48 protein-coding genes, 3 tRNA genes and 1 other RNA gene (1 of these 52 running past the window's edge) are annotated in these 57,671 nt (G+C 71.5%); 13 read left to right on the plus strand and 39 right to left on the minus strand.

What is annotated here, in order from left to right; translation table 11 throughout:
• The 3 genes from DEJ05_RS08440 to DEJ05_RS08450 form a co-directional block, all read left to right on the plus strand.
• On the plus strand, positions 1-1,368 hold a 1,368-nt coding region (locus DEJ05_RS08440; RefSeq protein ID WP_258376122.1), incomplete at its 5' end, for an MFS transporter.
• 324 nt (positions 1,369-1,692) lie between these two features.
• Entirely contained in the window at positions 1,693-1,908 is a 216-nt protein-coding gene (locus tag DEJ05_RS08445; RefSeq protein WP_027466417.1) for a hypothetical protein, read from the plus strand.
• A 7-nt stretch (positions 1,909-1,915) separates the two neighbouring features.
• Positions 1,916-3,769, plus strand: a complete 1,854-nt coding sequence (locus DEJ05_RS08450; protein WP_111110229.1) for an ABC transporter ATP-binding protein — start codon at positions 1,916-1,918, stop codon at positions 3,767-3,769.
• 58 nt (positions 3,770-3,827) lie between these two features.
• On the opposite strand, the gene DEJ05_RS08455 is transcribed toward DEJ05_RS08450, so the two are convergent.
• The 16 genes from DEJ05_RS08455 to DEJ05_RS08530 form a co-directional block, all read right to left on the minus strand.
• Entirely contained in the window at positions 3,828-5,339 is a 1,512-nt protein-coding gene (locus DEJ05_RS08455) for an NAD-dependent succinate-semialdehyde dehydrogenase (RefSeq protein WP_375334836.1), read from the minus strand.
• Positions 5,336-5,956, minus strand: a complete 621-nt coding sequence (locus DEJ05_RS08460) for an isochorismatase family protein (RefSeq protein ID WP_071404992.1) — start codon at positions 5,954-5,956, stop codon at positions 5,336-5,338. The genes DEJ05_RS08455 and DEJ05_RS08460 overlap by 4 nt, the downstream gene beginning before the upstream one ends.
• A 23-nt stretch (positions 5,957-5,979) precedes the next feature.
• Entirely contained in the window at positions 5,980-7,491 is a 1,512-nt protein-coding gene (gene dacB / locus DEJ05_RS08465; protein WP_111110230.1) for a D-alanyl-D-alanine carboxypeptidase/D-alanyl-D-alanine-endopeptidase, read from the minus strand.
• Positions 7,492-7,564: 73 nt separating this feature from the next.
• Positions 7,565-8,560 (minus strand): Gfo/Idh/MocA family protein, encoded by a 996-nt coding sequence (locus DEJ05_RS08470; RefSeq protein WP_111110231.1) that lies wholly within the window; start codon positions 8,558-8,560, stop codon positions 7,565-7,567.
• 52 nt (positions 8,561-8,612) lie between these two features.
• Positions 8,613-9,053 (minus strand): BLUF domain-containing protein, encoded by a 441-nt coding sequence (locus DEJ05_RS08475; protein ID WP_051596899.1) that lies wholly within the window; start codon positions 9,051-9,053, stop codon positions 8,613-8,615.
• A 189-nt stretch (positions 9,054-9,242) separates the two neighbouring features.
• A complete protein-coding gene (locus DEJ05_RS08480) occupies positions 9,243-10,040 on the minus strand; it encodes a glycoside hydrolase family 16 protein (RefSeq protein ID WP_111110232.1) in 798 nt (265 codons plus the stop codon).
• A gap of 181 nt (positions 10,041-10,221) precedes the next feature.
• Positions 10,222-10,294, minus strand: a tRNA-Thr gene (locus DEJ05_RS08485).
• 44 nt (positions 10,295-10,338) lie between these two features.
• Entirely contained in the window at positions 10,339-10,974 is a 636-nt protein-coding gene (locus DEJ05_RS08490) for a TetR/AcrR family transcriptional regulator (RefSeq protein WP_110863359.1), read from the minus strand.
• Between the two features lie 24 nt (positions 10,975-10,998).
• Positions 10,999-12,141, minus strand: a complete 1,143-nt coding sequence (locus tag DEJ05_RS08495; protein WP_071404998.1) for a DNA polymerase III subunit delta' — start codon at positions 12,139-12,141, stop codon at positions 10,999-11,001.
• Between the two features lie 25 nt (positions 12,142-12,166).
• Positions 12,167-12,802 carry a dTMP kinase gene (gene tmk / locus DEJ05_RS08500; RefSeq protein WP_111029424.1) on the minus strand — a complete coding sequence of 212 codons (636 nt, stop codon included), beginning with the start codon at positions 12,800-12,802 and terminating at the stop codon, positions 12,167-12,169.
• The gene (gene topA, locus DEJ05_RS08505) at positions 12,799-15,624 is read right to left on the minus strand and encodes a type I DNA topoisomerase (protein ID WP_111029423.1); all 2,826 of its coding nucleotides are present in this window, start codon (positions 15,622-15,624) and stop codon (positions 12,799-12,801) included. Before topA ends, tmk begins: the two co-directional genes overlap by 4 nt.
• The gene (locus DEJ05_RS08510; protein ID WP_110863361.1) at positions 15,600-16,079 is read right to left on the minus strand and encodes a hypothetical protein; all 480 of its coding nucleotides are present in this window, start codon (positions 16,077-16,079) and stop codon (positions 15,600-15,602) included. The genes topA and DEJ05_RS08510 overlap by 25 nt, the downstream gene beginning before the upstream one ends.
• Before the next feature lies 1 nt (position 16,080).
• Complete coding sequence (locus DEJ05_RS08515) at positions 16,081-16,386, minus strand: TadE family type IV pilus minor pilin (RefSeq protein WP_181431568.1); 306 nt, start codon at positions 16,384-16,386, stop codon at positions 16,081-16,083.
• 10 nt (positions 16,387-16,396) lie between these two features.
• Positions 16,397-16,639: a DUF4244 domain-containing protein gene (locus DEJ05_RS08520; RefSeq protein WP_175330804.1), complete on the minus strand. Its 243-nt coding sequence runs from the start codon at positions 16,637-16,639 to the stop codon at positions 16,397-16,399.
• A gap of 84 nt (positions 16,640-16,723) precedes the next feature.
• The gene (locus DEJ05_RS08525) at positions 16,724-17,557 is read right to left on the minus strand and encodes a type II secretion system F family protein (protein WP_181433025.1); all 834 of its coding nucleotides are present in this window, start codon (positions 17,555-17,557) and stop codon (positions 16,724-16,726) included.
• On the minus strand, positions 17,554-18,636 hold the full coding sequence (locus tag DEJ05_RS08530; protein WP_375334576.1) for a CpaF family protein: 1,083 nt from the start codon (positions 18,634-18,636) through the stop codon (positions 17,554-17,556). Before DEJ05_RS08530 ends, DEJ05_RS08525 begins: the two co-directional genes overlap by 4 nt.
• 646 nt (positions 18,637-19,282) lie before the next feature.
• Between DEJ05_RS08530 and acs the strand changes: the two genes are divergently transcribed.
• Entirely contained in the window at positions 19,283-21,235 is a 1,953-nt protein-coding gene (gene acs / locus DEJ05_RS08535; RefSeq protein WP_111029419.1) for an acetate--CoA ligase, read from the plus strand.
• A 139-nt stretch (positions 21,236-21,374) separates the two neighbouring features.
• Here the strand turns inward: acs and DEJ05_RS08540 are convergent, their stop codons facing one another.
• The gene (locus DEJ05_RS08540; protein ID WP_071405006.1) at positions 21,375-21,836 is read right to left on the minus strand and encodes a RidA family protein; all 462 of its coding nucleotides are present in this window, start codon (positions 21,834-21,836) and stop codon (positions 21,375-21,377) included.
• Positions 21,833-21,991 (minus strand): DUF4177 domain-containing protein, encoded by a 159-nt coding sequence (locus DEJ05_RS08545; protein WP_017888699.1) that lies wholly within the window; start codon positions 21,989-21,991, stop codon positions 21,833-21,835. The genes DEJ05_RS08540 and DEJ05_RS08545 overlap by 4 nt, the downstream gene beginning before the upstream one ends.
• A gap of 50 nt (positions 21,992-22,041) precedes the next feature.
• Between DEJ05_RS08545 and DEJ05_RS08550 the strand changes: the two genes are divergently transcribed.
• The 5 genes from DEJ05_RS08550 (at position 22,042) to DEJ05_RS08570 (ending at position 27,535) form a co-directional block, all read left to right on the plus strand.
• Positions 22,042-24,609: a transglycosylase domain-containing protein gene (locus DEJ05_RS08550; RefSeq protein ID WP_111110233.1), complete on the plus strand. Its 2,568-nt coding sequence runs from the start codon at positions 22,042-22,044 to the stop codon at positions 24,607-24,609.
• On the plus strand, positions 24,606-25,562 hold the full coding sequence (locus DEJ05_RS08555; RefSeq protein ID WP_111110234.1) for a metallophosphoesterase: 957 nt from the start codon (positions 24,606-24,608) through the stop codon (positions 25,560-25,562). Before DEJ05_RS08550 ends, DEJ05_RS08555 begins: the two co-directional genes overlap by 4 nt.
• Before the next feature lie 93 nt (positions 25,563-25,655).
• A tRNA-Pro gene (locus DEJ05_RS08560) sits at positions 25,656-25,729 on the plus strand.
• A gap of 157 nt (positions 25,730-25,886) precedes the next feature.
• Complete coding sequence (locus DEJ05_RS08565; RefSeq protein ID WP_111110235.1) at positions 25,887-26,921, plus strand: sensor histidine kinase; 1,035 nt, start codon at positions 25,887-25,889, stop codon at positions 26,919-26,921.
• Positions 26,918-27,535, plus strand: coding sequence for a response regulator (locus DEJ05_RS08570; protein WP_111046814.1), 618 nt, complete (start codon positions 26,918-26,920; stop codon positions 27,533-27,535). Before DEJ05_RS08565 ends, DEJ05_RS08570 begins: the two co-directional genes overlap by 4 nt.
• Positions 27,536-27,610: 75 nt before the next feature.
• On the opposite strand, the gene DEJ05_RS08575 is transcribed toward DEJ05_RS08570, so the two are convergent.
• From DEJ05_RS08575 to ffs, 12 genes are all read right to left on the minus strand, one after another.
• A complete protein-coding gene (locus DEJ05_RS08575) occupies positions 27,611-28,654 on the minus strand; it encodes an LLM class flavin-dependent oxidoreductase (RefSeq protein WP_111022275.1) in 1,044 nt (347 codons plus the stop codon).
• Between the two features lie 129 nt (positions 28,655-28,783).
• Positions 28,784-29,410 (minus strand): thymidine kinase, encoded by a 627-nt coding sequence (locus tag DEJ05_RS08580; protein WP_111110236.1) that lies wholly within the window; start codon positions 29,408-29,410, stop codon positions 28,784-28,786.
• Positions 29,410-30,111, minus strand: a complete 702-nt coding sequence (locus DEJ05_RS08585) for a response regulator transcription factor (RefSeq protein WP_035808846.1) — start codon at positions 30,109-30,111, stop codon at positions 29,410-29,412. Before DEJ05_RS08585 ends, DEJ05_RS08580 begins: the two co-directional genes overlap by 1 nt.
• Complete coding sequence (locus tag DEJ05_RS18060; protein ID WP_181440693.1) at positions 30,098-31,387, minus strand: hypothetical protein; 1,290 nt, start codon at positions 31,385-31,387, stop codon at positions 30,098-30,100. The genes DEJ05_RS08585 and DEJ05_RS18060 overlap by 14 nt, the downstream gene beginning before the upstream one ends.
• Positions 31,384-32,604 (minus strand): sensor histidine kinase, encoded by a 1,221-nt coding sequence (locus tag DEJ05_RS08595; RefSeq protein ID WP_071405013.1) that lies wholly within the window; start codon positions 32,602-32,604, stop codon positions 31,384-31,386. The genes DEJ05_RS18060 and DEJ05_RS08595 overlap by 4 nt, the downstream gene beginning before the upstream one ends.
• 170 nt (positions 32,605-32,774) lie before the next feature.
• On the minus strand, positions 32,775-33,929 hold the full coding sequence (locus DEJ05_RS08600) for an Rv2578c family radical SAM protein (protein WP_111110237.1): 1,155 nt from the start codon (positions 33,927-33,929) through the stop codon (positions 32,775-32,777).
• A gap of 58 nt (positions 33,930-33,987) precedes the next feature.
• On the minus strand, positions 33,988-35,475 hold the full coding sequence (locus DEJ05_RS08605; RefSeq protein WP_111029411.1) for a malate:quinone oxidoreductase: 1,488 nt from the start codon (positions 35,473-35,475) through the stop codon (positions 33,988-33,990).
• 98 nt (positions 35,476-35,573) lie between these two features.
• Positions 35,574-36,626: an aspartate-semialdehyde dehydrogenase gene (locus tag DEJ05_RS08610; RefSeq protein WP_071405015.1), complete on the minus strand. Its 1,053-nt coding sequence runs from the start codon at positions 36,624-36,626 to the stop codon at positions 35,574-35,576.
• A 43-nt stretch (positions 36,627-36,669) separates the two neighbouring features.
• Positions 36,670-37,935, minus strand: coding sequence for an aspartate kinase (locus tag DEJ05_RS08615; protein ID WP_017888681.1), 1,266 nt, complete (start codon positions 37,933-37,935; stop codon positions 36,670-36,672).
• A 116-nt stretch (positions 37,936-38,051) separates the two neighbouring features.
• Entirely contained in the window at positions 38,052-38,651 is a 600-nt protein-coding gene (gene recR / locus DEJ05_RS08620; RefSeq protein WP_017888680.1) for a recombination mediator RecR, read from the minus strand.
• Positions 38,651-41,446: a DNA polymerase III subunit gamma and tau gene (locus DEJ05_RS08625; protein WP_111110238.1), complete on the minus strand. Its 2,796-nt coding sequence runs from the start codon at positions 41,444-41,446 to the stop codon at positions 38,651-38,653. The genes recR and DEJ05_RS08625 overlap by 1 nt, the downstream gene beginning before the upstream one ends.
• Before the next feature lie 61 nt (positions 41,447-41,507).
• Positions 41,508-41,604, minus strand: an RNA gene (ffs, locus tag DEJ05_RS08630) — signal recognition particle sRNA small type.
• A 37-nt stretch (positions 41,605-41,641) separates the two neighbouring features.
• Between ffs and DEJ05_RS08635 the strand changes: the two genes are divergently transcribed.
• Complete coding sequence (locus DEJ05_RS08635) at positions 41,642-42,316, plus strand: SDR family oxidoreductase (protein ID WP_111110239.1); 675 nt, start codon at positions 41,642-41,644, stop codon at positions 42,314-42,316.
• A 640-nt stretch (positions 42,317-42,956) separates the two neighbouring features.
• Here DEJ05_RS08635 and DEJ05_RS08640 read toward each other — a convergent pair.
• On the minus strand, positions 42,957-44,153 hold the full coding sequence (locus DEJ05_RS08640; protein ID WP_027466390.1) for an acetate/propionate family kinase: 1,197 nt from the start codon (positions 44,151-44,153) through the stop codon (positions 42,957-42,959).
• Between the two features lie 49 nt (positions 44,154-44,202).
• Positions 44,203-46,311 (minus strand): phosphate acetyltransferase, encoded by a 2,109-nt coding sequence (gene pta, locus DEJ05_RS08645; protein ID WP_071405020.1) that lies wholly within the window; start codon positions 46,309-46,311, stop codon positions 44,203-44,205.
• A gap of 121 nt (positions 46,312-46,432) precedes the next feature.
• Here pta and DEJ05_RS08650 point away from each other — a divergent pair.
• Both DEJ05_RS08650 and DEJ05_RS08655 read left to right on the plus strand, forming a co-directional pair.
• Positions 46,433-46,517, plus strand: a tRNA-Ser gene (locus DEJ05_RS08650).
• Positions 46,518-46,817: 300 nt separating this feature from the next.
• Positions 46,818-47,459 (plus strand): hypothetical protein, encoded by a 642-nt coding sequence (locus tag DEJ05_RS08655; protein WP_111029409.1) that lies wholly within the window; start codon positions 46,818-46,820, stop codon positions 47,457-47,459.
• 16 nt (positions 47,460-47,475) lie between these two features.
• On the opposite strand, the gene DEJ05_RS08660 is transcribed toward DEJ05_RS08655, so the two are convergent.
• Both DEJ05_RS08660 and DEJ05_RS08665 read right to left on the minus strand, forming a co-directional pair.
• Positions 47,476-49,470 (minus strand): helicase HerA-like domain-containing protein, encoded by a 1,995-nt coding sequence (locus DEJ05_RS08660; protein WP_111029408.1) that lies wholly within the window; start codon positions 49,468-49,470, stop codon positions 47,476-47,478.
• A 41-nt stretch (positions 49,471-49,511) separates the two neighbouring features.
• Positions 49,512-50,768 (minus strand): multidrug effflux MFS transporter, encoded by a 1,257-nt coding sequence (locus tag DEJ05_RS08665; RefSeq protein ID WP_051596893.1) that lies wholly within the window; start codon positions 50,766-50,768, stop codon positions 49,512-49,514.
• A 229-nt stretch (positions 50,769-50,997) separates the two neighbouring features.
• On the opposite strand from DEJ05_RS08665, the gene DEJ05_RS08670 reads away from it, so the two are divergent.
• Entirely contained in the window at positions 50,998-51,579 is a 582-nt protein-coding gene (locus DEJ05_RS08670) for a TetR/AcrR family transcriptional regulator (protein ID WP_138803833.1), read from the plus strand.
• Between the two features lie 11 nt (positions 51,580-51,590).
• Here DEJ05_RS08670 and DEJ05_RS08675 read toward each other — a convergent pair whose 3' ends face one another.
• The 5 genes from DEJ05_RS08675 to DEJ05_RS08695 all read right to left on the minus strand — a co-directional run.
• Complete coding sequence (locus tag DEJ05_RS08675; RefSeq protein ID WP_110863381.1) at positions 51,591-52,193, minus strand: substrate-binding domain-containing protein; 603 nt, start codon at positions 52,191-52,193, stop codon at positions 51,591-51,593.
• 1 nt (position 52,194) lies between these two features.
• Entirely contained in the window at positions 52,195-53,637 is a 1,443-nt protein-coding gene (locus tag DEJ05_RS08680) for an MFS transporter (protein WP_111110240.1), read from the minus strand.
• A 105-nt stretch (positions 53,638-53,742) separates the two neighbouring features.
• Entirely contained in the window at positions 53,743-54,888 is a 1,146-nt protein-coding gene (locus tag DEJ05_RS08685; protein WP_056070707.1) for a cystathionine gamma-synthase, read from the minus strand.
• A gap of 13 nt (positions 54,889-54,901) precedes the next feature.
• Positions 54,902-56,266: a cystathionine beta-synthase gene (locus tag DEJ05_RS08690; RefSeq protein ID WP_110863383.1), complete on the minus strand. Its 1,365-nt coding sequence runs from the start codon at positions 56,264-56,266 to the stop codon at positions 54,902-54,904.
• A 174-nt stretch (positions 56,267-56,440) separates the two neighbouring features.
• Positions 56,441-57,671, minus strand: partial view of an ABC transporter ATP-binding protein gene (locus DEJ05_RS08695; RefSeq protein WP_111110241.1) — the 3' portion only. The gene runs 644 nt beyond the window's last position; 1,231 of the gene's 1,875 nt are visible here — the last part of the coding sequence; its start codon lies off the right edge, out of view; it ends in the stop codon at positions 56,441-56,443.

Genomic DNA, 57,671 nt, shown 5'->3' on the forward strand with positions numbered 1-57,671 from the left:
TCGCCCGTTCGTGCTCAGGCGCCCGCTCCGGCACCCGCCGGCAACCCGCGCTCCCGCGTCGTCATCGCGAGCCTCGTCGGCACGTCGATCGAGTTCTACGACTTCTACGTCTACGCGACCGCCGCGGTGCTCGTCTTCCCGACGCTGTTCTTCCCGAACGAGGACCCGACGGCATCGCAGCTGTCGTCCTTCGTCACCTTCGCCCTGGCGTTCTTCGCCCGGCCGGTCGGGTCGATCATCTTCGGGCACTTCGGTGACCGGATCGGCCGCAAGACCACCCTCGTCGCGTCGCTGCTCGTGATGGGCACCGCCACGTTCCTGATCGGCTGCCTGCCGACGTTCGACACCATCGGCGTCTGGGCCCCGGTCCTGCTCGCCGTGATGCGCTTCGCCCAGGGCGTCGGGCTCGGCGGCGAGTGGTCCGGTGCAGCCCTGCTCGCGACCGAGAACGCGCCGAAGGGCAAGCGCGGCGTGTTCGGATCGATGCCGCAGCTCGGTGCCCCGATCGGCTTCCTGCTCGCGAACGGCCTGTTCATCGCGATCAACGCGGCGATGCCCGCCGGTGCCGACGGCACCCCGAACGCCGACTTCCAGGCGTGGGGCTGGCGCATCCCGTTCCTGCTCTCCGCCGTGCTCGTCATCATCGGCCTCTACGTGCGCTTCAAGCTCGTCGAGTCGCCGGTGTTCCGGGGCGTGCAGGAATCTGGCACGGTCGCGAAGGTCCCGCTCGGTCGGGTGTTCCGCACCTCGTGGCGGGCCGTCCTCGTCGGCACGTTCGGCATGGTCGCCACGTACGTGCTCTTCTACTTCATGACGACCTTCACCCTGTCGTACGGCACGACCGGCTCCGAGGCGAGCGCGCTCGTCCCGAAGGTCGGCCTCGGGTACACCCGTGGCGAGTTCCTGACCCTGCTCATGATCGGCGTCGTGTTCTTCGGCATCTTCACGCCGATCGCGGGGCTGCTCGCCGACAAGTTCGGCCGCCGCAAGACCCTCATCCCGACCACGATCGGCATCGCGCTGTTCGGCCTGACGTTCCAGTTCTGGTTCGCGGCGTCGAGCGGCCCGATCACCGTGGTGACGTTCCTCATCGTCGGGCTCTCGCTGATGGGGCTGACCTTCGGTCCGATGGGTGCGCTGCTGCCCGAGCTGTTCCCGACGAACGTCCGGTACACCGGCTCGGCCATCGCGTACAACGTCGCGTCGATCCTCGGTGCGTCACTCGCCCCGACCATCGCGCTGGCGCTCTGGAAGCCGGACGGCGACATCTTCCTGGTCGGCCTGTACCTGACGATCGCGGCGGTCGTGACGCTGGTCGCGCTGCTCTTCGTGCGCGAGACGAAGTCGAAGGACATCGCCGACGCCTGATCGGCGACCACCTGACGGACGGGCGCACCCCGCTCAGCAGCGACGCGAAGCGTTGCGCGGGGTGCGCCGACCGAGCCTGCGAGGCAGGGGTGCCAGCTGGCACCGGGCCTCCCGTTCGTCGTGCGCGCGCCTTGCTCCCCGCGCAACACGCCGTCGTGTCAGCGGGACGCCGCATGCCCGTCGAGACGCCGCCGGATTCGGCGGCGTCTCGCGCGCGTGGCGGCGTCGAACGAAGACGCCGGCGTCTGCGCACCCGATGCAGCGCGGCGAGACGCCGTCAACGCAGGTTGACGGATGTCGGTGCGTCAATGTAGGTTGACAGGCATGGACCGACCGACCATCACGAGCCTCGCGGCCGGAGCATCGGGGGACGACCCGTTCTCCGCCCTCGCCAACGTGCGGGAACTGCGCCGTGAGCTCGACCGGACCGAAGAGCTCGCCGCGCGACGTGCCCGCACCGCCGGTGCCTCGTGGCAGGAGATCGCGACGCTGCTCGGTGTCAGCCGACAGGCAGTGCACAAGAAGTACGGCAGAAACTAGGAACACGATGAGCTTCCCCTTCGCACGCCCGAAGACCTCCGACGGCCCCCGCGCCACGTTCGGTCGCCTGCTGTCCTACCTGTTCGAGAACAAGCCCGCGATGGTCGTGATCATCGTGCTGAGCGTCCTCGGTGCGGGGGCCTCGCTCGCGCAGCCGCTCCTGGTCAACCAGGTCATCACCGCGGTGCAGCAGGGCAACACCCTCAGCACGCTCGTGTGGCTGCTGGTCGGGCTCGTCATCGTGGCGGGGGTACTGAACGGCGTGCAGCACTTCCTGCTGCAGCGTGCGGGCGAGGGCGTCGTGCTCTCCACCCGCCGCAAGCTCATCGCCCGCATCCTCAACCTGCCGATCTCGGAGTTCGACACCCGGCGCACCGGTGACCTGGTGTCCCGCGTCGGCAGCGACACCACGCTCCTGCGTGCCGTCCTGACCCAGGGGCTGATCGAGTCGATCGGCGGCGCGCTCACGTTCATCGGCGCCATCGTCGCGATGGCGATCATCGACCCGCTGCTGCTCGGCATCGTGATCGTGATCGTCCTGATCGCCATCGTCGTCGTCGGCGGGCTGAGCCGTCGCATCCGGGTCGCCTCGAAGCGTGCGCAGGAGAAGGTCGGCGACCTCACCGCCGCCGTCGAACGCGGGATCGGCGCGGTCCGCACGATCCGTGCGGCCGGCGCCACCGAACGCGAGGTGCGCGAGGTCGATGGCCACGCGACCGAGGCCTACAAGCGCGGCCTCGACATCGCCAAGATGTCTGCCTTCGTCGTCCCGGTCGCGAGCATCGTCATGCAGGTCGCGTTCATCGCCGTCCTGGGCGTCGGCGGGGCGCAGGTCGCAGCCGGCACCATCACCATCGCGACGCTCATCACGTTCATCCTGCTGCTCTTCATGATGATCATGCCGCTCGGCCAGGCGATGGGCGCGGCCGTGGCCGTCGCCCAGGCGCTCGGCGCGCTCGGCCGGATCGAGGAGATCCTGCACCTGCCGACGGAGTCCCAGGACGACGATTCGGTCCGGCCCGCCGGAGCGGTCGCCACCGACGACGCCATCGCGTTCGAGCACGTCTCGTTCGGGTACCGCGCCCGGGCGGACGCCTCGGGTGCCGACGGCGCGGTCGCGTCCGACCCCGCGGACCGTCCAGGAGGCCCGGATCGCGTCGACGACGAGCGCCCGGCCGACGACGTGGTGCTCCACGACGTGTCGTTCCGGGTGCCCCGCGGGTCACGCGTCGCACTCGTGGGTCCGTCCGGTGCCGGCAAGTCGACGACCCTGGCACTGATCGAGCGGTTCTACGACCCCACCGACGGCGTCATCCGCCTGGGTGGCATCGACGTCCGCGGCATGGACCGCGACGAGCTCCGTGCCCAGATCGGCTACGTCGAGCAGGACGCCCCCGTGCTCGCCGGCACGATCCGCGCCAACCTGCTGCTCGGGTCGCCGAACGCCACCGAGGACGACTGCGTCCGGGTGCTCGAGGCGGTCAACCTCGGCGAGGTCCTGCACCGCGATCCCCGCGGTCTCGACGCGCAGGTCGGTGAGGACGGCGTGATGCTCTCCGGTGGCGAACGACAGCGCCTGGCCATCGCCCGCGCGCTGCTCGCCGCTCCCCCGATCCTGCTGCTCGACGAGTCGACGTCGTCTCTCGACGGGGTCAACGAGCAGAAGATGCGGCTCGCGATCGACGCCGTCGCCGAGGACCGCACCCTGCTCGTGATCGCCCACCGGTTGTCGACGGTGGTCGACTCCGACGTGATCGTCGTGCTCGAGCACGGCCGCGTCGTCGGCAGCGGCACGCACTCCGAGCTCGTGGAGTCGACGCCGCTCTACCGCGACCTGGCGAAGCACCAGCTGCTGGTGTGAGTGCCGGGACGGCCGCGTGCACCGCGGCCGTCCCGGCGATCCGGGCTCAGGCTGGGGCTCAGGCGGCGAAGGGGTCCGGCGTCAGCACGTAGATGGTCTCGAGGTACTCCTCGATGCCCTCGTGCGACCCCTCGCGGCCGAGGCCCGAGGACTTCACGCCGCCGAACGGGAACGCCGCATTCGAGACGACGCCCGTGTTCAGCCCGAGCATCCCCGTCTCCAGACGCTCGGCGAGCCGCTGACCGCGCCGGAAGTCGGTCGTGAAGGCGTAGGCGATCAGCCCGTACTCGGTGTCGTTGGCGAGCCGGATCCCCTCGTCCTCGGTGCTGAAGCGCGTGACCGAGGCGACCGGTCCGAAGATCTCCGTCGTCATGATCTCCGAGCCGGGTTGCACGTCGTCGATCACCGTCGCCTCGTAGAAGGTGCCCGGGCGGTCGATCCGGTTGCCGCCGGTGACGAGCCGGGCACCGCGACCGATTGCATCGTCGACGAGCGAGGCAGCCTTGTCCACGGCGCGGTCGTCGATGAGCGGTCCGAGCGTCGTGCCGTCCTCGGTGCCTCGGCCGACGCGCAGGGCGTCCACCTTCGCGGTGAGGGCCGCGACGAACGCATCGGCGATGCCGTCCTGCACGAAGAACCGGTTCGCGGCGGTGCATGCCTCGCCCGTGTTGCGGAACTTCGCGAGCATCGCCGCCTCCACCGCCTCGTCGAGATCGGCGTCGTCGAACACGAGCAGCGGCGCGTTGCCGCCGAGCTCCATGCTCGTCTTGAGCACGTTGTCCGCCGCCTGCTTGAGGAGCGCAGAACCGACCGGGGTCGAACCGGTGAACGTCAGCTTCCGCAGGCGCGGGTCGGCGATGATCGGCTCGGACAGTCCCTTGGCGTCACTCGACGGGATCACGTTGAGCACGCCGTCCGGCAGCCCGGCACGGCGGAACAGCTCGACCAGGAACAGGGTCGTCAGCGGGGTGAGGTCGGCCGGCTTCGCGACCACCGTGCAGCCGGCGGCCAGGGCCGGGCCGATCTTCCGCGTCGCCATCGCGAGCGGGAAGTTCCACGGGGTGATCGCGTACACGGGGCCGACCGGACGCTTCAGCACGATCGCGCGGCCGGTGCCCTCGGGGTTCGTGCGGTAGTCGCCGGTGATGCGGACGGCTTCCTCCGAGAACCACCGCAGGAACTCGCCGCCGTAGACGACCTCGCCGCGGGCCTCGGCCAGGGGCTTGCCCATCTCGAGCGACATCAGGGCCGCGAGGTCGTCGGCGTGCTCGTGCACCAGGTCGAAGGCCCGGCGCAGGATGTCCGAGCGCGTGCGCGGGGCCGTCGCCGCCCACGACTCCTGCGCCGCGGCGGCGGCGTCGAGGGCGGCGATGCCGTCCTCGGGGGTGGCGTCGGCGACCTCGGCCAAGACGGCACCGGTCGACGGGTCGTGCACGGCGAAGGTGGACCCGCTCGACGAGGCGCGCCAGGTGCCGCCGATGAAGAGTCCGGTGGGGACGCCCTCGACGCGGACGTGCTCGTCGGCGACGGTGGTGGTGGTGGTGGTTGCGTTCGTGGTGGTGTCGGTCACAGTCGTGCTCCTCCTGGGTTCGCGAGGCCCTCGTCCATGTCGCTGCGGTCGACGTGTCCGCCGGCCGCCCGGATCTCGTCGAGCGCCCGGGCGCTGCGCTCGACGTCGACCCCGGCCACCAGGTCCTCGTACACGGCGACGTCGAGGCCCGCGGCACGGGCGTCGAGCGCCGAGGCACGGACGCAGTGGTCGGTGGCGATGCCGACGACGTCGATCGTGTGCACGCGGCGCTCGGCGAGCACCTCGGCCAGCGGGACGCCCGCCTCGGTCCGGGCCTGGAACGCCGAGTAGTCCGGCGTGCCCTGCCCCTTGCGGACGTCGACGTCGATCAGTGCGGTGTCGAGATCGGGGTGGTAATCGGCGCCGGGTGTGCCGGCGACGCAGTGCACCGGCCACGTGTCGACGAAGTCGGGTCCGTCGGGTCCGGCGAAGTGTCCGCCGTTGTCGTCGTCGCCGTGGTGCCAGTCGCGGGACGCCACGATCAGGTCGTACTCGTCCCCGTGCCGACCGAGGAACGCGGTGATGCGCTTCGCGAGCGCCGCTCCCCCGGTGACCGCGAGCGCACCGCCCTCGGTGAAGTCGTTCTGGACGTCCACGACGAGCAGTGCTCTTGCCATGGGTCCATCCAACACCCGTCGGCTCAGGAGCCGGTGAGCTTGCTCCCGCACGAGTAGGTCGCGGCGGTCACCGCGTCGAGTGCCGGCAGTGCCGCTGCACGCGGCGAACCGATGGCGTAGAAGGCGAAGGTCAGCCGCGACCCGTCGGCGGCGTCGATGTAGCCGCCGAGGGTGTTGGCGCTGTCGATCCAGCCCGTCTTCGCGTGCACCTTGCCGCGGGCGACCGCGTTCGCGCCGGTGAACCGGCTGGCCAGGGTGCCGGACTGGCCGGACACCGGCAGGGCGTTCGCGAGCGTGCCGAGGCCCTTCGCGCCGGAGGCGACCTGCACCATGAGGTGAGCGACGAACTCCGGCGACACGGCGTTCGAGGCGCTCTCGCCCGAGCCGTCCTTGATCACGATGCCGGCCGGGTCGAGGCCGTAGGAGCGCAGTGCCGACTGGTACACGGACGACAACGACGCCGCCGAACCGTTCGAGCCTGACTCCTTCGAGGACACCCGGGCGAGCATCTCGGCCAGGGTGTTGTCCGAGTTCGGGATCATCTGCCCGATGAGCGTCGACACCGGCTGCGACGACACCGTGGCGATCGTCTCGGTGCCGGTGGTCGCCCGCTTGACGATCTGCGCGGACGAGGCGCCAGCGACGCCAGCGTTCGCCAGTGCCGTCCGGAAGGCGATGCCGGCGCGTCCGACCGGGTCCTCCGACCGAGGCGAGGTCGCCGCTGCGGGGTTCGCCCGGTCACCGTCGACCATGAGCGCCGTGACCTTCGGCTGGTACCCGATGGTGCGCTCGGACACCGGCCACGTGGGGTCCCAGGCGTCGGCGTCGCTCCAGTAGGTGTCGTCCGTGACGATCGTGGTGACCGGGGTGTCGCCGACCTTCGCCTTCACCTGCTGCGCGAGCTGCGCGAGGGTCGGGGCGCCCGGGTACACCGTGCCGCCGCCGGCGGACAGCGTCGCGTCGCCGTGGCCGACCAGGGCGACGGTGTTCGCGGACTCCCGTGCGACGGTCGTCGGGATGCGGTGGTCGCCCCCGAGCACCGAGAGCGCGGTCGCCGAGGTCAGGGTCTTCATGACGCTGCCGGTCTGGGCGGCCCGCTCGCCGTGTTTGGAGAACAGGACCTTGCCCGTCTTCGCGTCCATCACGTACCCCTCGAAGTCGCCGAGGCCGCTCGCCGACGCAGCCGTCGCGATCGAGCAGGTCCGGAGCGCGGACGGACCGGCGAGGTCGTCCGGCACCGCGCGGGCATCGGCGGTCGGGGTGGGGGACGGCTTCGTGGTCGGGCGCTTCGTGGTGGTCGTCCGGTCCGGAGCCGAGGACGCGGTCCGGGTCGGGCTCGGCGCCGCAGCGGTCCGGGAGTCCGAGGTCGTGGCCGCCGCGACGGCGACGGCCCCACCGGAACCGACCACGAGCAGCGCCGCGAGACCACCGGCGATCCACGGGACCGGGCGTCGCGCGGCGGAGGCGCGCACCGCGGTGACGGCGGCGCGGAACCGCTCCGGGACGGAACGCGGGGTGGGCTGCTGCTCGGACATCGCGACCGATCCTACGGAACTGCGGCAGGAGCCTCCAGGCCGGATCCGGGATCCGTGGCGGACGGGAGCCGGATCAGGGAGCCGTGACGGGACCGTCGGCCGGGTACTGGACCCCGACCTGGCGTCGTGCCTCGTCCAGCACCGCCATGATCGCGACGGTCTCGTCCGGGTCCATCGGGCCGCCGTCGTGGCGGCCCGACGTGATCATCGTCTCGAAGGCGCGGGCCTCGTGCTCGTAGCCGGCGAGCTCCTCGCGGCCGTCGAACTCCTCGACGACGGCACCGTCGCGGTCACGGATCCGCCAGGTGGTCGGCGTGTACCAGGTGGAGTCGAGGTCGATGCGGCCGGTCTCGCCGATGATCGACGCGGTGTTCGGGCTCCGCAGGTCCATCCCGAAGTGGATCATCGACTGCGCACCGCCCTCGTGCGTCATGACCAGGCCCATCTGCTCGTCGACGCCCTGCTCGCTCAGCGTCCCGGCAGCGACCAGCGCGATCGGCACCCCGAGCACGTCCACCGCGAAGGACACCGGGTAGATCCCGAGGTCGAGCATCGCTCCCCCGCCGAGTGCCGGGTCGCGCAACCGGTGGCCGGGGTCCGTCGGGAGGGCCTGGTGGTGGGTCGCCTCGACCACCAGCGGGCGGCCGATCCGTCCCTCGGCGACGATCTCGCGGATCATCGCCATCTGCGGCAGGAAGCGGGTCCACATCGCCTCCATCACCGCGACACCGGCTTGCCTCGCGGCGTCGACGACCGTCCGGGCCTCGTCCGCGGTCATCGTGAAGGCCTTCTCGACCAGGACGTGCTTGCCCGCGCGGATCGCGAGCAGGGCGTCCTCGGCGTGCCGGACGTGCGGGGTCGCGACGTAGACCGCGTCGACGTCGTCGTCCGCCACCAGGTCCTCGTAGGAACCGTGGGCCCGCTCGATGCCGAACTCGGCGGCGAAGGCCTCGGCGTGTTCGCGGGTGCGGCTGCCCACGGCCGTGAACACGATGCCGGCCGCGGTGCAGTCACCAACGAAGGACCGTGCGATGCCGCCTGTGCCGATGACTCCCCAGCGAACCGTCATGGGTCCTGTCTACCAGCGCGGGGTGGGCTGCGGCGGGCCCCGCCTCGGGTCGTCAGCGGCGGTGCTTGCCGAGTGCGGCGTCCGGGGCGGCCATCGGGTGGTTCCGGAACCAGCGCAGGAGCTCACGGGCACGGCTCGTGTCGGCGCTCGCATCGCCCTCGGCGAGGAACGAGTCGAAGCCGTCGGGCAGGTCGGCGTCCGGTTCGCGGTGGAACGCCATCTTCCACTCGCCGAAACGCCGGGTGTGGATACGCTCCTCGACGAGCAGGCCGACGTCGGTGTGCCGCGGGTCGTCGATGATGCGCTGGTACGTCTCGAGCACGGCTGCCTCGGGGCCCTCGAGCAGCTGCATGAACCGGCCGTCCTTGTAGACGAGCAGACCGGACAGTCCGGACGCGGTGTTGCGGACCCGTGCGTGCTCGAGCAGTGCGTCGAGCCGCTCCTGGTCGAACACCTCGTTCGCTGCGCTCATGTAGACCAGGGACAGCAGCATGACGACCTCTCTTTGACGACGGAACGGGTTCGTGTCCCATCGTTGTCCGAGTGGCCCGGCAAGGGAATCCCCAGAACGGGGATCGTTCCCGCCCGCGCACCCGCGTCGAGGTTCGGGTCATCGACGCGAGCACACGGGTGTCGGGTCGTACGACCGGACTGATTCGGAGCCCCCGTCCGGGGGGTTTGGTCACTCCGCGTCGTAGGTGCGCACCCAGTCGATCTGCACGTGCCCCGGGTCGCCCCAGTTGCCGATCTGGAACATGTAGCGGTGCGGCGTGGTGGGCACGTTGCGCGGCACCGTGAACACCAGCTTGCCGTCGAGGTAGTACCGGATGATCTTCCCCGGCACCCACTCGGTCGTGTAGGTGTGCCAGTCGTTCCAGGACACCCGGGTGTTGTAGTGCTCGGTCCGCTTCTCGAGCCCCTGGAGCATCGAGTGGTGGAAGACGCGCGGTGAGCCGTTGAACTGCCCCTCCGGGTAGTTCAGCTCGCCGTCCGCCCAGGCGTTCGACGTCGGCCAGAGCATGACCGCGATCCCGTTGCCGTCGCCACCGGTCGCCCGCGCACGGATGCTGAAGGTGCCGCCGACGTGTGACCAGGCGCCGGTGGGCGTGCCGAACGTTCCGGCAGCGCCGTGCTCCCCGTCCATCGCGACGTCCAGGTAGCCGTCGTGGGCGCTGATGAGCTTGTCCGAGTAGTACTTGCCGCCCGTACCGTCGGGGTACGGCTGCCACGAGTTCCGGTACGTCTCGGCGAAGGGGCCGCCCGCTGCGGCGGGGGTGTCGAAGTCCTCGGAGAAGGTCGGCTCGCGGTCCGCGAGGTACGCGGGGCCGGTCGCGGACGCCGTCGGGGTCGCGGACGGATCGGTGCTCGGCGACGAGGTCGATGCGGACGTGGCACGGGACTCGGGTACGGCTGCCGCGGTGACCGCGAGGGCTCCGGCGGTGGCAGCGACCACGACGATGACCAGGACACGCTTCAGCACGGCGGCACCGCCGGTGGAGCGCTGGGCTGGTGGTCGGTCATCGTGTCCCCCGTTTCGCGGACAAGGGTAGCCCGCGAACGCGCCCGACGTCTGTCCCTCGGGCGAGGGACACGGGTTTCGTCCGGAATACGAAAACCCCGGTCAGAGCCACTTCGAGTGGGTCTGACCGGGGTGTTCACGGAGCCGCCTGTCGGAATCGAACCGACGACCTATTCATTACGAGTGAATCGCTCTACCGACTGAGCTAAGGCGGCGCACACTCCATGTCCGGAGTGGCACGAGCAATGACTATACAGGTTCAGACGAGTGAACGCGAAACCAGCACGCCGAGCTCGGAGAAGGACCGTTCGAGCTCGTCGACCAGGTGTGTTCCGGCCTCGGAACCCGACCACTCCCACCACGCGTGGCGCAGGGCGGCGAGGGCGACGATGGCCGCGAGACCCGCGCGGCGGCGGAGTGCCTCGGCGTCGGCGGCGAGCTCCGGGTCGGCGTGTTCGAGCCGGCGCGCGACGGCCGTCTGCAGCTCCGCCTGGAACTCCTTCATGGACGCCATGCGACGGCTGAACAGCTCCGGGTTCGCGCGGAGGACCTGCTGCCGCTCCTCGATGAGCCCGCGCTCCTCGATCAGTTCCCGCGTGGAGTGCACGAGCAGCGTGCCGATGTCGGCGAGCAGGTCACCGCTCGGACCACCGTCGACGAACGCCTGCAACGCCGCGTCGTCGGGCAGCTGCGGGTCGTCCCCGAGGATCGCCTGCTCCTTGCTCGGGAAGTAGTTGAAGAACGTCCGGGGCGAGACGTCGGCCCGCCGGGAGATCTCGTCCACCGTCACCGCGCCGAGGCCGTCCTCGATGGCGATCCGGAGCGCAGCCTGCTGGATGGCGCGCCGGGTGGCGCGGCGCTTCCGTTCGCGCAGGCCGGGTTCAGCGTCGGGCATGCCGTGATTGTCGCACGCCGTGCCTCAGCGGCGGGCGCGGGCGATGGTGACGAGCAGTGCTTCGAGCGCCAGGAGTGCCGCCACGTTCGCCGCGATGCGCTGGCGCGCCAGGGCCACGGCGTCGAGGACCTCGAGCGCGGCAGCGGGCGGTGTCGTCGGCAGCGCGTGTTCGAGCTGGTCCTGCATGGCCAGGTTGACCGGTTCCGCGGGGGCTCCGAGCCCCAGCAGGAGCAGGTCGCGGTACAGGGACGAGACGTCGACCAGGATCCGGTCGAGCCCGTCGCGCAGGCTCCGGGTCGCCCGGCGCTTCTGGTCGTCCTCGAGGGCGCGGAGCTGCGACCGGAGCGCCGGCGGGATCGTCCCGCCGGGTTCGACCCCGAGCGAGCGCAGGGCCGCGTCGCGCTCTTCGGAGTCGCGCTGCTCGGTGATGGACTTCGCGTCTTCGTCGGCGACGGCGAGGAGCTCGGCGGCCGCCATGACGGCGTCACCAACGCTCCGCACACCGAGCACGGTCGTCAGGGTCCGGCGGCGACGGTCACGGGCCGGCTCGCTCGTGGCGAGACGCTGCGCCATGCCGATGTGGCTCTGCGCCTGGCGAGCAGCATCCATCGCGAGGGCACGGTCGACACCGGTCCGGGCGACGAGCAGGTCGGCGACGGACTCGATGCCGGGCACACGCAGGCGGACCGAGCGGACGCGCGATCGGATCGTCGGCAGCAGGTCGGCTTCACTCGGGGCACAGAGGATCCACACCGTGCGCTCCGGGGGTTCCTCGAGCGCCTTGAGCAGCAGGTTCGAGGTGCGCTCGGTCATGCGGTCGGCGTCTTCGATGATGACGACGCGGTAGCGGCCGACCGACGGCGAGTAGTACGACGAGGTGACGAGCTGCCGGATCTCATCGATCGTGATGATCACGCGCTGGGTCGTGAGCACCGAGACGTCGGGGTGGGTCTTCGCGGTGATCTGCCGCAGGGTGTGGTCGTCGTCGGGGCCGTTGCCCACGAGCGCCGCGGCGAAGGCGGTCGCCACGTTCGACCGACCCGACCCGGGCGGGCCGGTGATGAGCCACGAGTGCGTCATGCCGCCGGTGCCGTCGGTGGACTCGGCCGCGTTGCGCAGCGACGCGACCGCTTCTTCCTGCCCGGTCAGGCCGTCCCACACGCTCACGGGACCATCCTGTCAGTGACCGCCGTCATGCCGGGTCGATCCCGACGAGCGGGGCGACCGCTCGACGGACCGCGTCCTGCACGGTGTCGGTCGGGGCTGAGGCGTCGACCACCAGGAAGCGCGCCGGCTCGGCCTCGGCCATCGCGAGGAAGGCCTGACGGACGGACTTGTGGAACGCCGCAGCCTCGGACTCGAGACGGTCGAAGGTGTCGCCCCGCGCCGCGGCCACCCGGGCGCGTCCGACGGTGACGTCGAGGTCGAGCAGGATCGTGAGGTCCGGTGCCAGACCGTCCGCTGCCCACTCCGAGACGGACCGGACCTGCTCGGCACCGAGGCCGCGCGCGACGCCCTGGTAGGCGACGGACGAGTCGATGTAGCGGTCCTGCAGGACGACCTCGCCGCGTGCGATCGCCGGACGGACGACCGTCTCGACGTGCTGGGCTCGGTCGGCCGCGTACAGCAGCGCCTCGGCCCGGGGCGCGACGTGGCCCCGCTCGTGCAGGACCATCTGCCGGATCTGGACGCCGAGGTCGGTGCCGCCGGGCTCGCGGGTGCGGACCACGGTCCGACCGTGCGCACCGAGCCACGCCGAGAGCAGCTCCGCCTGGGTCGTCTTACCCGCGCCGTCGCCGCCCTCGAGCGTGATGAAGCGACCGGTCACTTCTTCTTGGCCGCCGTCCGACGAGCCGGGGTCTTCTTCTTGACCGGCCCCTTGGCACGCTTGTCGGCGATGAGCTGGACCGCGCGGGCGTGGTCGACGGCCTCGACGTCCTCGCCCTTCGGGATGGTCGCGTTCGTCTCGCCGTCGGTGACGTACGGGCCGAACCGGCCGTCCTTCATCTTGATCGGCTTGCCGGACACCGGGTCGGCGTCGAACTCCTTGAGCGCGGCGCTCGCGGTGCGGTTGCCGCCGTACTTCGGCTGCGCGAACAGCTCGAGTGCGCCGGGCAGGTCGATGTCGAAGATCGCGTCCTCGCCGGGCAGGGTCCGGGTGTCGGTCCCCTTCTTCAGGTACGGCCCGTACCGGCCGTTCTGCGCCGTGATGTCGTTGCCCGTCTCCGGGTCCTGGCCGACGACGCGGGGAAGGTCGAGGAGCTTCAGCGCGGTCTCGAGGTCGACGGTCTGCGGGTCCATCGACTTGAAGAGCGAAGCGGTGCGTTCCTTCGGCGCCGCGGCCTTCTTCGTCGTCTTCTTCGCAGGCGCCTTCTTGGCGGGGGCCTTCTTCGCGGTCGCCGACGCCGTCTCGCTCGTCGCGGTCGCAGCAGCCGCGTCGGCCACGGGGGCCTCTGCCGCTGCGGGCGCTTCGACGACCTCGCCGGTCTTCGGGTCCACGGTGGGTTCGGGCTCCGGGGTGCGCTCCGTGACGTAGGGGCCGAAGCGGCCGTCCTTCGCCAGGACCTCCTTGCCGGTCTTCGGGTTGATCCCGACGACGCGGTCGCCGATCACCGGGGCGTCGACGAGTTCCTTCGCCTTCTCGACGGTCAGTTCGTCGGGAGCGAGGTCCTCGGGCACGTTCACGCGCCGCGGCTTCTCGGGGTCGTCGCTCGGCACCTCGATGTAGGGGCCGTACCGACCGATCCGGAGTGTGAGGCCCGGAGCGAGCTCGACCGAGTTGATCTCGCGGGCGTCGATCTCACCGAGGTTGTCGATGACCGTCCGGAGGCCCCGCTGGTCGTCCTCGCCGCCACCGAAGTAGAAGCCCTTGAGCCAGTCCACCCGGTCGGCGTCGCCGCGGGCGATGCGGTCGAGGTCTTCTTCCATCTCGGCGGTGAAGTCGTACTCCACGAGCTCGCCGAAGTACTCCTCGAGCAGGCGCACGACGCTGAACGCGATCCAGTTCGGCACCAGCTGCGTGCCGCGGAGCGAGACGTAGCCGCGGTCGATGATCGTCGGGCTGATCGTGGGGTAGGTCGACGGACGCCCGATCCCCAGCTCTTCCAGCGTCTTGATGAGGCTCGCCTCGGTGAAGCGCGGCGGCGGGGTGGTGTCGTGCCCCTTCGCCTCGACGTCGGTGACCGCGAGGTGTTCGCCCTGGGCCACGTTCGGCAGGGCGACGTCCTGGCCCGCACGCTCGGACGACTCGTGGCGGTCCTCGTCACGGCCTTCTTCGTAGGCGCTGAGGAAGCCGCGGAACGTGATGACGGTGCCGGATGCGGTGAACTCGGCGTCCGTGCCGTTCGCGGTCGAGGCGATGCCCTCGACCGACTCGGTGGAGGAGATGCCGAGCACGATCGACGCAGTCGAACCCTTGGCGTCCGCCATCTGTGACGCGATGGTGCGCTTCCAGATGAGGTCGTAGAGGCGCCACTCGACACCGGTCAGGGTGCCCTGCAGGTCCTGCGGGGTGCGGAAGGAGTCACCGGCGGGACGGATCGCCTCGTGCGCCTCTTGCGCGTTCTTGCTCTTGCTCGCGTACAGGCGGGGCTTGTCGGGCACGGTGGCCGAGCCGTACAGGTCCGCTGCCTGCTTGCGGGCCGCGTCGACGGCCTGCTTCGAGAGCGAGACCGAGTCGGTACGGATGTAGGTGATGTAGCCGTTCTCGTACAGGGTCTGCGCAGCGCGAGCCGTCTGTCGCGGGGACAGACGGAGCTTGCGCGCGGCTTCCTGCTGGAGCGTCGACGTGGTGAACGGCGCGGCCGGGCGTCGCGTGTACGGCTTCGAGTCGACGCTGCGGACGGTGGCGTCACCGGCGCGCTCGAGGACCGTCGTCAGCGACGCGGCAGCGGCCTCGTCGAGCCGGACGACGTCACCGCTGAGCGTGCCGCGGTCGTCGAAGTCACGGCCGGAGGCGACGCGGGTGCCGTGGATCCGGGCGAGTCTCGCCGAGAAGGAGGACTCGCCGGCCTTCTCGAACCGGGCGGAGAGGTCCCAGTAGTTGGCGGACACGAAGGCCAGGCGCTCGCGCTCGCGGTCGACGACGAGACGGGTGGCGGCGGACTGCACACGGCCGGCGGACAGACCGGGGGCGACCTTGCGCCACAGGACCGGGGAGACCTCGTACCCGTACAGCCGGTCGAGGATGCGGCGGGTCTCCTGCGCGTCGACGAGGGCGGTGTCGAGCTCACGGGTGGCTTCCTGCGCGCGCTGGATCGCCTCCTTTGTGATCTCGTGGAAGACCATCCGCTTGACGGGGACCTTCGGCTTCAGGACCTGCAGCAGGTGCCACGCGATCGCTTCACCCTCGCGGTCTTCATCTGTTGCGAGGTAGAGCTCGTCGGCGTCCTTGAGGGCGCGTTTCAGCTCGGAGACGGTCTTCTTCTTGGCGTCGGACACGACGTAGTACGGCTCGAAGCCGTTGTCGACGTCCACCGAGAACTTGCCGAGGGAGCCCTTCTTGAGCTCGGGCGGCAGGTTCTTCGGCTCGACGAGGTCGCGGATGTGTCCGACCGAGGCCTGGACTTCGTATCCGTCACCGAGGTATTGCGCGATCGTCTTCGCCTTCGCAGGGCTCTCGACGATCACGAGCTTCTTCGTGCCTGGCACGTGTCTCCTTGATCGATGGTGCTGATCGGCCCTGGCCACGAGCGTGTCCGGGTCGACCGGGACATCGGTGACCGCGGGCCGACAGGCACACCATACACATAGTGTTCGGGCGGGTCGCCTGCCGGACCGGCCACCGCGAGTGCGCCGACGACGAACGGTCCGGTGCCCACGACCACGCGGACGCGGGCCGTGGTGGCGACGAGTTCGCAGGCGTCGAGGGCGGCCCCGTTCGCCGTGGCGATCCGGGTCGCGACCGCACACGGCTCCCCCGGTACCAGCCCGGTGGCGGCCGCCGCGGTGCCCACGGCGGCGGCGTCGGCGGCGCCCTGGGCGCGGAGGGCCTGCGTGCGGTGGCCGGCGGCGGCGAGCGCCGTCGACCCGACGAGGACCCCCACGCCGAGGACCGCCACGAGCAGCACGGTCGCCGAGCCGCGTTGGCCGTCGGGGATCGTCACGTCAGCCCCCTCGGGCCGCGGCACACCCCGTCGCGGTCAGCGGGAGCGCCGCGAAGGGGCCGGTCCCTCCGCGCGTGGCGTCGACGCAGACCAGGTCACCGTCCGACCGGACGACGACCGAGACCCCCGGAGCGATCCGGTCGGCCGCGGACCGGCCCTGGTGCTCGTCGTCACGCCCGATCGCCCGGGCGGCGGTGGCTGCGGCGAGTTGCAGACGGCCCTGCGCGTCGACGACGAGGACGGCCGCGACGAGGGCGGTCAACACGATCGCCACCACGGGGAGCGCCACCGCGAACTCGACGGTCACGGAGCCGCGCTCACAGCGAGAGCGCGCCACGGACGAGGTCGGTGAGGATGGTCTGGACCTCGCCAGAGCGCATGACCGCGACGAGCACACCCGCGAAGGCCACGGCGGCGAGGATGACGACCGCGTACTCGGCGGTGGCTGATCCCCGGTCGTCCCGCAGCCGGGACGACCACCGGGCGACGAGGCGACGCGGGCGACGGTGGTGGCGGATGGCCCGACGGGTGCGGCGGTCGGGGGATGACGTGGTGCTCATGGAGTCCGTCCTTTCTGTTCGGTGGAACCAGCGTGTCCTGGCTGGGGTGTCGACGAAGCGGCCTCGGCGCCATCTGTGGACAGGTCACGCGGCCCCGCCCACCGTGGAGGAGAGGACCCCGACCACGACGGGCACCACCCCCACGAGCACGAACGCCGGCAGGATGCAGACCCCGAGTGGCAGCACCAGTCGGACGGCCAGTCGTTCCGCCGCCACGAGCCCGTCGGCAGCGGCCTCGTCACGCACGTCCTCGGCGGCGCGGCGGAGCAACCCCGCGGCGGGCACCCCCGCACGCCGGGCGAGGTCGAGGACCTCCTGCAGCCGGTGCACGTCCCCGGCGGGCGGGGTGGCTCCCGCGCACGCCTCGGCGACTGCCTGCCCGGCGGTGGTCCACGACCCGCCTCCGGCGACCGCCACGGCCCAGGCGTCGAGGAGCACCCCGGGGACTCGGCCGTCGGGGGTCGCGGAACGGACCAGCCGGGCGGTCCACCGTCGCCCTGCCAGGACGAGGGCGGCCGCGGTGCACGAGCACGCCCAACCGGCCGGTGAACCGACCAGGACCTCGACGGCACCGGCACCCCAGGCCGCACCGAGCCCCAACCCGAAGAGCGGCAGCGCGAGCACGACCCGGGCGCTCGTCCGCGGGCCCGCCAGGGCGACCCGGATCGCCCGGTCCGATGCCGCGGCTCGTCGGAGCGCGCCGGCGAGGCCGCGGAGGGTCTCCGCGACGGGAGCTCCCGTCCGGTCCGCCACGCGGAGGACGACGAGGATGTCCTGCTGGGCGGGTCCTCCGCCCCCGGGCAGCCCGCCGACGAGCCGCCAGGCCCGCGGCGGCGGGACGCCTGCCGCGACCAGCGTCGCCACCCGGTCGAGCACCCCGGCCACCCGCGCCGGGCCGTCGGGTGTGGGTCGTCTCACCGCAGCCCGTCCACCGGGCGCACCTCGAGCCTCCCGTCCGGGCCGACGCACAACGTGCCCACGCCACCGAGCCGCCGCTGGCCTGCGCGTCGCTCCACGTGCAGGACCAGGTCGAACGCGCTGACGGCCTGCCGGGCGAGCGCCTCGGCACCGAGGCCGGCGAGCGCACCGAGTGCTTCGAGGCGCGCGGCCACGTCGGCGATGCCGTTGGCGTGCACGGTGCCGGCTCCCCCGTCGTGCCCGGTGTTCAGGGCGGAGAGGAGTTCACGGACCTCGGCGCCGCGGCACTCCCCCACGACGATCCGGTCGGGGCGCATCCGCAGCGCCTCGCGCACGAGTCGGTCGAGGCCGAGTGCGCCGACCCCCTCGGCGTTCGCCTGCCGCGCCTCGAGCGCGACGACGTGCGGATGGGCGATCCGGAGCTCCGCGACGTCCTCCACCGTCACGATCCGCTCGTCGACGGGGACGTTCCCGAGCATCGCCGCGACCAGGGTGGTCTTGCCGCTGCCGGTCGCGCCGGTGACCAGGACGTTCCGGCGCGCAGCGACGGCGTCCTCGACGACCGACCGCGGGACGAACGCGAAGGTCCCGCCGCGTTCGAGGGTGGCGAGGGAGGGTCGATGGACCTGTGGCAGTCGGATCGACACGGCGGTGCCCCCGACGGACACCGGGGCGAGGACGACGTGGACCCGGACGCCGTCCCCGTGCCGGACGTCCGCGCACGGGGTGGTCTCGTCGACGTGGCGCCCGCCGAGCGCGACGAGTCGGGTCGCGAGTTCGCGGGCACGCGCCTCGGTCAGTCGCGGCTGGACGGCTTCGAGGCCGGTGCCGCGGTCGACCCACGTGCCCACGCCACCGACCACCAGGACGTCCGTCACGGTGGCATCGGCCACCAGGGCGGCGAGTTCCTCGAACTCGACGACCACGGACGCCCGGCGACGAGCCGGCGGCGCTGCTCCGGGCAGGAACGGCGCCGACGGAACATGCGCCCGCGCCGGTGCCGGCACCGAGAACGCAGGCGATGTCGACGCGGAAGGCGCCGACGCGCGGGGAAGCAGTGGAGCACGGTGCAGGGGCATGCCGCCGACGGTAGGGAGCACGTCAGCCCTCAGCGGGGAGGGTCCCCACTTCTGTGGACAACGTCGGAGTGCCCCACCAACGGACCGGTTTGTCCCCCGAAACGGAAAGCCGTACCCCGGTCGATGATGCGACACCGACGTGCTCGGGGTCGCCCACCACCCCCGCTTCCCCCGGCCGGCCTGTGCGTAGCACCTGCTACGCAAGAACATGCAGAATGCATGCACGAGCATGGACCGGTCTGTCCACGCGACCGGCGTCCCTGCGCGGATCGGGGCACACGACGGAGCCCGACGAGCCACCATCGCTCGAGTCGGACCCCGGGAAACAGAAGAGGCGGCACCGGTTGGGGGGAACAGGTGCCGCCTTGACATCGAGGGATTGGGGGGAATCCGATTCGATGCCGCCGGAAACGAGTCCAGCGGGATCTACTGTACCCCACGATCGGCCCTCCAGGGCAACCCCGGACACGACCTCCGGGCGTGCCGCGCCCCGACCCGGCCGAGGGGTAGTCTCCGGATGCACGCAGGCACCGGCGACGGATGCTCGCACGCACCCGCCGCGGATGCACGCACGCATCCACGGCGGACGCACGCACGCATACACGACGGATGCCACCAGAGGCCGCAACGACGCGAAAGGACATCGATGTCCACTCCGACCCAGACCGACCCCCGAGGCGACGACGGAGCGACCTTCGCACCGCCGCCCGAGTTCGTGGCCGACGCGGTCGCCGGCGAGGACCTCCACCACGCGGCAGCGGCCGACCGCGAGGCGTTCTGGGCCGAGCAGTCCCGCTCCCTGCTCGACTGGCGCACCCCGTTCACGCAGACCCTGGACTGGTCAGGCGCCCCGTTCGCGAAGTGGTTCGCCGACGGCACGCTCAACGTCGCCGAGAACTGCCTCGACCGACACGTCCGCGCCGGCAACGGCGACCGGGTCGCGATCCACTTCGAGGGCGCTCCCGGCGACACGCGCCGGATCACCTACGCCGAGCTGACCGCCGAGGTACAGCGCGCCGCGAACATGCTCACCGACCTCGGCGTGGGCCAGGGCGACCGGGTGGTCGTGTACCTGCCGCTCATCCCCGAGGCCGTCGTGACGATGCTCGCCGTCGCCCGCATCGGTGCCGTGCACTCGGTCGTCTTCGGCGGGTTCAGCGCGGAGAGCCTCCGTGCCCGCATCGAGGACGCCGGCGCGAAGCTCGTCGTCACCGCGGACGGCGGGTGGCGGCGGGGTGCCGTCTCACCGCTCAAGCCCGCCGTCGACGAGGCACTGACCGGCGAGGGCACGGACACGGTCGAGCACGTCCTGGTCGTCAAGCGCGGCGGCAACGACATCGCGTGGAACGACCGCGACGTCTGGTGGCACGACGAGCTGGCGAAGGCGGCACCGACCCACGAGGCCCAGGCGTTCCCCGCCGAGACCCCGCTGTTCATCCTGTACACCTCGGGCACGACCGGGAAGCCGAAGGGCATCGTGCACACCTCCGGCGGCTACCTGACCCAGGCGGCGTATACGCACAAGAACGTCTTCGACATGCACCCGGAGAAGGACGTCTACTGGTGCACCGCCGACATCGGCTGGATCACCGGCCACTCCTACGTCGTCTACGGCCCGCTCGCCAACGGCGTCACGCAGGTGCTCTACGAGGGCACCCCCGACGAGCCGAAGCCCGGCCGCTGGTGGGACCTCGTCGACGCGTACGGCGTCACCGTCCTCTACACCGCACCCACGGCGGTCCGTGCGGCGATGAAGGCCGGCCGCGAGATCCCGGAGGCGCGCAGCCTCGAGACCCTCCGCTTGCTCGGCAGCGTCGGCGAACCGATCAACCCCGAGGCGTGGCAGTGGTACCGCCAGGTCATCGGCCACGACCGCACGCCGATCGTCGACACGTGGTGGCAGACCGAGACCGGCGCCATCATGATCTCCGCGCTGCCCGGCGTCACGAAGCTCAAGCCCGGCGCCGCGCAGACGCCCCTGCCGGGCATCGTCGCCGAGATCGTCGACGACGACGGCAACCGTGCCGATCCCGGCGAGAGCGGCTACCTCACGATCACCGAGCCGTGGCCGTCGATGGCCCGCGGGATCTGGAACGACCCGGACCGGTTCGTCGAGACGTACTGGTCGCGGTTCCCCGGCCGCTACTTCGCCGGCGACGGTGCGCGGCTCGACGGGCAGGGCGACATCTGGGTGCAGGGGCGCGTCGACGACGTCATGAACGTCTCGGGACACCGCCTGTCGACGGCTGAGATCGAGTCCGCCCTGGTCGGCCACGAGGGCGTCGCCGAGGCAGCCGTGGTCGGCGCCGCCGACGAGACCACCGGGCAGGCCGTCGTCGCCTTCGTCATCCTGACGGCCGAGGCCGCCGCAGACGTCGACCGCGAGACCGCCTCTGCGGAGCTCCGCAACTGGGTCGGCAAGCGGATCGGCGCGATCGCGAAGCCGCGCCAGGTCGTCATCGTGCCGGAGCTGCCGAAGACACGCTCCGGCAAGATCATGCGGCGACTCCTCCGCGACGCGGCCGAGGGCCGCCGCATCGGCGACACGACGACCCTCGCCGACCCGACGATCATGGCGACCATCGCGGAACTCATGTAGTCCCGCCAGACGGAAGCAGGGCCTCCAGTCAGATACAGACTGGGCCCACGCCGCCGGTTCCGGAGTGACGCGCCAGCGGCAGGCCGGCCGTGCCGGTGGGGAGAGGCCCTGCTCACGTTCGTTCCTTCGGTCGCTGCCGTCAGGCGGTGAGCTCCACCACCAGCTCGACCTCGACCGGCGCGTCCAGCGGGAGCACGGCGACGCCCACCGCGCTCCGCGCGTGGACGCCGGCGTCGCCGAAGACCTCGCCGACCAGGGTCGACGCGCCGTTCGCCACACCGGGCTGGCCGGTGAACGACGGGTCCGACGCGACGAAGACCGTGACCTTGACGACTCGGGCCACGCGGTCGAGCGAACCGGCGACCGACTGCACGGCGGCCAGGGCGTTCAGCGCGGCCACGCGAGCCTGCGCGGCAGCGGTCTCCGCGTCGACGTCGGTACCGACCTTGCCGGTCACGGGCAGGGCGCCGTCGACGAAGGGCAGCTGGCCCGCCGTGTAGACGTACTGGCCCGTCACGACGGCGGGCACGTAGGCGGCGACGGGCGCGGCGACCGCGGGGATCGTCAGGCCGAGTTCGGCGAGCCGGTCGGAGACGCTCATGCGTCGGCCTTGGGGCGCTTCAGGTAGGCGACGAGACCGCCCTCGGGCCCGGTGACGATCTGGACCAGCTCCCAGCCCTCGTCCCCGTAGTTGTTGAGGATCGCGGTGGTGTTGTGGATCATCAGCGGCGTGGTGAAGTACTCCCAGCGAGTCATGCGGTTCCTTGCCAGCCTTTCAGTCGGGGGTGTCGTTTAGGCTGCATCCTATGTCTGCCCAGAAGACGTCTGCATCGCGGACCAAGCCCGTCTCAGCAGTCGGCGCCTTCATCGGATTCGTCGGGTTCAGTGCCCTCGCCGGCCTGCTCGTCACGATCGGGGTCACCCCGGCCATCGCCGTCGCCGGTGTCACGACGACGTCCACGATCGGTGTGTTCGAGTCCCTGCCGGAGTACATCGAGATCGGTGACCTGCCGCAGCGCAACGAGCTGTACGCGTACTCGGGCGGCAAGTCCGTGCACTTCGCCACCCTGTACGACCAGAACCGCCAAGAGCTGAAGTTCGACCAGATCAGCGACCAGCTGAAGAACGCTGCGATCGACGGCGAGGACAAGCGATTCTACGACCACGGCGGCGTGGACATGACGTCGCTCATCCGCGCCGGTGTGGGCAGCATCGCGGGCGGCCTCGGCGACTCGGGCGGTGGGTCGACGCTGACCATGCAGCTCGTCCGCAACATCAAGATGAACGAAGCCCTGAACCTCCCCACCAAGAAGGAGCAGGAGAAGGCCTACAACGAGGCCGTCGAGCAGACCATCCCCCGCAAGCTGGAGGAGATGAAGCTCGCGATCGGGCTGGCGAAGAAGTACTCCAAGAAGGAGATCCTCACCGCCTACCTGAACATCGCCTACTTCGGCGACCAGACCTACGGCGTGCAGGCCGCGGCGCAGCACTACTACAACAAGAGCGCGACCGACCTGACCCCGGCCGAGGCCGCGTCGCTCATCGCGATCGTGCAGTACCCCGAGGCGCGCAACCTGTCGAGCCCGAAGAAGTACGACGCCAACGTCGCCCGACGCAACGTCGTGCTCCGTTCGATGTACGACCAGAAGAACCTCACCGAGGCCGAGTACCGAACGGCTCGCCAGTCGAAGCCGGCGGACTACGTGCACCTGACGCAGCCCTCGCAGGGCTGCCGCGCCTCGGTCGGCGACGGCTCGCAGTTCTTCTGCGACTACGCCAAAAAGGTCGTACTCGAGATGTCGCAGCTCGGCTCGTCGCAGAAGGCTCGTGACACCGCGTGGCGCAACGGTGGGTACAAGATCCAGACGACGCTGAACATCGACCTGAACGCCGAGCAGAAGCGTCTCGTCAACACGTACGACAACAAGGCCGAGACGAACCTGGCCCTGGGCGCCACGCTGAACTCGATCGAGGCAGGCTCCGGCCGCATCGTCACGATGGCACAGAACAAGGACTTCGACGAGTCGTTGAAGTCCGCGCCGACATCGACGTCCCTGAACTACAGCGTCGACGAGAAGTACGGCAGCGCCAAGGGCTTCCAGACGGGCTCGACCTACAAGCTCTTCACCCTGCTCGCGTGGCTGCAGGCCGGGCACGGGCTGAACGAGGTCGTCAGTGGCGCGCCGCGTGACATGTCAACGGGGTGGACCCAGTGCGGCCAGCCGTACTACGTCGGAGGCGGATACCGGCCGAAGAACGACAGTCCCGGCGAGAGCGGCAACTACACCGTCGCCGCGGCGACGGCGCAGTCCATCAACCTGGCGTTCCTCAACATGGCGCAGAAGCTCGACCTCTGCGACATCAAGAAGGTCGCCGAATCCCTCGGCGTCCACCGTGCGGACGGCGGAGAGCTCCTCTCCAACCCGTCGTCGGTCCTCGGCATCAACGAGATCGCGCCCATGACGATGGCCGCCGCGTACGCCGCCGTTGCGAACAACGGCATCTACTGCAAGCCGATCGCCATCGACCAGATCACCTCGCCGTCCGGCAAGAAGCTCGGCGGACAGACCAAGGACTGCAAGCAGGCGATCGACCCCGAGGTCGCTCACGCCGCCATCTACGCCATGAAGGGCACGATCGCCAACGGCACCGCTCGCGGCGCACAGACCCCGGACGGCATGCAGCTGTTCGGCAAGACGGGTACGACCGACGACGGCAACCAGATCTGGCTGGTCGGCTCGAGCTCGCGTGTCGCCACCGCCTACTGGCAGGGCAACACCGACGGCAAGCTCACCAACCTCCGCAACTTCAGCAACGGGGTGAGCGGCACGTACGCCGCCAGCCGTGCGGACGTGTGGCGGCAGGCGCAGACGCCGGTCAACGCGATCTACCCCGCCGGTCCGTTCACCGACCCGAACAGCTCGGCGCTCCGCGGCAACGCCAAGGCACTGCCGAACCTGCAGGGCAAGACGGCGGACGAGGCCCGCGCGGCGATCTCGGGCGCCGGGTTCACCTACGTCGACGGTGGGGCACGCCCCGGCCCGGGGAACCCCGGCTCCGTGACCTCGACGTCCCCGGCGGCGGGTGCGCTCCTGTCCTCGGGTTCGAGCGTCACCGTCTACACGTCCGACGGCACCCAGGCGACCGTTCCTGAGATCGGCGGCGACTCCCTCGGGGACGCCCGCTCGGCCCTGAACGACGCGGGGTTCACGAACGTCAACCTCGCCGACAGCTACGCCAAGGGCGGCGGTGGCAAGACCTGCAAGGTCGCCGCGGTCGAGCCGGCGATCAACGCGACGGCGAACAAGAACGACAACGTGACGATCCAGCTCTACGGCGACAAGAACGGCAAGGCGCCCAAGGACTGCAAGTGACCCGCGGTCGCACCGCACTCGGCGTCCTCGCTGCCGGCGCGGCCATCGGAGCTGCTTCGGCAGCGTGGGGGTCACTCGTCGAGCGCCGTCGCTTCGGGATCCGGTGGGAGACCGTCCCGGTGCTCCCGCCGGGTTCCCGTGACGTCACCGTCCTGCACCTCTCCGACATCCACATGGCCCCGTGGCAGGCCGACAAGCAGCAGTGGCTGCGCGACCTGAGCCTGGTCGAACCGGACTTCATCGTGAACACCGGGGACAACCTCGGCCACGCGACCGCGAACGCTGCTGTTGAGTACGCGCTCGAGCCGTTCCGCGGGGTGCCCGGTGTGTTCGCCTACGGGTCGAACGACTTCTTCGGGCCCTCCCCGCGCAACCCGCTCAAGTACTTCTCGGGGCCGAGCCGGATGCACAAGGCTGCGGAGCCCGTCGGTCTCGACATCGATCGGCAGACGGCGTTCTTCGAGTCGCTCGGCTGGCTCGACCTCAACGACCAGGCGCACGCGATCGAACTCCGCGGCTCCCGGTTCGAGCTGTTCGGCACCTCGGACGCGCACCGCGACTGGGACCGCCTCGACCTGCTCCCCACCAACGTCGACGAGATGCGCAGCGACGTGCCGTGGTCCGAGGACGAGGACGGCCCCGCTCCGGTCGCGATCGGTGTCACGCACGCGCCGTACCGTCGCGTGCTCGATGCCTTCGTGACCCAGGGTGCCGACATCATCTTCGCCGGGCACACCCATGGCGGTCAGGTGGCGGTCCCCGGGGTCGGCGCGCTGGTCACGAACAGCGACCTCCCCCGCCGGTACGCGAGCGGATTGCACAAGTGGGAGCACCGCAACCACTGGTCGTGGCTCGAGGTCTCGGCCGGTCTCGGCACCTCGATCTACGCGCCCGTCCGGTTCGCCTGCCGGCCCGAGGCCGTCATGGTCACCCTGACCGCACGAGCTTCCTGAGCCGACGCGCCCGGGAGTTCACCGGATGGTCGTGAGCATCCCCGATCATCGGATAGTATTGTCTGGTTGCTCCGGTACGGAGTGATCACACCGCGGGGTGTGGCGCAGCTTGGTAGCGCGCCTCGTTCGGGACGAGGAGGTCGCAGGTTCAAATCCTGTCACCCCGACACTGTGTTGAGACAGTACAAAGAAGGCCCTGGTTCTCCGGAACCAGGGCCTTCTGCTTTGCCCGGGTGCATCTCGGCCGCCCGATGGGTCGCACGACCCAGTCAGCCGGTCCCCGCCCCATCACGAGCAGCCCCTCCCGCTACGCTCGCAAGCGCCATGCAGAACGACCATCCCCTCGCCGCCGTGCTCGTCGCGATCGCCGCCGAGTTCCCCGACATCGCGGACGACCCGGCGCTGGCGCAGAGCCTGACCGAGAACGTCTCGTCGATGATCGCCGAGGCCCACGAGCGCTACGCCGCAGGGACCGACGGCAGCGTCGTGAGCCACGCGTTCCTCGACCCCGAGCACCTGGCGACCGGCAGTCTGCACGCCGAGCACGCCCAGCACCCGGCCGGCGCCATGCTCGCGGCGGAGATGCTGTTCGACGCCTACCTACCGGTCTTCGTCGACGAGGTCGGCGCGGCGTCCACCGCCGAGGTCCTGCGCGCCACCAGGGCCCTGCACGCCGGCATCTGGAGCCGGTTCCCGGCCGGGGCGGTCGCGTACACGGAGGCACTACGCCAACGCCTCACCACGGCGCACCTGGACTCCCGGACGCAGATCGCGCGTGACCTGCACGACCGCGTCGCCCACGGCATCCTCGCCGGGCTGCAGCGCCTCGACCTCGTCCTGCTGACGGATCCACCGGCGGACGAACGAGCCGACCAGCTCGACGACGCAGCGCGGTTGCTCCGGAGCGCACTCGGCGACGTCCAGGACCTCGCAGTGAGCCTGCACGCCCGGGTCGGGGATGCCCTGCTCGACGACGCGCTCCGACGGCACGTGCGCGACCTGTTCCCCGACGACGACCTCCTGTCCATCGAGTCGACGGGTGTGGCCGGTCCCCTGCCGAACTGGCAGGCCGAGGAAGCGCTGACGATCCTGCTCGAGGCGCTCACGAACCGCAGCAAGCACGCTCCCGGTTCGACGGCTTCGGTGCGCTTCCTCTGGTCACCCGCAGCGCTGGTGGTGACGGTCGCCGATGACGGCCCGGGGTTCGACGTGGAGAGCGACGCCGACGGCCGCCTCGGCCAGCAGACCATGCGCGAGCGTGCGGCGGTGATCGGGGCCCGGCTCGACGTCGACAGCGTCCGCGGCAGCCGAGACCACGGCACCACCGTCCGCCTGACCATCCCGAGGGGGACCCTGTGACCGTCACCCACGTCGCCATCGTCGACGACCACCGGCTCTTCCGCGAAGGACTCGCCACGATCCTGGCCGCAGTCCCCACGATCCGAGTCGTGGCGCACGGCGAACGACCGTCAGAGGTGCTCGACTCCCCCGAGGCCGCCGCGATCGACGTCCTGCTGCTCGACGTCGAACTGGACGGCCCGCCGGCACGGACGACGATCGCCACGGTCCGCCGGACTCGCCCGGACATCCGGGTGGTGGTGCTCACGATGCACCGGGACGCCGTCCTCCGCCGGACCCTGCTCGATGCCGGCGCGGTCGACTTCGTCACGAAGGACACCCCGAGCCGCGAACTCGTCGACCGGATCGCGCGGGCCGCACATGCCGACGCGGCACCCGTCACGTTCCCCGTCGACCTGGTGACCGAGGCCCGAGCCGGCTCACCGTTGAGCGACCGCGAGCTCGAGGTCCTGCGACTCCTCGCCGCCGCGCGCACCAACGCCGAGATCGCCGCCGACCTGCAGCTCGCGATCGGCACCGTCAAGCGGCACGTCTACAACGTCTTCCGCAAGCTGGACGTCGGTTCCCGCGTCGGGGCGGTCGCCGCAGCCACGCGCCTGGGCCTGCTCAGCTGAAGCGCCACGGAACTTCGTGAGCAGCAATGGTCGGGTGCCCAGTGGACACCCGACCATTCCTGCTCACGAAGCGACCTAGACGGAGACCGACGCACCCGCGGGCACGAGCTTGCCGGCGGCGTGCAGCCCGGCCACGACGTCGAGCGCCTGGTGCCGGTACCGCGCCTGCGCAGCACCGGGCGACACGATCACGCCGTTCGCCCCGGTCGACGCCACGAGTGCGTTGATCTTCTCCGCGACCTGCTCGGCGTTGCCGTAGGCCTGACGCTCGGTGCGGGCCGCGATGAACCGACGCTCGAGGTCGTTGAACTCGTACGCACGCGCCTCGTCCATCGACACCGGCTCGGGCTTCCGGCCCGAGCGCATCCGGATGAACGAGATCATGCCCGGGGCGCTCTGCTCGTCGATGACGGCGGGGTCCTCGTCGGTGACGACCTGCACACCGATCAGCGCGTTCGGCGTCTGGCGGAAGCGTGACGGACGGAACGAATCGCGGTACAGGGCGAGTGCCGCCTCGGTGTTGTCCGACGCGAAGTGGTGGGCGAAGGCGAAGGAGATGCCGAGCGCACCGGCGACCTGGGCGCTGTAGCCGGAGGACCCGAGCAGCCAGAACTCCGGCACGTCGCCGTAGCCCGGCACGGCGCGGATGCCCGCCAGCGGGTTCTCGGCGCCCATGCCGGTGAAGAACCCGATCAGGTCGGCCAAGCGGTCCGGGAAGTCGTCGACGTCGAGTCGGTCCGTGCGGCGGAGGGCCATCGCCGTCGCACCGTCGGTGCCGGGAGCGCGCCCGAGCCCGAGGTCGACCCGGTCGCCGTACAGCGCACGGAGGGTGCCGAACTGCTCGGCGACGACGAGGGGCGCGTGGTTGGGCAGCATGACGCCACCGGATCCGATGCGGATGGTCGAGGTGGCCGCGCCCACGGCGCTCAGCAGCACCGCCGGGGCCGAGGAGGTGATGCCCGGCATCCCGTGGTGCTCGGCGACCCAGAACCGCTCGTACCCGAGCTGCTCGGCGTGCACGGCCATGTCGATGGACCCCTGCAGGGCCTCGGTGTTGGACTGGCCGTACTCGCGGGTGGCCAGGTCGAGGACGGACAGGTGCAGGGTGTCGTCGGTCATGTGGTCACCAACGCGCGTCGGCGCACGTGCATTCCTGTGCACGCGACGGACTGGAGGCCCGTGGCGGCGCCGCCACGGGCCTCCAGCCCGTCTGCTGGGTGCGTACCGGACGCACGCCGGCACGAGCGGTCAGGCGCCGTCGAGGCGGCCGCCGGACTCCGTCAGGTAGCAGTTGGCGCAGAGGGACTCGTAGGCGACGTCGACGCCGTCGATCGCGACCTGGGAGCCGTCGAAGACGAACCGGCCGTCGACCGTGCGGGCGTTGAAGACCGCCTTGCGGCCGCAGCGGCAGATGGTCTTCAGCTCTTCAAGGGAGTGCGCGACCTCGAGCAGGCGGGCGCTGCCGGGGAACGCCTCGGTGCGGAAGTCCGTGCGGATGCCGTAGGTGATGACCGGGATCTCGTCGAGCACCGCGATGCGCAGCAGGTCGTCGACCTGTCGCGGGGTGAGGAACTGCGCCTCGTCGACGAGCACGCAGCTGACGGACCGCACCATGCCGTCCAGGCGCTCCGACTCGGGGTCGACGGCACCGGCGGCGGAGACGGCCTGGCGCACGTCGGCGTCCGGCGAGAACACGATGTCGACGGTCCGGGTGACGCCGAGGCGGGAGACGATCTCACGGTCGCCCTTGGTGTCCACCGCGGGCTTGGCGAGCAGCACCCGGTGCCCGCGCTCCTCGTAGTTGTAGGCCGCCTGCAGCAAGCCCGTGCTCTTGCCGCTGTTCATCGCGCCGTAGCGGAAGTAGAGCTTCGCCACTACGCGAGGAACCCGTCCTCGGCGGCCCGACGGATGAGGTCGGACTTCTTCGAGGCGGGGCGGCCCACCTTGCTGTACTTCTCGCGCACGCGACGCAGGTAGGTCTTCGCGGTCTCGTACTGCACGTTCATCTGCGCGGCGACCTCGTTCGTCGAGTAGCCGGACACGTAGAGCCGCAGCGCCTCTTCCTCACCGGCGCTGAGCTTCGGCCGCTGGTGCGCGGCGGCACCGGTCGGCAGCGGACGCCACTCACGGGGCTGCGGGGTCTCACGGGCGACGCCCATGATCTCGCGGGCGACGTCCATGACCTCGCGCATCGGCAACGACTTCGACAGGAACGCCGCGGCGCCGGCTGCCAGGGCGCGGTCGCGGGACTCACGGCTGTCGACGCTCGAGAGCACGATGACCTTCGCCCCGGCGGCACGGCAGGTGCGGACGCGGGCCTCGATCGAGACCGGTTCCTTGAGCTGGAAGTCGAGGAACACCAGGTCGGTCGGGAAGCTGTCGCTGTGGACCATCTCGAGCCAGGTGTGCGCGGTCAGGGCCAGGTCGAAGTCGAACGCGTTCACCGCGATCCAGCTCGACAGGCTGTCCAGCAGCACCTCGTGGTCGTCGAGGATGGCCAGCCGCACACGTCGTGCTCCCGGGTTCGGGAGGGACGGCGACCCCTCCGAGAGCCTGTTCGGGTCAGTGCTGGTCATAGGAGAACCTTAGTGCGAGGGCGGAAGGGCGGACCGCGACGTCGAGGTCGGGGAACGTCACGCGGAGGACGGCGAAGTAGGGGTCGAAGGTGCGGTGGATGCCGATGTCGGAGTCCGCGACGGCGAGCTCCATGTCGACGGACACACGAGCGGGTGCGGGTGCCTGCGCGGGCCGGGCCGCCAGGGCTGCCCGGGCCGCGGGGGCCGCGGGGGCTGCGCGAGCCGCGGGGGCCGCGTGGTCCGCCGGGCGGGCCTGGGGTGCCGGGTCCGCCAGAGTGTCGACTCGTCGCACGGTCGCGCGGAAGCCGGCCGGGTCGACGGTCGAGGCACGGAGGGCCGCACGGACGAAGGTGCGGACGACAGCCCGCTGGTCGGTGTCGAGCGTCGCGATCAGGCCGTCGGGGTCGTCGACCACCGGCGCCTGGCCGCCGTCGACCCGGACGGCGTGCTCGAACCAGGTGCGGTCGGCGTCGGCGACCATGGACGCCCGGATGCCGTCGGCGATCGCACGGGCACGGGCACGGTCGGCGTCGGTGATGACGTCGCGCGTGCGGAGCTCGGCGAAGAACGGGGCGACGTCGCGGGACAGGATCGTCGAGCGGTCCTGCTGCACGCTCGCCGCGATGCCGTCCCGCTCGGCACGCGCGACGGAGTACGACCCGGCGCGGATCTGCACCCGTTCGGCGAGCCCCGCGAAGGTCCAGGCGAACACCGCGGACGCGGCGGTCAGCACGAGCGTCGGTGCCGCGGCCAGGAACGCCGCGACGGCGACCGGCACCTCGTGCGGGAACTCCGCGGCGCCCGCGCCCCAGGTCACGGCGTTCACCGCGGCCAGCACGAGCCCGCCGATCGTCAGGTCGGTCCACGGACGGTACGGCGCGACCATGACGATGCCGGTCGCGGTGATCAGGGACATGAAGTCGTTCAGGGCGCTGCGGTCCGGTCCCCACTGCGCCGCGACGCTCGTCACCGACGCCAGGCCGAGCAACCCGACGTGCGCGACGAACGCCGACCGCGGGAACGGCGCACGGAACGGGCTCGAGGCAGCGAGCACCACCACCGCCGAGGCCGCGACGAGCAGCACGGTGAGGGCACTGAGGGTGGGGCTGCCCACGACGTCGCGGTCGAAGATCGACACGAGCAGTGCCCAGACGACGCTGCCGGCACCGAGTACGACGGCCAGTGGCCGCGACCCCATCGCGCCGAGCGGGTCGTACTGCTGGGCAGTGCGGCGGGGCCCCGGACCGGACCCGAGCCGCTGCCGGATCGCGTTCATCGCTCGGTCCCCCGGCCGTCGCTGACCGCCGGCACGGTGACCGCGCCGGTGACCGGTCCGTACGGCACGGTCATCATGACGCTCGTGCCGGAACCGGGCGACGACCAGATCTGGACGTCACCGCCGACCCGGCCGATCCGCTCACGCACCGAACCGCGGAGGCCCATCCGGTCGGCTCCGGTGGCGTCCTCGTCGAACCCACGACCGTCGTCGACGACCATGACGGTGCAGGACGCGCTGTCGTCGAACACGCTGACCTCTGCGGCGTCGGTCCCCGCGTGCTTCCGCACGTTGGCCAGGCACTGGCCGACGGCCCGGACGACCGCCGACAGCGCACGCTGGTCCAGGCGCTCGAGCGCGGAGGTGTCACCCGAGACGGTCACGTCGAGTCCGAGCGTCCGGTGCTCGTCGACCATGGTGCCGAACGCCTCGGCCGCGGCCCCGGGACGCGGGCGGGCGGCCGGCGCGAGCCACCCCTTGCCGGTGAGCACCGCGACGTCGGCGTCGACCGTCTCGGCGAGGTGCGGGTCCATCGGGCCGTCCGGCGCGAGGGCGATCGCGCCGAGGTGGTTGAGCACGGTGTCGTGCAGGATCGCGGACGCCTCGGCCTCGACCCCCGCGCGGTACGCGGACACGTGTTCTTCACGGGCAGAACGCAGGAGCTCGGGCTGCACCCGTTCGCTCCGCCCCGTGCTGCGGGTCGTGAAGAGCACGAGCGCGACCACGAAGCCCAGCGTGACCCAGGCGAGGATGAGCGGACGGGGCGACTGGTCGGCCTGCACGATGGCGATCCACGTGGCGAGTCGTCCGGTCAGGAAGCCGACGAAGGACCACAGCACGACGCGGCTCGGCACGGCGCCTGCGCCCCCGACCAGGATGAGCGGGATCACGACGAGGGACATCAGGTACGAGGTCACCCAACCGGTCGGCACCTGCTGCTGGACCCCGACGGCGAACCACCAGGCACAGACACCGCCGACGGCCAGGAAGGCGATCGCCGAGACGCGGTTGCCGAACTGCACGTGCACGCCGATCATGGCGAGCATCGGGACGACCGCCAGCGCCGTGCCGACGACCTGCACCCCGGGCTCGGACAGGCCGTAGAGCACGAGCGTGATGGCCGCGGCCAACAGCGAGCCGATGGCGCCGGCGTGGAATGCGCGCACGGTCGACCACGCGTTCACTCGCGGTGCGAGGTGCGTGGGGATGCCGAGCACGAGGTGGATCCTTCCGGGTGGCAAGGGCGCCGTCCACGATCCAACCACCGGAGCAGCGGCCGTGTACCCCGAATCCGGGGCCGTGCGGCGACCCGCACGATGATAGCGGCCCGGACCGGGGTCTTGCTGTCCCCCGAACGTGGACCGGACACGACCCGGACGGACGCTCCTCAGAACAGCGTCTGCGCCGCAGCCGGCCGGAGCAGCCGCTGGTCGAACCCGGGGTCGGCGCGCTTCAGCGGTGACACCGTCGGCACCGACTGCTCCTGCGGCAGCGCCTGCGGCCCGCCCGTGCCCAGCCCCTGCGGCATCCCCGGCTGCAGCGTTCGCGGTTCCGAGAAGCCCATCGACCCCGTCGCCGGGTCCACGCGCCCCAGTCCGACCCCGTGCGCCGCCAGGATCGGGCGGATGCGCTCCGACAGCCACCGTCGGTAGTCCTTCGGCGCGTAGGTGTTGTCGAGGTACATCGCGCGGTACCGCTGCACCAGGTCGGGTCGCTCGCGGCCGAGCCACTCGAACCACCACGGCTTGACGCCCGGCCGCAGGTGCAGCGCCGAGTACATGATGCTCGTCGCGCCGGCCGCGGTCGCCCGACCGATGGCGTCGTCGAGGTGCGCCCGGGTGTCGGTGATGTACGGCAGCACCGGCATCAGGAACACGGCGCAGTCGAGCCCCGCGTCGCGGATGGCCCGCACGGTCGCCAGCCGGGCCGACGTCGTCGGGGTGCCGGACTCGACCGACTGCTGCAGCGAGTCGTCGTACACGGCGATCGACATCGCGAGGTCGACCGGCACCACCTTCGCCGCCTCGGCCAGCAACGGCAGGTCGCGGCGCAGCAGCGTGCCCTTCGTCAGGATGCTGAAGGGGGTGCGCGACTCCGCCAGCGCCTCGATCACACCGGGCATCAGCCGGTACCGCCCCTCGGCCCGCTGGTACGGGTCGGTGTTCGTGCCGAGCGCCACCGGGTGACGGTCCCACGAGGGCTTGCCGAGCTCACGACGCAGCACGTCGGCGACGTTCGTCTTCACCACGATCTGCTGGTCGAAGTCGGCGCCGCCGTCGAACTCCAAGTAGGTGTGGGTCGGACGGGCGAAGCAGTACACGCAGGCGTGGCTGCACCCGCGGTACGGGTTGATCGTCCAGCCGTAGGTCCCCGACCCGTCCGCGCTCGGCACCCGGTTCAGGGCGCTCTTCGCCAGGACCTCGTGGAAGGTCACCCCGGCGAACTCGGGCGTCGTCACGCTCCGGACGAACCCGCTGTTCGATTCCATCCCGGGCAGCGCGTCGCTCTGCTCGGCGTCGATCGCCTGTCCACTCCACCGCATGCCGTCATTCGAACACACGTTCGAACAGACCGCAAACCCGAGCGGACCACGACAGGCCTCAGTGGTGCAGGCCGAGCACCTTCGCCGTGCGCTCGAGCGTGGCGTCGGCCAGAGCCGGGTCGTCCCCCAGGTCCTGCCCGTAGGTCGGCACCATCGCGCGGACGTCGTCCTGCCAGCCGTCCCACCGGTCCGGGAAGCACCGGCGCAGCATCGTGAGCATGATCGGCACGGCGGTCGAGGCACCCGGCGACGCCCCGAGCAGGCCGGCGATCGAGCCGTCGGCGGCGGTGATGACCTCGGTGCCGAACTGCAGCACACCGCCCTTGTCCTTGTCGGGCTTGATCACCTGGACACGCTGCCCCGCGGTGATGCGGTGCCAGTTCTCAGGCTCGGCGCTCGGCATGAAGTCGCGGAGCGCCTCGAACTTGGTGTGCTTCGACGCGAGGAGCTGGCCGACCAGGTAGCGGACCAGGTCGAAGTTCGAGAACGCGACGCTCAGCATCGGGCGGAGGTTGTGCGGCCGGATCGAGCGGAACAGGTCGAGGACCGAGCCCTGCTTCAGGAACTTCGGACTGAACCCCGCGTACGGCCCGAACATCAGCGACGACCCACCGTCGACGATGCGGGTGTCGAGGTGCGGCACCGACATCGGCGGGGCACCGACACTGGCCTTGCCGTAGACCTTGGCGGAGTGCTTCTGCACCACCTCGGGGTCGTCGGTGCGAAGGAACTCGCCCGACACCGGGAAGCCGCCGTAGCCGCGGATCTCCGGGATGCCGGACTTCTGCAGCAGGTGCAGGGCTCCGCCACCGGCACCGACGAAGACGAACTTCGCGGCGATGCGCTGCGTCGACCGGCCGATCTCGTTGCGGACGTTGAGCACCCAGCCCTCGGACACCTTGGAGCGGGTCAGGTTGGTGACCTGGTGCGAGGGTTCGAACTCGACACCGTCGATCTCGAGCTGGTCGAAGAGCTGGCGGGTGAGCGACCCGAAGTCGACGTCCGAGCCGGCTGCCGAGTAGGTCGCCGCGATCGGCTGGTCCTTCTTGCGGCCGGGGATGAGCGCCGGTGCCCACTTCCGGATCTGCGCCGGGTCGTCCGAGAACTCGATGCCCGCGAAGAGCGGGTGGTCACGCATGGCCTCGTACCGGGCGCGCATGTACGCGACGTTGGCCTCGCCCCACACGAAGGAGATGTGCGGCGTGGGGTTGATGAAGTTCGTGGGTTCGGGCAGTACGCCGGTCTCGACCAGGTGCGCCCAGAACTGCCGCGAGACCTGGAACTGCTCGTTGACCGTGACGGCCTTCGCGATGTCGACGCGGCCGTCCGGCAGTTCCGGCGTGTAGTTCAGCTCGCACAGTGCCGAGTGCCCGGTACCGGCGTTGTTCCACGGGTTCGAGGACTCCTGCGCAACCGTGCCGAGCCGCTCGTACACGCGGATCTTCCAGCTGGGCTCGAGCTTGTGGATGATGGCCCCGAGCGTGGCACTCATGATGCCTCCGCCGATCAGGACGACGTCGATGGGGTCCACCTGCTGCTCTGCCACCCGTCGATCCTACCGGCGGCACCCGACAGACGGACAGGAGGCCCGTGGCGGTGTCGCCACGGGCCTCCTGTCCGTCTGCTGGTCGCGCCCGGGGCGCGCTACGCGTCGACGGAGCGGCGCGCGACGATCGTCTCGGCGATCTGCACCGCGTTGAGCGCGGCGCCCTTCCGCAGGTTGTCGTTGCTGACGAACAGCACGAGGCCGCGGCCCTCGGGCGCGGACTGGTCGGCGCGGATGCGGCCGACGAACGCCGGGTCCTGGCCGGCGGCCTGCAGCGGGGTCGGGACGTCGGAGAGCTCGACCCCGGGTGCGCTCGACAGGATCTCGGTCGCACGCTCGGGCGACAGCGGACGCTCGAACTCGGCGTGCACCGAGATCGAGTGCCCGGTGAACACGGGGACGCGCACGCACGTGCCGGCGACGAGCAGGTCGGGCAGCTCGAGGATCTTCCGGCTCTCGTTCCGGAGCTTCTTCTCCTCGTCGGTCTCGCCCAGGCCGTCCTCGACGATGCTGCCGGCGAGCGGCACGACGTCGAAGGCGATCGGCCGGACGTACTTGACGGGCTCGGGGAACGTCACGGCGGATCCGTCGTGCGTCAGCGCAGCGGTGTCCTGCTCGAGCGCGGCCTTCGCCTGGCCCAGGAGTTCCTCGACCCCGGCGAGCCCGGAACCCGAGACCGCCTGGTAGGTCGTGGCGACGAGTCGGCGGAGCCCGGACTCGGTGTCGAGCACCTTGAGCACCGGCATGATCGCCATGGTCGTGCAGTTCGGGTTCGCGATGATCCCCTTTGGCGCCTGGTCGATGGCGTGCGGGTTCACCTCGCTCACCACGAGCGGGACGTCGGGGTCCATACGCCAGGCGCTGGAGTTGTCGACGACGAGTGCCCCGGCGGCGGCGAACTTCGGCGCGAGGGCCCGCGAGGCGGTGGCCCCGGCGGAGAACAGCGCGATGTCGATGCCGGACGGGTCAGCGAGCTCGGAGTCCTCGACCACGATCTGCTCGCCCCGGAACGGCAGCGTCGTGCCGGCGGAACGGGCGCTCGCGAAGAAGCGGACCCGGTCGGCCGGGAACGCGCGCTCTTCGAGCAGGCGACGCATCACGGCGCCGACCTGGCCGGTGGCGCCGACGACGGCGACGGTGAGGGTGCTCATGCGGTGCTCCTGGTGGTTCAGCGGATCGACGGGTCAGCGGGCGTCAGCGGCCGGTGCCGGCGTAGACGACGGCCTCGGCGTCGGCGTCGAGGCCGAACGCGCTGTGCACGACGCGCATCGCCTCGTTCAGGGTGTCGGCGCGGGTGACGACCGAGATGCGGATCTCGGACGTGGAGATCATCTCGATGTTGATCGACGCGTCGTGCAGGGCGCGGAAGAGCTGCGCCGAGACGCCGGCGTTCGTGCGCATGCCGGCGCCGACCAGGGCGAGCTTGCCGATCTGGTCGTCGTACTGGATGCTCTCGTAGCCGATGTCGGCCTTCGCGACCTCGAGCGCCGTCAGCACGGTCTGGCCCTGGTCCTTCGGCAGGGTGAACGAGATGTCCGTCCGCCCGGTCGACGCCGCCGACACGTTCTGGACGATCATGTCGATGTTCGCCCCGGCGCGTGCCACGTTGGTGAAGATCTCGGCGGCCTTGCCCGGCTGGTCCGGGACCCCCACGACGGTGATCTTGCCCTCGGAGAGGTCTCCGGCGATCCCGGTGATGATCGGTTCTTCCACGGTTTCCCCCTCGGCAGGGTTGTAGACGATGGTGCCCTCGTTGTTGTTGAACGAGGACCGGACGTGCAGGGTGACGCCGTGCCGCCGGGCGTACTCGACGGCGCGGATGTACAGGACCTTGGCACCCGAGGCTGCGAGCTCGAGCATCTCCTCGCTGGTGACGCGATCGACCTTGCGGGCCTTCGGCACGACGCGGGGGTCGGCGGTGAAGATGCCGTCGACGTCGGTGTAGATCTCGCAGACGTCGGCGTCGAGTGCTGCGGCGAGGGCGACGGCCGTGGTGTCCGAGCCGCCGCGGCCGAGCGTGGTGATCTCGCCCGTGGTGCGGTTGAAGCCCTGGAACCCGGCGACGATCGCGACGTGGCCGGAGTCGAGCGCCTCGCGCACGCGCTTCGGGGTGACGTCGACGATGCGGGCCTTGCCGTGCTGGGCGTCGGTGAGCATGCCGGCCTGGCTGCCGGTGTAGGAGGACGCTTCGACCCCGAGGCTCTTGATCGCCATCGCGAGCAGCGCCATCGAGATGCGCTCCCCCGCGGTCAGGAGCATGTCGAGCTCACGGCCGGCGGGGATCGGCGTGACGGAGTGCGCCAGGTCGACGAGTTCGTCGGTGGTGTCGCCCATCGCCGACACCGCCACGACCACGTCGTTGCCGGCCTTCTTCGTCTCGACGATCCGCTTCGCCACGCGCTTGATGCTCTCGGCGTCCGCGACGGATGAACCACCGAACTTCTGCACGATCAAGGCCACTGGCTGGTACTCCCGGAGACGGCGACACCGCGAGGTCACGCGGTCTCACAATGGTAGTCGGTGTTTCGGGGATGTTGCGTGCGAGCGGGCCCCGACGCAAGGATCCTGCGTGGCGGTCAGCCGCCGACGACGCGGCGCCCTTCGAAGGCACGACCGAGCGTGACCTCGTCGGCGTACTCCAGGTCGCCGCCGACGGGCAGCCCCGACGCGAGCCGGGTGGTGCGGATGCCCATGGGGACGAGCAGCCGGCTGAGGTACGTCGCCGTCGCCTCGCCCTCGAGGTTGGGGTCGGTCGCGATGATGACCTCGGCCACGGTGCCGTCGGCCAGACGTGTCATGAGCTGCTGGATGCGGAGGTCGTCCGGTCCGATGCCGTCGATCGGGCTGATCGCCCCACCGAGCACGTGGTACAGCCCGCGGAACTCTCGTGTGCGCTCGATCGCCGCGACGTCCTTCGCCTCTTCCACCACGCAGATCGTCGCCGGCGAGCGGCGCGGGTCGCGGCAGATGCTGCACTGGACGTTCTCGGTGACGTTGCCGCAGATCTCGCAGAAGCGGACCCGCTCCTTGACGTCGGCGAGCAGCTCGGACAGCCGGCTCGGGTCGAACGACTCGGTCTGCAGGATGTGGAAGGCGATGCGCTGCGCCGACTTCGGGCCGATGCCGGGCAGGCGGCCGAACTCGTCGATGAGGTCCTGGACGATCCCGTCGTACATCAGGCACCGTCCTGGTGGAGAGCGGTCTCCTCGATGAACTGGGCGTTGAGGATCTCACGCACGACGGCCTCGCCGTACCGGCCGGCGACCGGGGCGCGGCGTGCGGGCGGTGCGGTGCGGGCGGGAGCGGCGGCGGGCTGGGCCGCACGCTGCGGTGCGGCCTGCTGCACCGGGGCTGCCGGCGCCGCGGCTGCGGGTGCTGCTGGTGCTGCTGGTGCTGCGCTTCGTCCGATCCCCGGGTCGGGGAACGGGGCACCGTCGTCGTACGGTTCGTCGTCGAGTGGGTAGTCGTCGACCGGGACGCCCGGCACGACGGAACCGCCGGGAGGTACGGCTCCCGCTCCGGACGCCGCCTGCAGACCCGGGGTGGTCGGGCCGTCGGGCTGCCCGGCCGTGGCAGCGCCCGGTCGCGCGGGTGCGGCCGACGGTGCCGACTCGGCCGGCTGGGGCGTGCTCGTCTCGGCGGGGGCGACCGGCGCGGACGCCGGCACGGTGCCGAAGGGTGCTGCCCAGCTGGGCTCGACGGACTCCGGGACGGCGTCGGCGGTGGGGTCGCTGGCGGGGATCGTCGCGACCGCCCAGTCCGTCACCGGCGCGCCCGAGGGAGCGGGGGTCGGTTCGGCCGGTGCCTGGTCGCGCTGCGGGGCGGACGCGGTCGGCACTGCCTTCGGCTCGGGCGCGGACTTCGGCGCGGGCGCTGCCGTCGGCACAGGAGGTGCCGTCGACTCGGGTGCTGCCGACGCGGCCTTCGGCTCGGCGGCAGGGGCAGCCGTCGGCATGGGCTCAGCAGCGGAAGCCGGCGTCGGGGACTCCGGTGCTGCGGGCTCGGGCGCCGGGGCCGGCGCCGGGGCCGCGGCGGGCGCCTGGGCAGCGGGCGCCGGACGCTGGGCCGGTGCGGCCTGCTGTGCCGGAGCCGACTGCTGCTGCTGCTGCTGGGGACGCTGCTGCTGTCCGGGCCCGCGGGCGACGAACTTCACCCGCAGACCGAGGACGTCCACGATGGCGGCGCGGAGCAGTTCGCTGACGCTCGCCGAGGGGTCGGACATCTCCTTGAACGAGGCGACGTCCTGCTGGCTCGGGAACGTCAGCGTCAGCACGTCGTCGCGGAGCGCGGTGACCTGCGCCGTGACGACCACCGACCACGCCGAACGCTTGGCGTGCTGCACGTGCTCGACGATCTGCGGCCAGGAGTCGCGCATCTGCTGGAAGCCGACGGCACCGACGGTCCGGACGGCGGGCTCGTCACCGATCGTCGTGCCCTGACCGGTGGACGACGGGCTGACCGGCTCGGCCGCGGGCTTCGAGGGCTCCGGCTTCGAGGGCTCCGGCTTCGAGGGCTCGGACTTCGCGGGCTCGGCCGAGGTCTGCGCGGGTGCTCCAGGAGTGCTCGGAGCGACCGCTGCCCACGACGCTGCGGCGTCGCGGGCCACGGCTCCGGAGTCGGCCTGCGGCGCGGCGGGCTGCTCGACGGGACGCTCGGGCGTCGCACGAGCCGCTGCCGGAGCGGGCGTCGGGGCGAGGGAGGGAGCAGGCGCTGCGGGAGCCGCGGCTGCCGGCTGCTCACGACGCGGTGCAGCGGCGACGGCGGGAGCGGACTGCTCGCCGGCGCCGGCCTGGTGTCCACCGGCGTCGCCGACCCCGACGCGACGTTCCAGTCGCTCCACGCGGGCGAGGGCTCCGCGCTGGGTGTCGTCGGCCTCGGGCACGAGCATCCGGGCAGTCATGAGCTCGAGGTGCAACCGGGGCGAGGTCGCGCCGGTCATCTCGGTGAGGGCACGGTTCGCGATGTCGGCGGAGCGGGAGAGCCCGGTCGCGCCGAAGACCCCGGCCTGGCGGCTCATGGTGTCGAGTTCTTCCGGGGAGACCCCGCGCAGGACGGCGGCGGCGCTCTCGTTCGTCGCCGCGACGACGATCAGGTCGCGCAGGCGCTCGAGCAGGTCCTCGACGAAACGGCGGGGGTCCTGTCCGGTCTGCACGACGCGGTCGATCGCGGCGAACGCGGACGCCGGGTCGGCGACGGCCAGGGCGTCGACGACGTCGTCGAGCAGGGCGGCATCGGTGTAGCCGAGCAGGGCCACGGCACGCTCGTAGGCGATCGCACCGTCTTCGCTGCCGGCCATCAGCTGGTCGAGCAGCGACAGGGTGTCACGGACGGATCCACCGCCGGCACGCACCACCAGGGGCAGGACGCCGGGGGCCACCGACACGGACTCCTGCGTGCAGAGCTGCTCGATGTACTCGAGCATCACCGCGGGCGGGACGAGCCGGAACGGGTAGTGGTGGGTGCGCGACCGGATGGTGCCGATGACCTTCTCGGGCTCGGTCGTCGCGAAGATGAACTTGACGTGCTCCGGCGGTTCCTCGACCAGCTTGAGCAGTGCGTTGAAGCCCTGCGGCGTCACCATGTGCGCTTCGTCGAGGATGAAGATCTTGTAGCGGTCGCGAGCCGGCGCGAACACGGCACGGTCGCGCAGGTCACGCGCGTCGTCGACGCCGTTGTGGCTCGCGGCGTCGATCTCGATGACGTCGAGCGAACCGCTGCCGTCGCGGGCGAGTTCCACGCAGCTCGGGCAGACGCCGCACGGGGTGTCGGTCGGGCCCTCGGCGCAGTTCAGGCAGCGCGCCAGGATGCGGGCCGACGTCGTCTTGCCGCAGCCACGGGGCCCGCTGAACAGGTAGGCGTGGTTGACGCGGTTCGTGCGGAGCGCCGTGCGGAGCGGGTCGGTGACCTGCGACTGCCCGATCAGCTCGGCGAAGTTCTCGGGCCGGTAACGGCGATACAGGGCGGTGACCACGCGACAAGGGTAGCCGTCACGACCGACAACCCGCGTGCCCGTCCACAGGCCAGGCGGGAACGAAGAAGACTCCTCACGCACCCGCCAGAGCCTGGTTACCCTTGCTGCGTTTCCGCCCTGGGGGAGTTGGCCTGGATGGCGTCACGTGAGGAGCCGCCGAGAAGTCTACCGGACGCAACGGGCAGACTCGAACACATGAAGATCGCCATCGCCGGAGGACACGGCCAGATCGCCCTGCTCCTCGCCCGCCAGATCACCGACGCCGGCCACGACGCCGTCGCGATCGTCCGCAACCCCGCGCACGTGGCCGACGTCGAGCAACAGGGGGCGCGTGCGATCGTCGCCGACCTGGAGCAGCTCGGGGACGACGACCTCGCGCTCCGCCTGCGCGGTGTCGATGCCGTGGTGTTCGCCGCCGGTGCCGGGCCGAACAGCGGCGCCGAACGGAAGCTCACCGTCGACCGTGACGGTGCGATCCTGCTCGCCGACGCCGCCGAGCGTGCCGGCATCGAGCGCTACGTGATGATCTCCGCGATGGCGGCCGACACCTACGACCCCGAGCTCGCCGTCGTGCCCGGGCAGGACGACGCCGCGGTGTTCCAGGTCTACCTGCGAGCGAAGGCCGAGGCGGACGCGAACCTGCGGGCCCGACGCCTCCGCTGGACGATCGTGCGTCCCGGCGGCCTGCTCGACACGCCGCCGCAGGGCACCGTGCACGTCGGCCGGACGGTCCCGCGCGGCTCGATCCCCCGGGCAGACGTCGCGACCGTCGTCCTGCACGCCCTGCTCGACGACGCCGCGGTCGGCGTGCAGTTCGAGGTCACCAGCGGCGACACCCCGATCCCGGCGGCGCTGAACGCGCTCACCTGACCGGTCGGTGCGGCCCGCACCGTGCGCGCTCCGTCACCCCGTGCGAGTTCCTCGCCGAAGGTGCCGGGCCGCGCACCGTGCGCACCTGCTCACCCCGTGCGGACTTCCGCGCCCCGTGCCGCGCTGCGAGCGCGCACCCAGCAGGCAGCCCCGCGCCTCCCGTCCGCACCGTGCGCACCTGCTCACCCCGTGCGGACTTCCACGCCCCGTGCCGCGCTGCAAGCGCGCACCCACCAGGCAACCCCGCACCAGCCCACGAACACCGCACCGTGCGCCGGACGCGACCCACCGACGGACGGGAGGCACGGCGCCAGCCCGCCCCGCGCCTCCCGTCCGCACCGTGCCAACCTGCTCACCCCGTGCGGACTTGCGCGCCTCGTGCCGCGCTGCAAGCGCGCACCCAGCAGGCAACCCCGCACCAGCCAACGAACACCGCCCCATGCGCCGGACGCGACCTACGGACGGACGGGAGGCCCGGAACCAGCTCGCCCCGCGCCTCCCGTCCGCACCGTGCGCACCTACTCAGCCCGTGCGAGCTTCCGCGCCCCGTGCCGCGCTGCAAGCGCGCACCCAGCAGTCAGCCCCGCACCACCCGACGAACACCGCACCGTGCCGCCGCCACGCGCCACGGCGCCACGCGTCAGAGCGCGACCGCAGCCGACTGCCGGGCGATCTCGAGCTCCTCGTTCGTCGGGATCACGAGCACCGCGACCCGTGAGCCGTCGGTGGAGATGCGGCGGGCGTCCCGCGACGCCAGCTCGTTGCGGTCCGGATCGATCTCGATGCCCAGGTGCTCGAGCCCCGCGAGCACACGCCGCCGCAGCAGCGCGTTGTTCTCGCCGACCCCCGCGGTGAACACGACCGCGTCGAGCCCGCCGAGCTGCGCCGTGTAGGCACCCACGTACCGACGGATGCGGTGGCGGTACACGGCGAGCGCCGCCTCCGCCTGCTCGTCGCCCTTGGTGGCGGCGTCCTGCACGTCGCGCATGTCACCGTTGCCGGTCAGGCCGAGCAGGCCGGACCGCTTGTTGAGCATGGTGTCGAGCTCGTCGAAGGTCATCCCGGCCTCGCGGTGCAGGTGGATGAGCACCGCGGGGTCGAGGTCACCGGAGCGGGTGCCCATGACGAGCCCCTCGAGCGGGGTGAGGCCCATCGAGGTCTCGATGGACTTGCCGCCGTCGATCGCCGCGACCGAGGCGCCGTTGCCCAGGTGCAGCACGATCGTCTTGAGCTCGGCGAGCGGCCGGTCGAGGAACTCCGCGGCCTGCTCGGAGACGTACTTGTGGCTGGTGCCGTGCATGCCGTAGCGGCGGATCCCGTACTCGGCGGCCAGGTCGGCGGGGATCGCGTACGTGTACGCGTGCGGCGGCATGGTCTGGTGGAACGCGGTGTCGAACACGGCGACGTGGGGGACGTCCGAGAAGACCTGCTTCGCGGCGCGGATCCCCTCGAGGTTCGCGGGGTTGTGCAGCGGCGCGAGGCTGTTGAGGTCCTCGATCTGCTGCTCGACCTGATCCGTGACGACCGTCGCACGGTCGAAGGTGGTGCCGCCGTGCACGACGCGGTGGCCGACGACGGCGGGCGGGTGCTCGTCGAACGACGGCCCGACCTTCGCGAACGCGTCGATCATCGCCTGGAACCCGGCCGCGTGGTCGGGCACCGACGCGGCGTCGTTCGACGACGACTCCCCCGTCAGCGCGTTGGTGTGCTTCCAGGCCCCGGCGGACTCGCCGATGCGCTCGACGAGCCCGGAAGCGAGCGTGCGCTCGTCCTCGAGCTCGATGAGCTGGTACTTGAACGAACTCGAGCCGGAGTTGACGACGAGGGCTGCGGTCACGGGGTGGTCACTTTCTGTCGGGCCTGGAGGCGCGGTGCGGGTCGGGCGGTCAGGCCGCGTCGGTCGCGGTGCCGGCCTGGATCGCGGTGATCGCGACGGTGTTCACGATGTCGCCCACCAGGGCGCCGCGCGACAGGTCGTTGATCGGCTTGCGCAGGCCCTGCAGGACCGGGCCGATCGCCACGGCGCCGGCCGAACGCTGCACGGCCTTGTACGTGTTGTTGCCGGTGTTGAGGTCCGGGAAGATGAACACCGTTGCGCGGCCGGCGACCGGGGAGTCCGGCATCTTCGTCGACGCGACCGTGGGGTCGGCTGCGGCGTCGTACTGGATCGGGCCCTCGACGAGCAGGTCGGGTCGGCGTTCCCGCACGAACGCGGTGCCGGCGCGCACCTTGTCGACGTCGGCGCCGGAGCCGCTGTCGCCGGTGGAGTAGCTGAGCATCGCGACGCGGGGGTCGATGCCGAACTGGGTCGCGGTCTCGGCGGACGAGATCGCGATGTCGGCGAGCTGCTCGCTCGTCGGGTCCGGGATCACCGCGCAGTCGCCGTAGACGAGCACGCGGTCGGCGAGCGCCATCAGGAACACGCTCGACACGATCGAGGTGTCCGGACGGGTCTTGATGATCTCGAACGACGGCCGGATGGTGTGGGCTGTGGTGTGCTTCGCGCCGGAGACCATGCCGTCGGCGAGCCCGAGCTGCACCATCATCGTGCCGAAGTACGAGACGTCGGTGACGGTGTCGCGGGCGAGCTCGATCGACATCCCCTTGTGGGCGCGGAGCCGGGTGTACTCCTCGGCGAAGCGCTCACGCAGCTCGGGGTCGAACGGCGAGACGAGCTGCGCGGCCTCGAGGTCGAGGCCGAGCTCGGTCGCCCGCGTGCGGATCGCGGCGGGGTCGCCGAGGATCGTGAGCTCGCAGACCTGACGCTGCAGCAGGGTGGAGGCGGCACGGAGGATGCGGTCGTCCTCGCCCTCGGGCAGGACGATGCGCTTGCCGTAGCTGCGCGCCCGGTCGAGCAGGCCGTGCTCGAACATGAGCGGGGTGACGACCCCGGACGGGGCGAGCTGCAGGCGGTCGCGCAGGGCCTCGGCGTCGACGTGCTGCTCGAACAGGGCGAGCGCGAGGTCGGCCTTCCGGGGCGAGTCGGCGGCCAGGCGGCCACGGGTCTGGGTGATCCGGAGGGCGGTGTCGTACGTGCCGAGGTCGTTCTGCGCGATCGGCAGCGAGCTCGACAGGCCCTCGAGCAGCCGCGACACCTGCGGGGCGATCTCGAACCCGCCGTTTAGGATGACGCCGGCCAGGCTCGGGAACGTCTCGGACTGGTTGGCGAGCAGCGTGGCGATGAGGACGTCGCTCCGGTCACCGGGGACGACGACGATGCCGCCCTCGATCAGCCGGGGCAGGACGTTCTCCATGCTCATGCCCGCGACGACGGTACCGAGGGCCTCGCGGTCGAGCAGGGCGTCGTCACCGCGGACCAGGGTGGCGCCGGTGGCCTGCAGCAGGGCGCGGACGGTCGGGGCGACGAGCACGCGGTCCTCGGGGATCGCCCACACCGGCACGTCCGGGTGGTCGTCGTGCACGGCCTGCTCGACGCTCGTCACGATGGCGGCGAGGGCGTCCGGGTCGGCACGGTTCACCACGACGCCGAACAGCTGCGCGTGTGCCGCCCGCAGCTCGCTGGTCGTGACGTCCGCCACCTGCGCCATGCCCTCGGGGGTGCGGGCCGCACGTTCGGCGGCGTCGCGGCCACCCAGCACGAGGAGCACCGGAGCGCCGAGGTTCGCGGCGACCTTCGCGTTGAAGGACAGCTCGGTGGGGCTGCCCACGTCGGTGTAGTCGGACCCGAGCACCACGACGGCGTCGCACTGCCGCTCGACCTGGGCGAACCGGGTGACGATGGTGCCGAGCGCCGCCTCGGGGTCGGCGTGCACGTCGTCGTAGGTGACCCCGACCGCGTCGTCGTACGAGATGCCGACGGCCGTGTGCTGCAGCAGCAGCTCGAGCACGTAGTCGGGTTCGACGACCGATCTGGCGACGGGCCGGAACACGCCGACGCGGCCGACGGACCGGGCGAGGGTCTCGAGGACACCGAGGGCGACGGTGCTCTTGCCCGTGTGCCCTTCTGCTGACGTGATGTAGATGCGGGTCGACACGAGGCCCAGGGTAGTCGCCGGACATGTCACGACATCTGGGAGCACCGGCACCGACGACACGCGGTCGTGAGCACCGCGCAGAACCTGTACCATTGGGTGTCGCCGTCGCGAGACGGTGTCAGGAGAATTCGCCTAGTGGCCTATGGCGCACGCTTGGAAAGCGTGTTGGGTGCAAGCCCTCGGGGGTTCGAATCCCCCATTCTCCGCAGCGAGCAAGGCCGAACCACCACGAAGGACCCGCACCGATCGGTGCGGGTCCTTCGTCGTTCCACGACCGTCCGGTCCCCCACCCTGCGGACGAGCGCGTGCCCTGTTCCCCCTCGGTTGGCCGGGAAACGCCGACCAGGGGTGGAACGGGCTGTCCCCGGTACCCGCCGGTCGCCTATGCTGGCCGAGCGAACGGCTCCGGGACGAGCCGACCGCGGTGCATCGAGCGGCAGGGGCGTCGCTCGGAGGGCGTGCTGATCAGCGTGCCCGGAACACCCGAGGGGACGAGGAGACGCGCCATGGGGGACACCACCGTGCCCGCAGTGCCCGTGCGGCCCGCCGTCTTCGACACGGTCCTCCGTCCGCGCCGGTCCCTCGTCCGTTCCACCGCGCTGAGCATCGCCTTCTCGGCAGTGCCGCTCGCCGTCGCCCTGGTCTGGGTCTCGTTCCCGTTCCGCACGTGGGCCGTGTTCGCCGGGATCGTCGTCGCGATGGCCGCGGCCGTCGGCATCGTGTTCGTGCGACTGCACACCGCGTTCATCGGGATCGACGACGACGGCCTGACGATCCGCGGGGTCCTCACGGCGCACCGGCGGATCCCCCGCGAGCGCGTGCACAGCCTGGTGCTCGCCACGACCTTCGGTTCGTCGGTGGACCGGACCGTCCGGGAACTCGTCGCCTTCGACCGGACCGGCACCCACCTCTTCCGGCTCCGTGCCGACGTGTGGGGGGACGACGGGCTCGACCGGGTCGTCGACGCGCTCGGCGTGCAGGTCGTCGAAGAGTCGCGGCCGGTTTCCGCCCGCACCTTCGCGAAGCGCTACCCGACGAGCCTCGCCTGGTACGAGCAGCGGTCGGCGTTCCTGCTCGTCGGCGGCCTCGTCGTGCTGGTCGTCGGCGGGCTGCTCGCCGTCGAGTTCGCCGGCCTCAACGCCCGCTGACCCACCGGCGGACCCGTCAGCGCCGCCGCCGCAGCGTCGAGAAGATCCCGCGCACCACTTCCTTCGCGATGGTCCCGCCCAGCCCGGAGCCGAGCAGGTCCGACAGCGGGTCCCCCGCGGTTCGCCGCGTCCCGGACCGCCGTGTCCCGCCCGACCGACCGGAGCCGCCGGACCGACCGGACCGCCGCGCCTCCGACGCTCGCTCGGCCCGCTCGAACTCCCGCTGCTGCCGCTCGTACTCCTGCTGGGCCTCCGCCGACGCGTCCGCCGCGGCAGCCGCCGCCGCGTCGGCTGCCGCGGCCGCGTCGGCCGCAGCGGCCGCCGCCTCCATCCGGCGCGCGAGCACCTCGCGGGCCGAGTCCGGATCGACGCGGGTGCCGTAGGTCGCCAGGAGCGGTGAGGCCTGCACCCGTGCGGCCATCTCGTCGGCCGGCATCGGGTCCATCGACCCCTGGGGTGCGCGCAGCCGGGTCCACGCGACGGGGGTCGGCGCGCCCCGCTCGTTCATCACCGTGACGATCGCCTCGCCGGTCGCGAGCGACGTGAGCACCTCGCCCAGGTCGTAGTCGCTCGTCGGGTAGGTCGACACCGTCGCCCGGAGCGCCTTCGCGTCGTCCGGGGTGTGGGCGCGGAGCTGGTGCTGGATGCGTGACCCGAGCTGCGCCAGCACGTCGTTCGGCACGTCCTTCGGGGTCTGCGTCACGAAGAAGACCCCGACGCCCTTCGACCGGATGAGCCGCACGGTCCGCACGATCTGCTCGGTGAAGTCTTTCGACGCCCCGCTGAACAGCAGGTGCGCCTCGTCCAGGAAGAACACCAGCTTCGGCTCGTCCTGGTCGCCGACCTCCGGCAGCTCGTTGAACAGGTCCGCCAGCAACCACATCAGGAACGTCGAGAAGACCTCCGGCCGGTCCTGCACACCGGGCACCTCGAGCAGGCTGACGATCCCCCGCCCGTCCGCCGCCGTCCGCAGGAACACCTGCGTGTCGATCTCGGGCTCGCCGAAGAACTGGTCGGCACCCTGGTCGGCGAAGGTGACGAGCTCCCGCAGGATCACCCCGGCGGTCTGCTTCGACAGGCCCCCGAGCTCGGCGAGTTCACCCTTGCCCTGCTCGCTCACCAGGAACGTCAGCACGCTCCGCAGGTCGTCGAGGTCCACCAGCGCCAGGCCCTGCTGCGTGGCGTAGTGGAACACCAGACCGAGCGAGGACTCCTGCGTGTCGTTCAGGCCGAGCACCTTCGACAGCAGCAGCGGCCCGAACCCGGAGACGGTGGCACGGATCGGCACGCCGGTGCCCTGCCCGCCCAGTGAGAACAGCTCGGCCTGGCTCGCGACACCCTGCCACTGCTGGCCGATGCCCGCGGTGCGGTCGAGCAGCTTGTCGTTCGCCTGCCCCGCGACGGCCAGACCCGACAGGTCGCCCTTCACGTCGGCGGCGAACACCGGCACCCCGTTCGCCGCGATCTGCTCGGCGAGCACCTGCAGCGTGCGGGTCTTGCCGGTGCCGGTCGCCCCCGCCACCAGCCCGTGCCGGTTCAGCATCGCGAGCGGGATCCGGACCTGCACGTCGGGCACCGCTGCGCCGTTGACGAGGGCACCGAGTTCGATCGCGCCGCCGCCGACGGCGTAGCCGTCACGGATCGCTGCGACCGCGTCCGGTCCGAGCGGGCCGGCTTCGGCACGGACGGGAGGCACGGTGCCGGTCGCCGCCGTCGCCACCGGATCCGGGACGGTCGCGTCGACCGCCGCGGCAGGGGTGGTGGGAGCCGGTGCGGCTGCAGGGGCGGGCTCCGCGTCGGGCGTGAGCCGCGCCTCCAGGCCGGTGGGTGGCGGGGACCCGACGACCGCGGGTTCCGCGTCCGCGGTGAGGACCGCCTGCTCCTCCGCCGCCAGTGCGGCGGCGAGCTCCTCGGCTCGCCGCGCCGCTTCGTCGGCGAGCCGACGTGCCTCGTCGGCGGCCTGTCTCGCTGCCTCGGCAGCCGCCCGTGCCCGCTCCGTCGCGTCGCTCATGGGCACAGCCTAGGGACCGGAGCGCGCGGCGGTCCGGGTCGTCAGTGCGTGAGCGCGGGGACCGTCCGCGGGCGGACCACGAACCAGAGCATCAGGATCGCGACGGCGGCGGTCGACGCCATCACCATCGCCATCGGGGTGGCCGTCGTGATGCCGAGCCAACCGACCACCGGCGAGATGAGCCCGGCGACGCCGAAGTTCAGGGCGCCGAGCACCGAGGCGGCGGTCCCCGCCTCTTTCCCGTGGGCGGCGAGACCGATGACCTGCACGAGCGGGAACGAGAACCCGCACGCGGCGATGAAGAACCACAGCGGGACGAGCACGCCGACCAGACCGGCCCCGAGCTGGTCGAGGACGATGATCGCGAGCGACGCCAGCAGCAGGGTCGCGGTCGAGCACGCCAGGATCCACTGCGGACCGACCCGCTGGGCGAGCCGCGACGAGATCTGCACGCCGAGGACGACCCCGACCGAGTTGACGGCGAAGAGCAGCCCGTACTGCTGCGCGTCGAGCCCGTAGACCTGCTGGAACAGGAACGGTGACGCGCTGAGGTACGAGAACAGTCCGCTGAACACCATGGCGCCGATGAGCGCGACGCCGACGAAGATCCGGTCGGAGAACAGCGCCTTGTAGCGCTGGCCGATGGTGGAGTGTCCGGCCTCGTGCCGACGGGCCGGGGGCAGGGTCTCGACGATGAGCAGGATCGACGCGATGACCACCGCCAGGCCGTAGCAGGCGAGGAAGACGAAGATGCCGCGCCAGCTGGTGAACTGCAGCATCTGCGAACCGATGAGCGGCGCGAGGATCGGCGCGAGGCCGTTCACCATCGCCAGGCGGGACAACATGCGCACCAGCGGCTTGCCGCCGAACAGGTCACGCACCGTCGCCATCGCGACGACACCGCCGGCTGCGGCGCCCATGCCCTGCAGCACGCGGAACACCGCGAGCAGCTCGATGTCCGGCGCGGTCGCGGCGCCGATCGACGCGGCGATGTGCACCGTCGTCGCGATGATCAGCGGCAGTCGACGGCCCACCTTGTCGCTCCACGGGCCGACCAGGAGCTGCCCGATGGCGAAGCCGAGCGTCGTCGCGGTGAGCGTCAGCTGGACCGCGCCGTCGGTGACGCTGAACTGGTCCTTGATCGCCGGGAACGCCGGCAGGTACAGGTCGATCGTGAACGGCCCGAGCGCCGTGAGGGCGCCCAGGACGAAGACGTAGACGAGCCGCTGCCCGCGGGAGAGCGAGTCTCCCGGGTGCAGGACGACCCGGAGCGAACCGGTGGTGGCGGGCGCGGTCACGAGACAGGAGTCCTTCGACGATGAGGGGGCGGGGGGGGTGATCGCGGGTCGATCGAATCGATTCGTCCGCGGAACCATCCTACGGTCGCCGGTGCGTGCTCGGCGCCGCCGGTGCGGGCCGCCCGCGTGAAGCGGCTGGTGCTGCCCCTCGGCCCGGCGCGGACCATGCGGTAGCGTCGGGTTGCTCGGGGGCCTTCCGGGTGAAGCGGATCAGAAGGGGGTGGGCGTCATGGTGGATGCCCGGATCCTGCACACCACTGCAGCGCTGCGCGAGGCGATCCTGCGGCTCGCCGCGGACCGACCGGTCTCGGAGATCACCGTCGCCGACGTCACGCGTGCCGCCGGCATCAACCGGGCCACGTTCTACTCGCACGCCGTCTCCCCCGGGTCGCTGCTCGCCGACGTCCTGACGCCGGAACTCGACCGCATCCGGCAGGACGACGCCGACGAGCGCCGAGCCGCCGCCGACCGGGGCGCCGGAGCCGACGAGCTCGCGGCCATCACCCGGCGCGGCATCAACGCCGTCGTCGAGCACGTGACCACGCACCGCGACATCTACGGCAAGGCGCTGCCGGACCCGAACGACGCCTCGCTGCACCGGCTGCTCGTCGAGCACTTCACGGTGTCGAGCGCCCTGCACATCCGCGAGCTCGACCCCGCCCATCGGCCCGACCTGCTCGACGACGTCGCCGCGGGGTTCGTGGCGCAGGGCTTCGTCGGGGCGATCGAGGCCTGGCTCGCCGGGCCCCGCCGGTCGCGGAAGGCGCTGGTCGAGACGATCACGCTGTCGTTCCCCGCGTGGTGGAGCTGAGCGGACCGTTCCTACTCGGCGTCGGTCGTGTCGCCGTCCGTCGGGTCGGTCTCCGGCTTCTCGCCGCGCTGCAGGGACTGCACGACGTCGACCGCCGTCGCCGCCGTGTCGGCGTCGTCGCCCCCCGACGGCACGCGGTAGTCGGCGGACACCCCGTCGCCACCGGTGCCGGTCGCGGGCAGCGGATCACCGAGGGACACCACGACGACCCCGGCGTCGTGGGCGGTCTGGATCACGCCGGTCAGCGCGGACGGTCGGGCGGCGTGCACGAGCAGGGCCTTGGCCCCCTTCCGCACGAGCTGGGCGACCGCGGTGCGCTGGGACGCCGCTGCACCCGATGCCGGAGCGACCCGGACGTCCGGCCGGAACCCGGCATCGGTCAGGTCGGTGCGGAGCCGGTCGGCGAGGGCCGCGTCGTCGTGCACCAGGACGACGCCGATCACGGCCTGCTGGTCGAAACCGCCGTCGGAGCTCGTCAGGTCGGTGCTCTGCACGGGTGTGGGGGCAGCCGACGTCGTGCCCTGGCACCCGGCCAGGGTCAGGGCCGCCGCCAGGGCGACGGTCACGGCGACGATGCGCAGCACGGTGGTCTCCTCTTCGGTCCGGTCTGCCACGCTACCCGGCGGCCGGGCCGTGCGACGACGGAGTCCGCGACGGGACTGTTCCGCCCGGGCTTGCCGGGGCTGTCGTCACCGGCGCAGGCACGGGGCCGAGCCGTCGGACGGCCGCGATCGCCAGCGCGGCGAAACCGATCATCGCCGCGAACACCAGGGGGAACGACACCGTCCCGTCGGCGCCACCGGTCGCGGTGAAGAGCAGGCCGGTCACCGCCAGGCCGATCACGCTGCCCGCGGCATCAGCGATCGTCAGGGCCGAGCTCGCGAACCCGTCGTCGCCCTCGCCGGAGAACCGCAGCGTCAGCATCGAGGCGCGCGGGTAGATCGCGCCCATGCCCGCACCGCCGACGAACCAGCCGGCGACCAGCACCCACCACGACAGGTCGAACGTCGCGACCGCGAGCGCGGTCACCAGGCTGACGAGCACCAGCGTCAGCCCGACCCCGAAGGTGCGCCGGGTGGTGAGCCGCCGCTCCCCCAGACGGCCGTGTGCCCAGCTCGACGCGGCCCAGCTGAGTGCCGCCACCGTCAGGGCGAGCCCGGCGGCCGACGGCGACAACCCGTGTTCGGCCTGCAGCAGGAACGGCACGTACGCCTCGCTCCCGAAGAACGACGCGGCGACGAGCCCGCGCAGCAGCACGACCGACGGCAGCCCGGCCGCGGCCCGGAACGTGCCGGTCGGCAGCAGCGGTCGCAGGGCGAACCAGGTGCCGACCAGCCCGACGACGACCGCGGCGACCATGCCCCACGGGGTCAGGTCCGGCGCCACGTTGAGCAGCAGGATCGACACGGCCGCCGCGACCGACCACCCGATCCGGACCCGCTGCCACGGCGGGCGGAGCGACGCGGCCGGGGCGTGCAACCGGCCGAGGGTCGGCACGAGCAGGACGAACGCGGCCAGCGCGATCACCAGGGCCCCGGCGAACACCCAGTGCCAGTTCCAGGTGTCGGTGACGATGCCCGCCAGCGCGGGACCGATCAGCGCGGGGACGACCCAGGCCGCGGCGAACCCGGCGAACACCGGTCCGTGCAGCTCGGCGGGGAAGATCCGGGCGACCAGCACGTACAGCACCACGTCGATCGCCCCGGCGCCGAACCCCTCGATGAGCCGCCCCGCCAGGAACACCTCCATGGTCGGCGCGAGCATCACCACGGCGGTCCCCACGGCGAAGAACACCGCCGACACCCAGGCCACGATCCGTCCGCCCGCACGGTCGGCCCAGTTGCCGGCGAGGACCATGCCGGGCACCCCGGCGGCGAGTGGCGCGGCGAAGGCGAGCGCGTACAGGGTCTCGCCGTCGAGGTCGCGGCTGATCACCGGCATGATCGTCGTCATCGCCAGGTTCTGGAACGCCGCGACGCCGACGATCGCGACCATGCCGATCGTCGCGAGGGCGTACGGCCCGCTCAGCAGGCTGGTCCGCGACGCCGTTGTGCTCACCCGATCATCGTAGGGGCGGGCGCCGACGACACGGTGGCGCGTCCCGCGTCCCGCGTCCCGCGACCCCCGTCCCGCGCCCCGAGTCCCGCGGCAGCAGGGCCCGCTTCAGCGCGCCAGCGCCTGCTCCAGGTCCGCCACCAGGTCGCCGGCGTCCTCGATGCCCACCGACAGGCGGACCACGTTCTCCGGCACGGCCAGCTCGGTGCCCTTCACCGACGCGTGGGTCATCTCGCTCGGGTACCCGATGAGCGACTCCACTCCTCCGAGCGACTCGGCCAGGGCGAACAGCTCCGTCGACTCCGCGAACCGCTTCGCCGCCTCGGCGCCGCCGGAAAGCGCGACCGAGAGCATCCCGCCGAAGCCGCGCATCTGGCGTGCGGCGACGTCGTGCCCCGGGTGGTCGGGCAGGCCCGGGTAGTAGACGCGCTCGACACCGGGCGCGACGACGAGCGCCTCGGCGACGGCCTGCGCGTTCCGCGAGTGCCGCTCCATGCGCACGGCGAGCGTCTTGATGCCGCGGGTGGTCAGGTAGGCGTCGAACGGCGACGAGATCGCACCCGCGCCGAACTGCAGGAACTGCACCTTCGCCGCGAGCTCCTCGTCCGCCAGCACGACGGCTCCGCCGACGACGTCGGAGTGTCCGCCGAGGTACTTCGTGGTCGAGTACACGACGACGTCGGCGCCGAGCGACAGCGGCTGCTGCAGGTACGGCGACGCGAACGTGTTGTCGACGACCACCAGTGCGCCCGACTCGTGCCCGAGGGTCGCGAGCGCGGCGATGTCGGCGATCTTCATGAGCGGGTTCGTCGGCGTCTCGACCCACAGCACGGTGGTGGCCGGTGCGCCCTGCAGGGCTGCACGGACCTGGTCGAGGTCGCTCATGTCGACGACGACGAGCTCGACGCCCCACGGCACGTGCAGCCGGCTCACCAGGCGGTGGGTGCCGCCGTACACGTCGTTGCCCATCACGACGCGGCCACCGGGGACCAGCGCGGCACGGAGCAGGGCGTCCTCGGCGGCGAGCCCGGACGCGAACGACGACGCCGCGACGCCGCCGTCGAGGTCGGCCAGGAGCACCTGCAGCGAGTCACGCGTCGGGTTGCCGGCGCGCGAGTACTCGTAGCCGTTGCGCATGCCGCCGACGCCGTCCTGCACGTACGTCGACGTCAGGTGGATCGGCGGGATGACGGCGCCGGTGGTCTCGTCGGGCTCCTGGCCGGCGTGGACGGCCCGGGTGCTGAACTCGGTCATGCTCGGTGGTTCCTTACTCGGAGAGGTAGGTGAGGAGGTCGTGCCGGGTCAGCACGGTGACGGGCTTGCCGTCCGCGACGACGAGGAGCGCGTCGGCCGACTCGAGCGCACGACGCGCCGCGGAGACCGACTCGCCGACCCCGATGAGCGGCAGCGGGTCGCCGACGAAGCCGGTGAGCGCGTCCGACATCTTCGCGGTGCCGGTGAAGACCTGCTCGAGCAGCGCCTTCTCCTCGACGGCGCCGACGACCTCGCCGATGACGACGGGCGGCTCCGCGCTGAGCACGGGCATCTGCGAGACGCCGTACTTGGTCATGATGTCGACGACGTCGCGCACGGTGTCCGCCGGGTGCGCGTGCACGAGGTCGGGCAGGCGGCCGTCCTTGCCGGCGATGAGCGAGCCGACGGTGCGCTCGTCGTCGGTCTCGGCGAAGCCGTAGGAGCGCATCCACCGGTCGTTGAAGATCTTGCCGAGGTACCCGCGGCCGCCGTCCGGCAGCAGCACGACGACGACGTCGTCCTCGGTCAGGTCACGGGCCGCGCGGAGCGCCGCGACGACGGCCATGCCGCTCGATCCGCCGACGAGCAGTCCTTCTTCGCGCGCCAGGCGCCGGGTCATCGCGAAGGAGTCGGCGTCCGACACCGCGATGATCTCGTCCGGCACGCCGGCGTCGTACGCGCTCGGCCAGAAGTCCTCGCCGACGCCCTCGACCAGGTACGGGCGACCGGTGCCGCCGGAGTACACGGAGCCCTCGGGGTCGGCCCCGACGATGCGGACGCCGCCGTCGGACGCCTCCTTCAGGTACCGTCCGGTGCCCGAGATCGTGCCGCCGGTCCCGACGCCCGCGACGAAGTGGGTGATCTGCCCCTCGGTGTCGCGCCAGATCTCCGGACCGGTGGTCTCGTAGTGGCTGCGGGGACCGTTCGGGTTCGCGTACTGGTTCGGCTTGTAGGCGCCGGGGATCTCCTGCACGAGCCGGTCCGACACCGAGTAGTAGGACTCGGGGTGCTCCGGCGCGACCGCGGTCGGGGTCACGACGATCTCGGCGCCGTACGCCGTCAGCACGTTGCGCTTGTCCTCGCCGACCTTGTCGGGCAGCACGAAGACGCACCGGTAGCCGCGCTGCTGTGCGACCAGGGCCAGACCGACGCCGGTGTTGCCGGAGGTCGGTTCGACGATGGTGCCGCCGGGGCGCAGGTCACCGGAGGCCTCGGCCGCGTCGATGATCCGGGTGGCGATGCGGTCCTTGGACGACCCACCGGGGTTCAGGTACTCGACCTTCACCAGGATGGTCGCCCGCACCCCCTCGGTCACCCGGTTGAGCTTGACGAGCGGGGTGTCGCCGACGAGGTCGACGACGGAGTTCGCGTAACGCACGGCGTCGAGTCTAGGACGCGGTCCCCGCGTCCCGCTGGGATGTGTCGTGCGCGGACAACGCACCGTGATCCCGCGGCGGGCGACGTGCCCTGGTCGCGCTGCGCGCCGGACGGGAGGCCCGTGCGGACGCCACCACGGGCCTCCTGTCCGGCGCTCGGTCGCGACCACGACCGGTCAGGGCCGGACGACGTCCGCCGACGTGTTCTGCTGCCGGTGCAGCTGGGCGTACGTGCCGTCGAGGGCGAGGAGTTCGTCGTGCGTGCCCTGCTCGACGATCTGCCCGTGGTCCAGGACGAAGATGACGTCGGCGTCGCGGATCGTCGACAACCGGTGCGCGATCGAGATGGTGGTCCGACCGGCCGCCGCAGTGTCGAGCGCCGTCTGCACGACGTGTTCCGAGATGGAGTCGAGTGCACTGGTGGCCTCGTCGAGGACGAGCACCGGCGGGTCCTTCAGCATGACCCGCGCGATGGCGATGCGCTGCTTCTCGCCGCCGGACAGGCGGTAGCCGCGCTCCCCCACGACGGTGTCGTAACCGTCCGGGAACGACGCGATCGTGTCGTGGATGTTCGCCGCACGGGCCGCACGCTCGAGCTCGTCGTCGGTGGCGTCGGGCTTGGCGTACCGCAGGTTCTCGCCGATCGTGGCGTGGAACAGGTACGTCTCCTGGCTGACGATGCCGACGTGCCGCATCAGGTCCTCGTGCACCAGGTCGCGGACGTCCTGCCCGGCGAACCGCACCGATCCCTCGGTCGCCTCGTACAGCCGGGGCACCAGGTAGGACACCGTCGTCTTGCCCGCGCCGGAGGGACCGACGAAGGCCGCGAACTGCCCGGGGCGGAGCTCGAACGACACCCCGCGCAGGGTCGGCTTGTCGGCTTCGCCGTCGGGGTAGGTGAAGACGACGTCCTCGAAGGCGACGTGGCCGACCTTCGACTCGTCCACGGGCCGGGCGGTCGGCGAGTCCGTGATGGCCGGCTTGAGGTCGAAGTACTCGAAGATGCGGGCGAAGAGCGCACCGGAGGTCTGCAGGTCGAGGACCACGCGCAGCAGCCCGACCGTCGGGAACAGCAGCCGGGACTGCACCGTCGTGAACGCGACGATCGTGCCGGCCGTGATCGGGACGTCGCCGATGATCAGGTACGCGGCGACGACGTAGATGATCGCCGGGATGATCGACAGGAAGATCTGCACGATCGCGAAGAACCACTGCCCGGACATCTGCTGGCGGACCTGCAGGGTGATCTGGTTGCGGTTCTCGTCCCCGTAGCGGCGGGTCTCGCTGGCCTGCTGGTTGAAGCTCTTCGCCAGCAGGATGCCCGAGACGCTCAACGCCTCTTGCGTGATGGCCGTCATGTCGGACAGCGACTCCTGCGTCTGCGCGGCGATGCGGGCCCGGACCTGG

The sequence above is a fragment of the Curtobacterium sp. MCLR17_045 genome (assembly GCF_003234405.1).
GTDB lineage: Bacteria > Actinomycetota > Actinomycetes > Actinomycetales > Microbacteriaceae > Curtobacterium > Curtobacterium flaccumfaciens.

Bases quoted from the DNA above. Each gene is read 5' to 3' on its own strand.
- DEJ05_RS08670 (WP_138803833.1), top strand. From the start codon at position 50,998: ATGGTGGATGCCCGGATCCTGCACACCACTGCAGCGCTGCGCGAGGCG.
- DEJ05_RS08550 (WP_111110233.1), top strand. From the start codon at position 22,042: ATGTCTGCCCAGAAGACGTCTGCATCGCGGACCAAGCCCGTCTCAGCA.
- DEJ05_RS08520 (WP_175330804.1), bottom strand. From the start codon at position 16,639: ATGAGCACCACGTCATCCCCCGACCGCCGCACCCGTCGGGCCATCCGC.
- DEJ05_RS08660 (WP_111029408.1), bottom strand. From the start codon at position 49,470: ATGAGCGACGCGACGGAGCGGGCACGGGCGGCTGCCGAGGCAGCGAGA.
- DEJ05_RS08565 (WP_111110235.1), top strand. From the start codon at position 25,887: ATGCAGAACGACCATCCCCTCGCCGCCGTGCTCGTCGCGATCGCCGCC.
- DEJ05_RS08575 (WP_111022275.1), bottom strand. From the start codon at position 28,654: ATGACCGACGACACCCTGCACCTGTCCGTCCTCGACCTGGCCACCCGC.
- DEJ05_RS08470 (WP_111110231.1), bottom strand. From the start codon at position 8,560: ATGACGGTTCGCTGGGGAGTCATCGGCACAGGCGGCATCGCACGGTCC.
- DEJ05_RS08450 (WP_111110229.1), top strand. From the start codon at position 1,916: ATGAGCTTCCCCTTCGCACGCCCGAAGACCTCCGACGGCCCCCGCGCC.
- DEJ05_RS08600 (WP_111110237.1), bottom strand. From the start codon at position 33,929: ATGCGGTGGAGTGGACAGGCGATCGACGCCGAGCAGAGCGACGCGCTG.
- DEJ05_RS08635 (WP_111110239.1), top strand. From the start codon at position 41,642: ATGAAGATCGCCATCGCCGGAGGACACGGCCAGATCGCCCTGCTCCTC.
- DEJ05_RS08490 (WP_110863359.1), bottom strand. From the start codon at position 10,974: ATGCCCGACGCTGAACCCGGCCTGCGCGAACGGAAGCGCCGCGCCACC.
- DEJ05_RS08655 (WP_111029409.1), top strand. From the start codon at position 46,818: ATGGGGGACACCACCGTGCCCGCAGTGCCCGTGCGGCCCGCCGTCTTC.
- DEJ05_RS08475 (WP_051596899.1), bottom strand. From the start codon at position 9,053: ATGCTGCTGTCCCTGGTCTACATGAGCGCAGCGAACGAGGTGTTCGAC.
- DEJ05_RS08540 (WP_071405006.1), bottom strand. From the start codon at position 21,836: ATGAGCGTCTCCGACCGGCTCGCCGAACTCGGCCTGACGATCCCCGCG.
- dacB (WP_111110230.1), bottom strand. From the start codon at position 7,491: ATGTCCGAGCAGCAGCCCACCCCGCGTTCCGTCCCGGAGCGGTTCCGC.
- recR (WP_017888680.1), bottom strand. From the start codon at position 38,651: ATGTACGACGGGATCGTCCAGGACCTCATCGACGAGTTCGGCCGCCTG.
- DEJ05_RS08445 (WP_027466417.1), top strand. From the start codon at position 1,693: ATGGACCGACCGACCATCACGAGCCTCGCGGCCGGAGCATCGGGGGAC.
- DEJ05_RS18060 (WP_181440693.1), bottom strand. From the start codon at position 31,387: ATGAACGCGATCCGGCAGCGGCTCGGGTCCGGTCCGGGGCCCCGCCGC.
- acs (WP_111029419.1), top strand. From the start codon at position 19,283: ATGTCCACTCCGACCCAGACCGACCCCCGAGGCGACGACGGAGCGACC.
- DEJ05_RS08685 (WP_056070707.1), bottom strand. From the start codon at position 54,888: ATGACCGAGTTCAGCACCCGGGCCGTCCACGCCGGCCAGGAGCCCGAC.
- DEJ05_RS08610 (WP_071405015.1), bottom strand. From the start codon at position 36,626: ATGAGCACCCTCACCGTCGCCGTCGTCGGCGCCACCGGCCAGGTCGGC.
- DEJ05_RS08545 (WP_017888699.1), bottom strand. From the start codon at position 21,991: ATGACTCGCTGGGAGTACTTCACCACGCCGCTGATGATCCACAACACC.
- DEJ05_RS08585 (WP_035808846.1), bottom strand. From the start codon at position 30,111: ATGACCAGCACTGACCCGAACAGGCTCTCGGAGGGGTCGCCGTCCCTC.
- DEJ05_RS08530 (WP_375334576.1), bottom strand. From the start codon at position 18,636: ATGCCCCTGCACCGTGCTCCACTGCTTCCCCGCGCGTCGGCGCCTTCC.
- DEJ05_RS08460 (WP_071404992.1), bottom strand. From the start codon at position 5,956: ATGGCAAGAGCACTGCTCGTCGTGGACGTCCAGAACGACTTCACCGAG.